The following is a 57,671-nucleotide window of genomic DNA, read 5'->3' on the forward strand; positions in this document are numbered from 1 at the left end:
GATTCCTGCTTGCGCAGGAATGACAAAAAGTGCAAAAGTATAGGCTTCTATTAGATAAAGCTATCTTTCAAAAAGCCTTGTTGGCCCAATAGCACAAAACCTTTTCTGGAAGTGCGGAATGCAAGTTAGAAAAGCTAAAAGATTACAGTGACTATTACTATCTTACTTGCAGGTGGATTAGTGGGGTTGTTATTTAAAGACGTACGGTTGCCATTGAATATTATTATGTTTGTTGTAGGCATTATATCAGAAATAATTTTGGCATCATATCTGGTTATTTTAAATGCCGGCATTAAGAACCTCTTAGAGAAATTGGAGGTCATCAATGATTGAGGTAATAGGGGCAGTAATTCTGGGAGGAGTATTTTTATACTTTATATGGGCATTTACTCATGAGCCCAAAAAGAAACACAATTAGTAACCGTTCAGCCACGGATGCACACAGATGAAACACGGAAAATCCCGCTACGGCGTATTTTCCTGCAACTAAGGTTGTAGGGACAACCCGTGTGGTTGTCCGCCTACGGAACGGAGAGGGACAAGCTTTGTCCCTACAACTCAGCCTTCTGTCCTCTGTTATTTATCTGTGCTAATCCGTGTTAATCAGTGGCTAAACAGTTACCACAATTAAAGTCTGCATAGTTAAAACCGAAGGCTAAGGGAGAGGCGGTGGATGTTGTCCGAGTTGCGGTCATGTCTGAGGAAGGCGTAATCGAGGCGGCATATCTTCCAGGTAAGTCCTAGGCCGGCGGTAACTTTAGCTTCTTCGTCTTCATCAAATTTGGCGCCTAATCTTAAAGCCAGAGGGCTGCCCGGACGATATTCGGCCCCGAGTCCGTATTGAATATCTTCATCTTTTTCTTTAACGGCATCGAGGACAAAAATGGCCGTCTCATTAAAAAGGTTTAAGGCCAAGCCGCTTCTGACTGTCCGAGGTAAAGGGTCTTCTTTAGGTCTATCATAACTCAGATTTTGGAGGACTAACCCGAATTTCAAAGGACGGAAGGAAGCTATGCCTCCCACATCAAGGTAGTTGGCTTTAGTAATTTCAGCTTCCCTGTTCTTCTGGTAAATATATTTAAAGTTAGCCCCTATCTCGAAATTCCTACCTATCTTTCCGGCCCAGGCAAGAATCCCCAGCAAATCATAGGGCGTGAAAGAAGCTATCTCATCACCGGACTCGTCCCTTTGGCGTACTTCATCTAAATGGAGATAAGTCAATCCCCCACCTACCGCCCCAAGCCTGCCCAGGGGATGGGCATAGCCGACAAATTCCTCTCGAATATCTCCGTAAAAGACAGCGTGGGTAAAGGCCAGCTCCTTTTCCCGGAGTTTCCCCAAACCAGCCGGATTCCAATGAAGGGCATTTATATCATCGCTTAAGGCCGTAAAGGCCCCCCCTAAGCCGGCTGGTCTGGCGCCAATCCCGATCTTCAGCAGACCGCTTCCGATATCTTCCTGTCCCAGGGCAATCCCCGACCAGAGGCAGACCATAAGAACGAAAATGGTTGTTTGACTCTTTTTGGTCACCATTTTATTACCTCTAATTTTATCTTACTAAAAGCTCTTTCGTCAAGCAGAATTTTACTGCCTCGGTGAAAAATACGGTCCAGTGAACTTTTAGCTTGACATAATCAGCTCTATTGTGATATATTTCCGATGGTTCAACACGGCTAGCCTTGATAATGAAAGATCAAGGGAATAAATCTTAGAAAGGAGATAATAAAACCATGGATATGGCGGTCAGGTGCCCGGAATGCGATGAGGAATTGATAATCCCTGAAGACGCTGAGGAAGGAGAGATAATAGACTGCGAGAATTGTGGGGTAGAGATTGAGATCGTTTGTATTGATCCTTTGGAGATTAAAATCTTTGAAGAAGAAGAAAAGTAAGAGAAATGTATTCCAGACAAATAGAGGAAATTATTGCTCAGATAAAAAGAGGGTATGCGGCCAAATATGATCGGGTAGTAATAGAGGCGACCCCTGTTCTTAATCAGCGCCGGCAAGAATTAGTCCTGAGAGGGAGAGTGCTGCTGTCGAGCCAGAGGGATCGAATAGTTAATGCCCTGGGGAAAAGAATCCCTTTCAAGATTATCGACCGTTTACTTATCCTCTCTGATCCGACCCAACCTGCCCTGAATTGGGGAAAGGCAGGACAAGAGATAGTAGGGCTTAGAAGGCAGAGGGATTCTTTCGAGCTTTCTACTCAGACGACACCGGAAGATAATCCTTTCAGGGTTTTAATCAAGGATGGAAGGCAGTATCTCATCCAGTTAGACGACCTAAGCCTGGGCTGGGTCTATGAAGATGAAATAGTCATTCTTGAGCCGCCTTGGGAAGATCTCTGGAAAGAAATAAAGAGACCTGAGAAGGGTAAGTTGATTAAGATTGAACCAAAAGATTTGAGTAAACTCGCCAACACCGCCCTGAAATATGTGAGAATAACGCCTTATCATCGAGGTGGAAGAAGCCGCCAGGGCCTTGACTGTTCCGGTCTTATTCAAGTTATCTTTAAAGAAGCCCTTGATTTAGTCCTTCCCAAACATGCCCTTGATCAGATGAAGATGGGTCAGAGATTGAGTCGATTGGAAAGACAAACAGGGGATTTAATCTTTGCTAAAGTAATCGGCAGGAATATAGTTCACGTTGGGTTGCTGTTAGTTAACCAAAAGAAAAAGGTTGTCCACTCATGCTTAAGAAAGGGACAGGTGGTGGCTGAAGCCCTGGAAGATTTTTTAAAAAACTATAAGCCGGTTGGTTACAGGCGGTACTTGTTTACCTCACCGGAAGGCAAAGATGATTGAGATAGACGGATCGAGATATTCAGGAAGCGGCACTATTCTCCGTTACGCCGTAGCACTTTCAGCCTTGATGGGTAAGACGCTTCGGATGATAAATATCCGGGCTAAACGAGGTAAGCCCGGCCTGCGGTCTCAACACCTGAAATCTGTTCTGGCCTGTAGTGAGTTGGTCAGAGGTGAAGTAGAAGGGGCCGAAGTCGGCTCCCAGGAGATACTTTTTAGGCCAGGCAGTTCAATAAAAGGCGGCTATTATGAGTGGGAGATCGGCACGGCCGGTTCATCCACTATGCTGGCCATGACGGTTCTGCCCTTGCTTATTTATGCAGACAAACCTTCCAAATTAAGAATATCCGGTGGTCTATTTCAGGACCATGCCCCCTCCGCCTTTCATATGGCCCACGTGCTCTTTCCCGTCATTAAACAGACAGGGATTGAAGCCTCACTTGAAATAATTAAGCCAGGTTATGTGCCAAAAGGTGGAGGAGTAATAGAAGTTCAGGTCGAGCCGGTCGCTTATCCTCTTAATCCGATTAGATTACTCAAACAGGGGGGAGTAGTTGAAGTTAATGGGAGGGCTCTTTCTTCCCATCTTAGCCGTCAGCGGGTGAGTGAACGGATGGCTGAACCCTGCCGGCGAATCCTCCAACAGAAAGGATATGCCCCCAAAATAGAGGTGGTGGATGATGAATCAGCCCTGCAAAAAGGGGCGGCTTTAGCTGTCTGGGCCAGGACTGATACCGGCTGCCTCATTGGGTCTGACATGGCCGGCAAGGTTGGCCGGGCGGCTGAAGCCATTGGCCGGCATGTAGCCAGAGCCTTACTGGAAGATATCGAACAGGGGGCTACAGTGGATAGATTCCTGGCCGATCAATTAATCATCTATGCTGCCCTGGCTAATAGGGTCTCAGAATACCTCATCCCTTCTCTTACCGATCATGTGGAAACAAACCTGTGGCTGGTGGAAGAGATAATCGGGGCCAAAACAGAGGTGGCGGATAAACGAATCCGGATTGAAGGTATTGGGTATGGGGGGGCTAAGTGAGATCATTTATTGAAGAGGCCTTATGAAGTATAGACAGCCTGGATAGGGTGGAGGTGAAGAATGGCCAGGCGAGAAGGTAGCTGAGGATGATCTTATGAAGTATGGACAGGAGGGACAGGGTGGAGATAGTGGACGAGGCGGCAGGGCCGGCCAACCGGAAGTGGATAATCTGATTCCGAAGCACGGCGGCTATCGGAAGCTGAAGAGCTTTCAGATCGCGCAGTTGGTCTATGATGTGACGGTGCGATTTTGTGACCGGTATATCGATAAGCGGAGCCGGACGCATGACCAAATGGTTCAGGCGGCGCGGTCAGGGGTGCAGAATATCGCTGAGGGGAGCCAAGCATCAGGCACATCGAAGAAGTTTGAGCTGAAATTGACGAATGTGGCGCGGGCGAGTTTGGAGGAGTTGCGATTGGATTATGAGGATTTTCTGCGGCAGCGGGGGCTGTCAAAATGGGACAGGCAGGATGCGCGCCGGGCGGAACTGATTGATCGGCGGTTTGGAACCGTCGATGAAATCGCCGATTGGATACGGGAAGTTCATATCAGGAGTGGACTGAGTGGACAGAGTAGACAGGGTGGACAGAGTGGACTGAGTGGACAGAGTGGACTGAGTGGACAGAGTAGACAGGATGGACAGAGTGAACTGAGTGGACAGAGTGGACAGGGTGGACAGAGTGGACAGGGTGGACAGGGTGGACAGGGTGGACAGGGTGGACAGGGTGGACAGGGTGGACTGAGTGGACAGAGTGGACAGAGTGGACAGAGTGGACTGAGTGGACAGAGTGGACAGGGTGGACAGAGTGGACAGGGTGGACAGGGTGGACTGAGTGGACAGAGTGGACAGGGTGGACAGAGTGGACAGGGTGGACTGAGTGGACAGAGTGGACAGGGTGGACAGGGTGGACTGAGTGGACAGAGTGGACAGGGTGGACAGAGTGGACTGAGTGGACAGAGTGGACAGGGTGGACAGAGTGGACAGAGTGGACAGGGTGGACCGAGTGGACTGAGTGGACTGAGTGGACTTAGTGGACAGGGTGGACAGGGTAGACAGGGTGGAGCGTCCATTGAGTCTACTTTGTCCACTAGGTCCATATCGTCCACTAAGTCCACCTTGTCCACCAAGTCCACCACGTCCATATCGTCCACTAAGTCCACCAAGTCCACCACGTCCACATCATCCACCAAGTCCACTTATCCCGAGATTGCGGCCAATGTCGCTTTGACGCTGATCGCGGTGGCCTGTAGTCTGCTGGATCGGCAACTGACGGCGCAGTCCAAAGCCTTTGAGCAAGAGGGCGGTTTCACAGAAAGGCTGTATCAAACGCGCCAAAGGGCAAAGAGGAATCAATGAACGTCATAACCGAAAATCAAGCTAAATGGTAATGTTACAATGCACTACTGACAAGAGGAGGTTGAAGATGAAGATCAAGAGGAGGTTGAAGATGAAGATCAAGAGGATGTTGAAAATGAAGATATGGTTGGGTGTCTTAGGATTACTTTTATGGCTGCCGGTTACTTCTTTTGGGGGAGAGGTTCTGATCGACATAGACGAGGAATGGAGATATCTGGAGGGGTATGCCCCGCCGCCTAAGAGCTGGAATCAACTTAACTTTGATGATTCAGACTGGTTGAGAGGAGAATCCGGCTTCGGTTACGGTGATGAAGATGACGCTACCTTGCTCCCGGAGATGCAAGGAAAATTCACTACCCTTTATCTAAGGAAGAAGTTTGTAGTGACTGACTTAGCCACGGTCAAAACCCTCTTTCTAAACGTAGATTATGATGACGGCTTTGTGGCTTATCTTAATGGAACAGAAGTAGTCCGGGTCGGATTAGATGAATCGGTTGACTACGATTCCCTGGCTGAAAATCACGAGGCCATCCACGATGGAAAGTTAGATATGACTCACCCCCAGAATTATAATCCCTTACCTACCCTGGAGCCTTTTAATTTGAACCGATTTATCGGCCTTCTAAAAAAGGGAACAAACCTTCTGGCTATTGAGGTCCATAATGCCACGCTTGATAGTTCGGATCTGACTATGATTCCCCAATTGGTGGCTGATGAATTTATTTATGGCTTCGTTATCGCCTCGGCTGACACCTGGGCATATAGGATTCCTGCCCCAACCCTTTCGGATCAGGCCGAGCCTAACTGGACCGATCCGAGGTATAATGATGGAGGCTGGATGAGAGGCCCTTCTGGTTTTGGTTATGGAGACGAAGACGATCGAACCATCCTTCCGGCAGGCACCATTTGTGTTTATACCAGAAAGGATTTTTGGATTGAGGATAAGGAGAAGATTGGTTCTCTTATCTTACAGATAGACTATGATGACGGATATATTGTTTACCTCAATGGTCGGGAGATAGCCCGAAGTAATGCGGCCCCCTATCGTTATTACGCCTCGGTGGCCTTAACAAAACACGAGGCGGTAATTGACAAGGGAATTAAAGATACCATCAAAATCGATCCGGCTCTTCTGGTCAAAGGAAAAAATTGGTTGGCTATCTCAGGGCATAATTTTAAAAGTCCCCAAAAGATTCCGGCGGGTGACGATGATATGAGCCTTTGTGTGGAGCTGTTGTCCAGGAAGGAACCAGAAAGAGGAAAAGAGAGGAAATAAGTCAATGGAAGCCTATAACTTAGTAAGCTTTGCCGGCATCTTTTTGCTGTTGGCTTTTGCCTGGCTTTGTTCTTCCCATCGAAGAGTCCTTAATGGGCGGGTTGTTTTATGGGGAACAAGCTTACAATTACTGTTTGCCCTGTTTATCTTTCAGGTTCCAGCCGGGACAAAGGTCTTCTTGGCCATTAACGAGGCGGTGGTAAAGGTCCTGGACTGCGCTACGGCCGGAACCAAATTTCTCTTTGGCCGTCTGGCCCTTCCGCCGGGCACACCTGATTCTTTAGGGTTTTTCCTGGCCTTTCAGGCCTTACCTACCATTGTCTTCTTTGCCGCCCTGGTGGGCGTCCTTTATTATTTAAACATAATGCCCCTGTTTATTCGGGGATTTGCTTATATTTTTACCAGACTGATGCGGTTAAGCGGGGCAGAGTCTTTATGTGTTTCGAGTAATATCTTTGTGGGGATTGAATCTGCCCTGACTATCCGGCCGCATTTGAATGATATGACCCGTTCCGAGTTATGCACTATTCTGACCGCTGGCATGGCCACTATTGCCTCCAGTGTGATGGCCCTTTATGTCTTCATCCTGCAGGGAGAATTTCCCACCATTGCCGGCCATCTGGTTTCTGCTTCTATTCTCTCTGCCCCAGCCGCCGTGGTTATGGCCAAGATTCTTTTACCGGAGACGGAAACACCAGCCACCCTGGGGGTAAAGATTCACCCTCACTATGAACGAGAAAATAACCTTATTGAGGCGATCATTAACGGCGCCAACAATGGCCTGCGGCTGGTAGCCGGCATTACTGCCTTACTGTTGGCCTTTCTTGGTTTAGTCGCTCTGGTTGATTTGTTCCTGATGGTGGTGGGAGGCTGGGTCAATAACGGGTTGAATTGGCAGATTGACTGGTCGCTTCGGGGACTACTGGGTTATATTTTCTATCCCTTCACCTTAGCGATCGGCATTCCACCGTCTGATGCGGGGGCTATCGCCAGGATAATCGGCGAACGGGCCATAGTCACTGAAGTCCAGGCATATCAGGACCTGGCCCAGTTATTGGCGGCAGATGTATTAAAGCACCCGCGCTCAACAGTAATCACTACTTATGCCCTCTGTGGCTTTGCCCATGTAGCTTCCCTGGCCATCTTTGTGGGAGGCACCGCTGCTCTGGCCCCAAAACGAACCAAAGACCTTTCGGCGCTGGGATTCAGAGCGCTCTTAGCCGCTACTCTGGCCTGCCTGATGACGGCCGCCGTGGCCGGGACTTTCTTCTCCCAAGGCTCAATATTGATGGGGCGCTGAGAGGAGAGAGTTGAGGTATGTGGATCTACATTAACGGAGAATTCTTTACCAAAGACCAGGCCAAGGTCTCCGTCCTTGATCGGGGCTATTTATACGGCGATGCTGTCTTTGAGACTATGCGGATTTGTAGGGGGAGGGTCTTCAGGTTGAGACAGCACCTGGAAAGGCTTCAGGCCTCAACCAGGGCCATTTCTCTCGATATTCCCCCTATCAGTCGGATGGAAGAGGCGGTCTATGAAACAGTTCGAAAGAACGGCATGGATGAGGCCATCCTGAGACTTAGCCTTTCCCGGGGTGAGACAGAAAAGCCAGGACTCGATATTTCCGAGGGGAAACCAACCCTGGTAATCGTAGTCAGACCCTTTACTCCCTATCCAGATCATCTTTTTCAGCAGGGGATTTCAGTAGTTACGGTGGCCACTCCGAGAGGCAGTGGATTTCTACCTCAAATCAAATCAGCCAATTTTTTGACTAATATCCTGGCTAAACAGGAGGCGGCTGCCAGAGGCGCCTTTGAGGGGATAATGCTTGATGAAGACGGCTATGTGACGGAAGGGAGCATAAGTAATATCTTTATTATTGATCGGGCCGGACAGTTGGTTACCCCTCCGGCGCATAGTCTTTTGAAAGGGATAACCAGAGAGGTAGTCATAGAACTGGCTCAACAAGAGGGCCTTATCACTTACCAAAAGAGAATGACCCGTTACGATCTTTTCACTGCCTCCGAATCCTTCCTTACCTTTACCTCCGCCGGGATCATGCCGGTGGTTAAGGTGGATGAGAGAAAAATTGGCGAGGGTAAGGTCGGCCCTCTGACTGAACATCTCCGCCAATTATATGAAGGTCTTCTCGGCACACATGTTGACAAGTCTCGAACTTGTCATTTCTGCTCCTGTGAAAACAGGGGCGGCAATGACAAAAAGAAGCAATGTGGTAATATCAGAGGGGAAGTTCGGGGTAATGAAATTTAATTGACATTTATACTGCTGTCGTGCTATAATTTAAGTATTGAATTTAAGTTAAGTGAAAAATTATGCTTGAATTTAACAGTCTGAAACACATATTTAAAGATTATCCCTATATTGCTTCAGCCTATCTTTTTGGCTCTCAGGCTACAGGGAGGATAATGCCAATGAGTGATGTGGATATTGCTATCTTAGTGATGGATAATGCTCCAAAGGGCAGAGAACTTTTACACGAAGAGGATTATCTATCTTACAGGATTGCAGAGGGTTTGAAGGTAAGGGAGGTTGATTTAATAGATCTCAATAGTCAGGGATTGATCTTTCAACATAATGTTCTAAGGACAGGTAAGCTTATTTACGATGCTTATCCACTATTCAGGATACAATTTGAAATGAGGGTAATTCCCCAATTTTGTGATTTTGAGCCAACCCTTAGATTTATTGAGCGGTTTCATTTTCAGGGTCGACTGAGGAGATTAGCAAGGGTATGAATTCCAGAGATATTCAGATAAAGATAGATATTATCATCAATAATTTTGAAAAATTAAATATTTTAAAGTCAAAGAGATACGAAGAGTTTATATCAGATTTTAGAAATATGGATTCAACCCTTCACATTCTTCAGACCTCTATCCAGGCACTCCTTGATATTGGGAGCTATATCATTGCCTCCCTTGGTTTGAGGACACCAAATACTAATGCAGAGATTATAAAGATATTGAGTGAGGCCGGACATATTGATCGAGATAAGGCAAAGACCTACATAAAGATAACCCAGTTCAGAAACAGGATTGTGCACCTCTACAACCACATAGATACAGAAACACTCTACGACATCCTGGTTAATGAACTGGATGACATAAAAGAATTCTATATAAACCTGCTTCAGGTTATTGAAAAATATCAAAGATGGAAAACCCCCAGGTGAGGTGGATGCCCTTCTGGCCGCCACTGCACAAGTATCCTCTATGAAAGCTTATTATTTTATTATTTCTACTCATAACCTTATGTCTGAATCACAAGAAGGGGACAATTCTGATTGACAAATCAACTGAAGTTTGTTATACTCATAGCGCCTCTCCCAAAACCGGCAAAAGTAGCCCAGCCCTTCCGGCGGTGAATATGCCCCCTTCCAAAAAGTAGGTTTTAGGATAGGCTCTTAGACGGGGTGGGAAAGGTCACCATATTAACTCCACCACGAATTGGATGGGAAAGAGAATGCCTGAATTTTTAGTCCTGTAGGGGCGAATAATTATTCGCCCCTACCCAAAAAAGGAGATAAAGAGAATGCCTGGATTTTTAGAGCGGATTGATAAGCCGCTTGATTTGAAACATCTTACCATTACTGAGCTTCAAGCCCTGGCTTCTGAAATCAGGCAAATGATTATCCATACCGTGGCTAAAACAGGCGGGCATCTGGCCTCTAATCTGGGGGTGGTGGAACTAACTATCGCCCTTCATTATTGCCTTAATTCTCCACGCGATAAGATCATCTTTGATGTCGGCCACCAATCCTATACTCATAAGCTCCTCACCGGCAGAAAAAAAGCCTTCTCTACTTTGCGGCAACTCGACGGACTTTCTGGATTCCCCAGGCGAGAAGAAAGTCCTTATGATCCCTTTAATACCGGTCATGCCTCCACTTCTATCTCGGCTGCTTTGGGTATGGCGGTGAGCAGAGACCTTAAGGGAGAGAATTATGTAGTAGCGGCCATAATCGGGGATGGAGCGCTCTCTGGTGGCATGGCCTTCGAGGCCTTGAATCATGCCGGACACCTGAAAAACAACCTCCTGGTTATTTTAAACTCCAATGAGATGTCTATTTCCCCCTCGGTTGGCGCCATGTCGGCTTATTTGAACCGGCTTATTACTAGGCCTATTTACAACCGGTTAAGAGAAGATGCCCAGGAACTCCTTAACAGGATTCCATATTTGGGTCACCCCATAGCCACCCTGGCTAAACGGGTAGAGGAGGGGATAAAAAACCTGGTGGTCCCTGGAGCCCTCTTCCATGAGCTTGGATTTCGGTATTTCGGCCCTATTGATGGCCATGACCTGCCTTTACTTATAGAGACCCTGGGCCGGATCAAAGAATTCAAAGGCCCGATCCTCCTCCACGTGGCCACCAAAAAGGGCAAGGGATATCTTCCGGCTGAAAAGAATCCTACTTTCTTTCACGGCAGCAGCCCTTTTGAAATTAAGACAGGCCGTCCCCTGGATAATGGCAAGAAAGTAACCTATACTAAGGTATTTGCTAAGAATCTGGTAGAATTAGCTAAGCAGGATAGACGAATCGTGGCTATCACGGCGGCCATGGCTGAAGGGACGGGTCTGGCCCTCTTTAATCAGCATCTGCCTGAGCGGTTCTTTGATGTGGGTATTGCTGAATCCCATGCCGTCACTCTGGCGGCGGGGATGGCGGCCGAAGGACTAAGACCGGTGGTGACCATTTATTCCACCTTTCTCCAACGCGGTTATGATCAAATCCTGCATGACGTTTGTCTGCCCGATCTTCCAGTCATCTTTGCCCTTGATCGAGCCGGCCTGGTGGGTAATGACGGACCAACCCACCAGGGGATATATGATATTGCCTATCTCAGACATTTACCTAACCTAATTCTGGCTGCTCCCAGGGATGGGTTGGAACTCAGATTAATGTTAGAGGCAGCCCTGACCTGGAATCATCCCACAGCTATTCGATACCCCAGGGGAAAGGTTCCTTCTGAGGCACCCCCTGTCCGGCCGGCCATAGAACCAGGTCAGGCCGAAGTCCTGCGTGAGGGGGAGGACGGAGTCATCGTGGCCTTGGGAAATATGGTGGACAGAGCTATGGAAGTAAGCCGGACCCTGGCTAAGGAAGATATTTCAGTGGGGGTGATTAATGCCCGTTTTGTTAAACCCTTGGATAAAGAGCTTATCCTTAAAATGGGTAGTAGAAGAAGGCCGGTTATTACCCTGGAAGATCACACCTTGACCGGAGGCTTTGGAAGCGCTGTTCTGGAAGCCCTGGCTGAGGCAGGAATTACTGCCAGGGTTAAGTGTTTAGGCCTGCCGGATAAATTTGTAGAACATGGAGATGTGGAATCCCTTTATAAAAGATATGGGCTTGATACCGAAGGCATACTTAGAGAAGTCAGGGAAACCCTTAGCCAAAGGATATCCCGAAGCCCAGACTACAGAGCTGCCGAGCGCAGAACCCCACCATTCGCCATTCGCCATCCGTAATCCGCCATCAGTAAGATGGTTGACTAAAGTAGATAAGCTTCTTCTGGGCATTATTTTTCTTGTGATTGCCACCGGCTATCTGGGGGTTAAATATCTTCCAAAACAGGGCAAAATGGTCGAGATTGAAAGCCCTGGAGGGAGACAAGTAATTCCTTTAACCGGTCATCCCCAAAAGGTAACGGTAGCTGGGTGTTTGGGGTCAACTACCCTTGAGATAAAAAACGGGAAGGTGAGAGTAGTAGACAGTCCTTGTCCCCAGCATATATGTGTCAAGCAGGGTTGGAAGAGCAGGGGAGGGGAGGTCATTGTCTGTTTACCCAACCGAATTGTGGTCAAGGTGGTGGGGGGTGAATCGAAAGATGACCCTTCGACCCTGGATGGAGTCACCCAGTGAATGGCAGATGGCAACATTTGCGTTATCCGCGAGAATTAGGTGTCTGGTAGTCGTTAAACTATCAGCTCACCAGACTACCAGGCGCCAGACACCAGACTGATTGATCTTACGGGTTTCTCCTTACTGATAACCGATGACCTATCACCTGGTTGCCTCGAGTTATTGAAAAGATACGTCTGGAGGATAGGGCGATGATAGATTCTCAAGACATAAAAGAGGTTATCCATAGCATTCTCCAAAAACTTATTAGTGATTATGCCCCGCAAAAGGTGATTTTATTTGGCTCTCATGTTTATGGATATGCCGGACCAGACAGTGATATTGACCTTCTTATTATCAAAGAGACGGTAGACCGCTTCATTGATCGATGGGTGACAGTTCAACATATCCTCACCGGCACTCATCGATCCATTCCGGTAGAAGCCCTGGTGTTAACTCCTGCTGAGGTTGAAAAGCGGTTGGCTATTGGCGATCAGTTTATAGCGGAGATTCTGGAGAAAGGGAAGCTTTTATATGCCGCGTAAGGAATCGCTTTATCCGGCCGACTGGCTGCATATTGCAGAAAAAGATTTGAGACGAGTAGATCGACTTCTTGAGGAGGATGATCCGGAGTTGGCTGGTTTCTGCCTTCAACAGGCTGTGGAGAAGTTTCTGAAGGCGTTTCTTCTTTCCCAGGGATGGCAACTCCGACGGATTCATGATTTAGATACACTCCTTGATGATACGCTCGCCTATGATGCCTCCCTGGAAAAATTTAGGAGTGTGTGTCAAAAGATTAGCGGCTTTTACTTTGTGGAGAGGTATCCCTTTGTTGTCGAGTCTGATATCACGGAGGAAGATGTTCGCACCTCTCTGGAACAAGCTAAGAGGCTTATTGAAGAGCTTCGAAGGAAAGTTGCTGAAAGACGGGAAGATGCCGCTCCCTCGAATAACAATGAGTAATTACTGGCTGATCTTATTTACTCTCATCTTATGGCTATTGGGGTGCTCCAGAGAGTGGAATAACCCCTATGACCCTAAGAGCGATAACTACATGAAAATCTTGTGGACCACCAAGGAATATGGTGTCTGGCTTGATTCCCCCCGGGATGTAGACTGGCTTCCTGATAGCCAGACCTTCTTAATCACTGAATATCGTCAGACAGGGGGCAGGGTAATCGAGGTGAATAGGGCAGGGGAGATAGTCTGGGACAGCCGAGATAAGGGGGGGGAGTTTTCTTTCCCTCTTGATGCGGACAGGCTGCCCCAAGGAACAATCCTGATAGCCGAGTTCGGAAGGGTCGTTGAGGTAACTGATGCTGGAGATACGGTTTGGGAGCTTACGGGTGTGCTTGAGCCCGGAGATACAGAGCCGACCAGGCTTACTACCATAACCGATGCGGATAGGCTTGACGATGGAAATACCTTGATAGCTGAATCATCGAGGAACAGGGTTATTGAAGTGGATAAAGAGGGCAGGGTAGTCTGGGAATACAGTAAAGGTTTGTATTCTCCAGAGGACGCTGATCGCTTAGAGAATGGCAACACCTTAATAGTCGATGGTAAAAACAATCGGGTAATAGAGGTGAAGAGGGGAGGGGAGATGTGTTGGCAGCAGACGGGGTTGGGACATCCCCGGGATGCCGACCGGCTTCCCAATGGGAATATCCTGATCACTGATACGGACAACAAAAGGATCATCGAGGTAGACTCAGCCCATAGAATTGTCTGGGAACAAACCCATTTGAATTACCCTTATGAAGCAGATAAATTAGAATTAGAGAACGAGGAGATCATCATTTTTGCCGAGGCTAAGACCCCGGATAATTACGACCAGGTAGTGGAGATAAAGGTATCTGCTCAATAAATCGGGGTGGAGCCTAATTCGTTGTCCTTCGCCCCTGCGGGGCTTAATTTCCAAATTCAATCTTCCGTAGGTTGAAACCTACGGCTAAATTCCTTGGCGCCTTCGGTGCATATAGCAATTCTTATTCAAAAGTGAACATCGAGCAAATGAATAATAAGGAAGACCAATCAGGGGGAGAGTCTTAAATACGGAGAGAGGGGATAAGTTTGGATTTTTTTCAGAACCTATGGCAGAAGATAAAAAAAGCCTTTAGGGGCGGGGATGTCTTTCTTTGTGATACCTGCCGTTATGATTATCCATCTGCCTGCTATCGACCTGAAAGGCCTAATGCTACTCGCTGTCCGAATTACAAATCCAGGTAGAGTAGGGGGAGTAATCACCGGTGGTCAGTTTAAGGAGAGATACTTAAAGTGAATGATGAAGTTAAGAAGCCTAAGCTTCTAAAACAGAGAAAGCTATGGAAGATAAAGCCCTTCTCCAGGATAAAAGAAAGCGAGAAGCTCTACCAGCGGGATAAGAAGAAGGAAATAGTCGCTAAGGCGATTGAGGAAGGTTTAGCCGAAAAGGAAGGGGAGGATGAGAGGAGAGGCTTACCTTGATATTGAGACCTCTTATAATGGCCGCCTTACCGTTGTAGGTGTATACCGGGAAGATAACTCAGAAACAATAGGGGAGTTTCAAAACAAGGCGGTTGTTTCCAAAGGGACCAAAGGAAGCTCTATTCAGTTAATTGGGCAGATGATTACCCCAGCCGCCCTTCTTGAGATCCTTAAGGGGGTCAAAACTATCTTTACTTATAATGGCAGTCGATTCGATCTGCCTGTTATTAAAAGGGTTGCTGGCCTTGATTTAAGAGGATACTTTAAGTCTCACGATCTAATGTATGACTGTTGGCGTCAAAACTTATATGGGGGATTGAAGGCGGTTGAAAGAAAATTAGGGATTAAAAGAAAACTTCCTGACGTAGACGGCTGGGAGGCAATGGCCCTCTGGGCCAGGTATGAACGATTTAATGACAAAGCTGCCCTGCACCAGTTGTTGATCTATAACCGGGAGGATATAGAAAACCTGCCCCTTTTGAGGGAGAAGCTAAGTGGTAACTGGTCAGCCGTAATCGGTAATTAGTGATAACCGATTACGGCTTTCTTCTCACCGAGAACCGATTACCGGATGCCTGAGTAATTACTTTTTCATCCGGGTGGCCCACCGGTTATGGAGCCAAAACCATTGGTCAGGATAGCGTCTGATATATTCCTCAAGCTTCTTGGACAGAGAGGCCACGTTGGCCAGAATATCCTGCTTTCTATCGCCGGCTTGAATAAGAGGGTATGGTTTTTCAATAATGATTCGATGTCGGTTATCGGGCAGCCTGATGACAAAGAGGGGAAGAATATCGGCGCCTGTTCTCATAGCGAAGATAACCGGACCGGGCGGCGTGGAAGCCGGTTTATCAAAAAAACTGACAAATACCCCGCCTTTGCCTCCATCCTGATCGGCTAACATCGCCACTGTCTCACCTCTTTTTAAGCGCCGCAAGACTTCCCCGGAGGCCCTTTTCATAGAGATAGTGGTAAGCCCTATCTTTTTTCGCTGAGCCTCGATTAAATCCTCGGTTAATTTATTCTTCTGCCTGCGAACAACCGTGGATAGAGGACATCCTTTTAGGGGAAGAGCAGACCCAATAAGTTCCCAGTTTCCAAAATGAGCCATCAAGATAATGATCCCACGTCCCCTGGCACGGGCCGCTTCTAAATGAGACCAGCCTTCGATTATAATCCGGCTGCCAAGCCCTTCCTCTACAAACTGAGGCAGGTGAATGAATTCTATTAAATTCTTTCCCAGATTCCGGTAGGTCTGTCTGGCTATCTCCTCTATCCCTTGAGAAGGTAATTGAGTCTGAAAAGCGGTCTTAAGATTATCCAGGGTTCGCTTTCTGTAATGCGGCAGCAGGAAGTAGGTTAGATCTCCTAATCTCTCACCTAACCAATATCCTGCCTTAAGTGGGAGTATTCGGATAAAGGAGGCAATAATCTGAACCAAAAGGTATTCCAGGTAGTGCTTGATATTCATAGATGCTCGATGCTCGATGCTCGATGCTGGATGCTCGATCCTCGATCCTCGTTGCTCGATCCTCGATGCTCGATCCTCGATGTTCGATGCTCGATGCTCGATCCTCGTTGCTCGATCCTCGATGCTCGATGCTGGATGCTTCGATGCTCGAGGCTCGAGGATCGAGCATCGAGTTAAAAATCATACCCCAGGCTAAAGTGGAAGACAGATTTGCTTTTAATTTCTTTCAAGTCAGTAGGAAAGGCCCAATCAAGCCTGATAGGGAAGAAACCAAGGGTCAATCTGGTCCCCAGGCCGATAGCGCTGTGGAACCTCTCCCCTAAGTGATTTTTATCGTCATTCCAGAATCTGGGTTTTTCCGACTCATTCCATGCCCCGCCTAAATCGAAAAAGCCTACCCCACTAATGCCCTTCAAAGATATAGGTAGAGGGAAGGCCAGGTCGAGCCGGTCGATAAAGGGGACTCTCAGTTCTAAATTGGCTATAACCACCCGGTTGCCCCAAAACTTGTTGTATTGAACCTCACGCATGTCCCAACTGCCGCCCAGAGGAAAGATGTCAGGGTCTTTTCCTTCACTTATCTCTCCGGCTATCCTGAAGGCCAGAGCCGATCGGGCTGATAGTCTGATATACTTCCTCACATCGAGGATGTAATTGGTAAAACTCCGTTTTTTGAAAAAGACCGGCACTGACTGCTCTACCCTCAATACTAACCTGGCCCCATCTATGGGGGCCAATAAGCCCCACCTGGTCGTATCTTTCACATAAGAGAGGCCAACTATGTCCGCCCCCTCTTCTCTGACTTCGATCTCATCGGTTCCGGTCAAAAACTCCTCTCCTTTGAACTCAGAGATAAATTCAGCCTCCAGTCGGCGAAAGGTGTCAAGGGGATAAGCCAAGTAGAGAAAACCTCCATACCGGCGATTATCCAATTCCTTGTCTTCATCCCAGAAACGTAAATCCCTCCAGTTGAATAAACCCACCCCCACTACCGGTCTTTTGGCTAAATAGAGATAACGAAGAACAAGATTGAGATCAGCCAGGTTGCTAATCGTAGTTAAATAATCCGTCAAGAGGATAAAGCGGTGATTACCCAGGATATCACTGACGGCAATTTCAGTAAACCCGGTGAAGCCCTGACTGGTATTGTAAATTATATTACCCTGCGCCCAGTCCATGGTCAGATGCATTTTATAATCCTTCAGTTCAAAGGAAGTGTCAACAGAGGCCTCTTGCTTGGTCAACTTAGCCAGTTCATCCGCCTTTCCGCTCTGGGCGGTATAATCTAAGCCCCTTCCTACCTCTTCTCTGGTTAGCTTCTCCAGTTCACTCACATAGGTCACCGGTTCGCCCTCAAGATAAGCCGTGAAGGCCAATCTTTTCCCATCTCTTGATACCCTGGGAGATCGAGATCCACCCAAAGAATTGGTCAACTTCATCATCTGCTCAGACTCAAGATTATACTCATAAATGTCATAACCGCCCCCTATATCAGAGGCAAAATATAATCGCTTTCCATTCGGCCCCCAGGCTGGGTCTACATTTTGCTGGCCATTTTGGATCAGGGGCCTGATGGGAAGGCGGAAGGCGGCTGGCGCACCCACTTCGTGGGTACCCGGGATTATTGAGTCTAATTCAAGCAGGTAAATATCCCTGGCCTCACCATTTTCCACGACAAAGGCGATCTGCCTTTCATCCGGAGAACAGGCCGGTTGGTAAGCAGTAAATGTATCCGCCGTAAGCTGAGTAAGGGTGGTAGTTGTTGAAGGATCAAAGAGATAGAGGCTGCTTTTTCCGGCCTTTGTGCCGGCAAAGACCAGTCTTTTTCCCAACCAGGCCGGTGAAGAAAGGCTATCTAACCCTTCAAGAGGAATTCGCTTTGTGGCCTCTTCTCCAGGCACGTCTCGGATCAAGAAGTAATCCTTGGCCTTCTTGCTAACCAACAAGACAATAAATCGGCCGTCAGGAGACCAGTCAAGAGGATTTCCTTCCATATTTACCTCTTCAAGTTCATCAAACCCGAATTTATCCACCTCAACGCCGTCTTCAACCTTGATCAGGCTAACCCCGGCTCCCTTGTATCCATGTCTGGTTAAGACCGCCATTAAGTCTCCGCCGGCGGACCACACCGCCCCAAGGCTTATTTTATTGATCAACTTTTTGCCGTAAGTTTCCGGAGGTTCCTTGTCTGCCACATTAGGATAATATTTTCTCTTAGCATATCTTAGCCACCCTTCCCAGACCTCGGGAAGTTCCTGGCCTAAAGTTGATTTTACCACGGTTTCTATATTAGGTGAATCCCTGTATTTCTTGATCAGAAGGGCCGGCTTGTCCGGACCGTAAGTTTCAGCAATGTAGCCGACAAAGGAGGCGCTTTGTTTATACCCCAGGTAGACCTTAGGGGAGCTGGAAAAATCAGCCATCTCTTTCAAGGGAATGAGATCGTTATCAATAACGGCGTTTTGAAGGACAGCCTCGCCTTCCGGGTCCATCTTCCCGGCTCCATATTCGGCTATCCCCTCCATTAACCAAAGGGGCGGGGGGGTAATCATCCGGCTGGAAAAGAAGGCGCCAAAAGCATCTCGATAAAGTATATCGTAGGTAAAGATATGAACTAACTCGTGGGTAACGACGTGCTGAAACTGGGCATAGGAACCGGTAAAAGGTATGACAATCCGGTATTTGAATATCTCAGCAAATCCCCCCACCCCCCGATCAATAAACTCCAGGATAACATTGGTTTGTTGGAAATCAGAATGGGAGGGGAATATGATGAGGGGGATAGCCCGGCTGACTTTGAAGTCAAAATCTTGAGATACCTTGCGATAGGCCTCTTCAGCAAATTCAGCCGCTTTAGCGGCCAGGATTTCTGTGCCGGGATGGAAGTAAATATCAAAATGTTTGGTGGAGGCTATCTTCCAGGTAAAGTCTTTATACCTGACCCGGTTTTTACCAAAATCTTGCCCGATTACAGGTTGGGAAAAGAGAAGAGAGATAAAAATCCAGCCTATGATGAAAAGCTTAGTTTCGAGTTTTAAGTTATCCACTTTACCTATATCCCCTTTATCGGTGATCGGTCATCGGTAACAATTGATGTAACCGTTCAGCCACCAAGGCACAAAGACACAAAGGGGAAAATATCTGTTGAGCTATTAAGAAATAATCCTTTAATCTTTGTGTGTTAGTGTCTTTGTGGCGGAACACTTACCAATTGATTACTGGTTACTCCTCACCGATGACCGATCGCCTGGTTGCGCCGAGTTATTAAGAAGATACAATCCCCCCACTATTTCTAAATAGGGCCAACTTTTCCTCCATTGAACCCTCAGGCACATCAATCCCTCTGGTGGCCTCAAGGAGAATGGTGACCTCATATCCATTTTCCAGACCATCCATCGCCGTAAAATAAACGCAAAAATCCGTGGCCAGCCCGGCCAAGTAAAGATGTTTTACTCCAAGTGCCTTGAGGTAGCCGTCGAGTCCGGTAATGGCTGTCTTCGAGTTGTCTCGAAAACCAGAGTAAGAATCCACCTCAGGATCCATACCCTTGCGCAGGATCATTCGGATAGGTTCAGGTTCCAGATCATTTACCAATTGAGCCCCCTTGCTCCCCTGAACACAGTGATCAGGCCATAGAACCTGGGTGGTGCCTTGAAGATCGATGGTCTCAAAGGGCTTTTTGCCAGGATGAGCCGAAGCAAAGGACTTATGACCAGGCGGATGCCAGTCCTGGGTGGCAATGACAATATCAAAGGCCTTCGTAAGCCGGTTAATAAGAGGGACAATGCGATCACCTTCAGGCACAGGTAAAGCCCCTCCCGGGCAAAAGTCATTTTGGACATCGATGATGAGTAGAGCTTCTTTATTTCCCATAATTTCTCCCTCCTATACCTCTCGGTAATCGGTAATCAATACCGATTACCTGATGGCCTGAGGAGACTATCTGTTTACAAATCGATATCAATCGGGGTTTGGAGAGAAAGGATAGCCCATTTAGGATTATCCAGCTGAGATACATACCATTGCCCGGCTTCATATTCCAAATAATCCTCAGCCGGCGCAGATATTATTTCCTTCTCATCCCAGTCTCCATCACTATCCGTGTCATCCCAGGCTCGGACATCGTAGGCGTAATCTGAAGGTGTGGCTGGAAGCTCGATCTGATAACGATAATTTCCATTCGACTCCACCACTGATCCCGTAACTATTATTTTCGGGGGAGCACTCCACTTAGTCAATCCAACCCATATCTTTCCAGTTGGTTCTTTGGTGGTTCTAATGGTTCCGATTACCTTTGGTTTCTCGCCTTCGCTAACCACCTTAAATAGGCCGGCCGTCAGGGAGAGGTTTTGGAACTTTTCATTAGAAGCCGCCAAGAGATACCACTTATATGTCTCTCCAATAGTAAGAGATTGGGGGACTTTGATGTCGGTTGTCTGGTAGAGGAAATTGCTGGTCCAGAGAGGATAGCAGGGCTCGCTTTCTTCATCAGTGATTCTAACCTCGTATAGGGATGCCCCCGAGACTGCTTGCCAAGTAAGAGTCGGGGTTGAGCTGGTTTCCTGACGGTCCTTAGGTTGGATGATTTCCGGGAGGGGAAGAGGCGCCTCGACTAATTCTTTGGTAACCTGGAGAGGAGGAGAATCCGTAAAAATCACGGTAAGGGTATATGCGCCGAGGAAAGAAGCGGTGGACATCGGTAAAGTAAGACCGTAGTGGCTATCCGAAGGCCCATTATTTTCTATCAGACAAATACCCTCGGGTTCAGTATCTTTAAGTTCATATTCCTTCTTATCGTGTCCCGTGACTGTAACTGAATCTATTATTTGGGGATTTATATCCCGTAATGTAGCTTCCAAGAGAAGATAGTATCCCTCAGCAAACCCTGGATAGGCATTCGGAGCAAGATGAAGGCTTAAAATGGAATAAGATAGGTCTATTTGATGATTGGCTTTAACCACTGTAATTTCGATATGTTGCCTTACCTGGGTCTGACCATCGTCTACGGTTACAGTAATGGTGTAAGCGCCGGCCGTTGGCGGAGCGGTCCAGGTTATAGATTCCCCCCTGCCGGTAATACTTCCCGGCTCATATATCCAGGAATAGGTGAGGGCATCTCCATCCGCATCCTCAGCCTTAACCGTTATAGTAGTAGTGTCTCCTGTTTCTACGGTGGTCGGGTAAGCTGACAGATCGTTAATGACCGGCGGCTGGTTTTCGGACTCTGTCCCCTTATCCCTTCCGCAGCCCATCGGAAATAAAAAAAGAAGCAGGCATAAAAAAACAGCTTTTTGGTTCATCTTAGTAAGGCTAATCCCTTTAGTAAACTCTGTAGCCGTAAGCCTTGTTCTATCAGACCCTATTTTATTCTACACTTTTCTCGCCATATTGTCAACTAAGAAAATGAGACAGCAGCCACGGATTAACACAGATAAAATAATTATAACCATTCAGTCCTTTTTTGTCGTACTGTCTACTTTTTACCAGAGTTTTCTTAGGTTCTTTAGCCCTTTTAAGTAATCCTCATATTCTAAGTTTGCCTCAATCCCGTATCCTTTGAGGATCTCCATCATCTTTGAGATAGAAACACCGGCTATCTTTGCAGATTTTTCAATGGATGCCTCTTGTTTTTTATACTTTTCTATGGCAAGCATTATTCTTCCCCACTCAAGAAGTTCCCTTACAGACTTTGAAATATCCTCTTTTTCTTCTTTTGCAAGAAAGGAAAGGAAGTCATAATCCTCGCCCTTTATGCGTATACTCAGGGTCTTAGGGGCCATCTTTACCCACCTCCTCTAATTTGGTTCATTGCATCTTCAATTATTGTTTCCTTATATCTGCCAATAGATTGAAGTTTTTTAAGTCTTATAAGGGCTTCATTTCTATCAATTAGCCTCTTTTCAAACACTCTTATTAAGACAGCAATTGCTGTAACAAAATCTAACCTTAAGGCTTTGCATGCCTTTATGGCATTTCTATCATCTGTGGCAATTATACAATTCTTTTCTTGAAGAGCAAGCGTTAATGCTTCTGCCTCACCTACATCTATATTAAAATCTTCCATAAGTTTTTGGATGAGATTGATCTGTTTTGGTCTTAAAACCTCGATTCTTTTCTCTTTAATCAACTTAGCGATCAAATGCGTATCTTCCCTTTTCCCTTTTTCTACCTCTAATTTAATTTTTAGGGAAACCAAAGTTCTATCCGGGAAATTTAAGAGAAATGCATCTAAAATCTCTATCTTAGTAAGGAGAATGATTGTAGAGGAGTCAAAAACTATCATATTACAATTATATGACATTTATATGACAATGTCAAGAAAAAAAAATTCGACCTGTGCGGTTAGATCTCTACTGCGAATGAGAAAACTATTACTATTCTCTGGGCAACAACAGGGCAACCACGTTTCGGCCAGTCGGAATAGAGTCCGTTGTCCACATCGTCGGATTCCTCTTGACAAATTTAAGAATTTATAGTGTAATAGTAACTACTCAGCCATTAAGGCACAAAGACACAAAGACTACCAATAATAGCACACGGATTACACGGATGAGACGGATTGACATGGAGCGTCTCGCCTGGGGTCATATTCACAGCCGGCACGGCTGTGGGCTGCTTTTGGGATAGGCACTAAGACGTTATGTTCCTTTCTATCTTACTCATTGGCCTTACTTCCATGGTCTCTCAAGTCATCCTCTTGAGAGAACTCATGGCCGCGGTCGGTGGGAATGAGCTTTTAATCGGTTTAACTCTGGCCTCCTGGCTTTTTTGGGCAGGCGTAGGCAGCAGTCTGCCCAGCCCGTGGGTTGATAAATTGAGACGACCCCACCTGGCCCTGGGAATGGCTCAAATAATCATTTCCGTGGCCTTGCCCGCGGTTATTATCCTGGTCAGGGTCAGAGGGTTATTTCCTGACCTCCTCCCCGGCGAAATGATTGACCCCCGGTTTATGATCCTCCTGGCCTTGCTTTCACCAGCCCCCCTGTCAAGCCTCCTTGGTCTTCAGTTTATCTTAGCCTGCAGGGGAAAGACATCTCCATTTCGGATTGCGGATTTCGGATTGCGGATTGGAAAATCCGAAATCCGAAATCCGCAATCCGCATTCCGTCATCCCGCGTACCCACGAAGTGGGTGCACCCTCCGCCATCGGGACGATCCGCCATCCGCAAGGCGGTGGGTTACTTCGGTTTACATTCTGGAGGCCTTAGGGGCAAGCGGGGGCGGCTTGATTTTCAGTCTGCTTATCCCATTAATCTTGCCGCTCCATATCATCATCTACCTTAGCTTACTTAATTTGATCTCGGCTTTTTTCCTGCTAACAAGAAGCGAGATGCGATTCGGTCTTAAGGTCGGGACTTTTACCCTTGGGCTCGTCATTCTATTGGGATTTTTAATAATGGCCGAAAGGATGGAAGATATTTCACAATCTTTCCGATGGCGGAATTTGGAACTGGTCAAGACTCAGGACTCTATTTATGGTCGTGTTTCAATTATCCGATTGGGGGATGAATTCAGCTTCTATGAGAATGGAGGCCTTATGTTTACCACCCGGGATCGGATTAGGTCTGAGGAATTAGTTCATCCGGCCCTTCTCCAGCATCCCAATCCCCAAAAGATACTTTTGATCGGCGGAGGCGTAGGTGGCGCCCTTCTTGAGATTCTTAAGTATCCTGTAAAAGAGATCGATTATCTGGAACTTGATCCCCTGGTGATTGAGCTATCCCGCCGGATACTTCCGCCGGAAGACCTCCAGGCCCTGGAAGATAGACGGGTCAGGCTAAGACACGTTGACGGCCGCTTTTTCATCAAGCAAACTAAACAGCGCTACGACGTCATCCTGGTTAATCTGCCTGATCCCTCTACGGCCCAGATTAATCGCTTTTATTCTCAAGAATTCTTTGAGGAGGCCAAACAGGCGCTCCGGCCGGCCGGCCTTATTGCCTTTGGACTGACTTCCTCTGAAAACTATATCAATCCCGAGCTGCAGCAACTTCTCTCTTGTATCTTTACCACCTTGAAGCTGAGTTTTACCAGGGTAATTGTTATTCCTGGAGACACGAATTACTTTTTGGCCAGCGAGACTATTGATTTGACCTTAAATCCAGGTAAATTGATAGAGAGACTTAAAAAGAGAAAAATAGAGACAAGATATATCTCAGAGGCTTATCTCCCCTCCAGACTGACGCCTGATAGGATAGCTTATCTCCAACGCACTTTAACTGAGCCTATTTCGCACCCACTTTGTAGGTACCCGGGATTTCGGATCTTCCCTTCCGCCCTCGGAACCATCCGAACAAATTCTGATTTTACGCCTATTGGTTATCTTTATTACCTTCTTACTTGGGGAACTCATTTCCCCTCATCGCTTCAGCCCATTATTACCGCTCTTTCCCGGATGGGACCTGAACTCCCTTTTTTGGCAGTACCTTTTTTTTTAGTTATTATGCTGCCGCTGGCTTTTCGGTTTCGTCGAAGACTCCCGGTTATTACGGCAGTGGCCACCACAGGTTTAGCCGAGATTGCCTTTCAGATAATTATCATCCTGGCCCATCAGGCAATTTATGGCTACGTTTATTACCGACTGGGGCTTATTATGGCCCTCTTTATGGCCGGCCTTGCTCTGGGAGGATGGTGGGTCAGAAGACAGAAGACAGAAGGCGGAAGGCAGAAATCAGAAGAAGAACTAGCCGAAATCCCGGGTACCCACAAAGTGGGTGTGAAATCCGCCCTCGAAAGACTAACTGGGATCCAACTGGTAGTAGTTATTTATTCTTTTTTACTGCCTTTTGTTTTCTTGGGACTGGCTAAAATCAGGGGTGGAGAATTTATCTTTATCCTTCTGCCCCTTGTGGCCGGACTGGTTGGGGGTCTTCAATTTCCTCTGGCCTGTGAAGCTTGTTGGGAAGAGGGTGGGATAGCCAAAACTACCGGATTGGTTTATGGCGCCGACCTTTTTGGGGCCTGTCTGGGAGCGGGCCTGATCAGTCTTGTCCTGATCCCGCTCCTGGGTTTAATTTGGACCGCTTTCTTTACAGCGGTGATTAATTTAGTAAGTTTGATCCTGCTGCGAATGACTCAAAAATAAATCCCTTATCATTTTCAGACCACGATATTTACTATCTTCTTAGGCACATAGATCAATTTTCTTATTTCTTGGCCTGAAATAAAGCGGGCTACATTTTCATCAGCCAGGGCAGCGGCCTTGATCTCTTCTTCAGAGGCATCAGCTCTAACCTTGATTTTCCCTCTCAACTTGCCCTTGACCTGAACAATAATCAGTATCTCTTCTTCAACTATCACCGCCGGATCAAACTGGGGCCAGGGTTGTTGGAGCACACTGGGCCGGTGGCCTATTCTTTCCCATAGATCTTCAGCCAGATGTGGGGCAAAGGGAGAGAGAAGCAGGATAATAGCCTCTATGGTCTCCTTGAATACAGCCGAATTGATTGACTCGACCTGGTAGACCTCATTAACCAATTCCATAATAGCCGCAATAGCCGTGTTAAATTGAAAGCGCCGACTAATATCTTCACTTACCCGTTTAATCGTTTGGTGAGTAAATCTATGCAGCCTTTGTTCGGTGGGGCTAAGTTGATCAGGAAGGGAGACGGCTGCTTCTCTGAGGAGCTTGAGATTAGAGTCAACTAACCGATTTACCCTCCTTAAAAACCGGAAGGCCCCTTCTACTCCCCGGTCACTCCAATCGAGGTCACGCTCCGGAGGGGAGGCAAATAAGATAAAGACCCTGACTGTATCAGCCCCGTATTTTTCAATAATATCTCCCGGGTCTACCACATTGCCTTTTGATTTAGACATCTTGGCCCCATCCTTGATGACCATGCCCTGCGTGAGTAGATTGGTAAAAGGTTCCTTGGGGGTCAAGAGTTTTAAGTCGTACATAACCTTGGTGAAGAAGCGGGCATAGAGAAGATGAAGAATGGCATGTTCTATGCCGCCGATGTATTGATCCACCGGAAGCCAGTAGTTAGCCTTAGTTCGATCAAAGGGCACCTTAGTCTGGTGCGGATCGACAAACCTGGCAAAATACCAGGATGAATCAACAAAGGTGTCCATTGTATCGGTCTCTCTTTTGGCCGGGCCGCCACATTGAGGGCACTCCGTTTGAACAAAGTCGTCTATTTTATAAAGATGGGATTGAGCCTCTTCATATATATTAAGGTCGGGCAACTTGACGGGTAGATCCTCCTCCGGCACCGGCACTGGGCCACACTTCGGACAGTAGATAATGGGTATGGGTGTGCCCCAGTATCTCTGTCTGGAGACAAGCCAATCCCGGAGACGGTAATGGATGGTGGCCTTACCCATACCTTCGGACTCCATCCAGTCAATAATGGCCCCGATGGCTTCCTTACTGGGCATCCCATCAAATTGGGCCGAATTAACCAAAAATCCCGCTTCTTCATAAGCCTCTTTCATGCTATCTACTGACAGCTCCTGCCCCGAGGGCTGGATAACTACCCGCATGGGAAGGTGGTGGGCTTTGGCAAATTCAAAATCCCTCTGATCGTGGGTAGGCACCGCCATAATAGCCCCAGTGCCATATTCCATCAGGACATAGTTGGCCACCCAGATAGGTATTTCCTCACCATTAACCGGGTTAAGAGCGGTTCGACCCGTGAGTATGCCTTCTTTGGAAAGTTCTATCTCGGCCGGATCACGTCCTTTCCAGCGGTCAACAAATTCCCATACTTTTTTTTCCGTAGGGAGTCCTTTGATTAATTGAGGCAGCAGGGGGTGTAGGGGGGCCAGAACCACGTAGGTGGCTCCAAAGATGGTATCCGGACGGGTGGTAAAGACAGGGATTTCTGAAGACGGAAGGCGGATGTCGCACCCACTTCGTGGGTACCCGGGCTGGTCAACGACTTTGAAATAGATCTCCACGCCCTTACTTTTACCGATCCAGTTCTGCTGCATCGTCAGGACCCTCTCCGGCCAATCACCCAGCAGAGAGTGGTCTTCTAATAGGGCATCGGCATAAGCCGTGATCTTAAAAAACCACTGAGCCAGTTGACGCTGGGTAACCGCCGAGTCGCATCGCCAGCAGAGACCTCCGATCACCTGTTCATTGGCCAAAACCGTTAAGCAGCTCGGACACCAGTTAACCGCGGCTTCTTTTCGGTAAACCAGCCCTCGCTCGTAGAATTTCAGGAAAAACCACTGATTCCAGCGGTAGTAATCTTCCCCGCAGGTAGCGATCTCACAATCCCAATCGTAAGCAAACCCCAGACGCTGCAACTGATTACTCATATAGTTAATATTTTCAATGGTCCATTTAGCCGGCCGGAGGCGTTGATCCAGGGCAGCATTTTCAGCCGGCAGGCCAAAGGCATCCCAACCCATCGGATGAAGGACATTATAGCCCTGCATAATCTTGAATCTGGCCAGGGCATCTCCGATAGTATAATTTCGCACATGGCCCATGTGGATGCGGCCCGAAGGGTAGGGAAACATCTCCAGGCAATAATACTTGGGTTTATCAGGATCAACTTTCGTCTTAAAGAGTCCCTGTTTCTCCCAATATCTCTGCCATTTGGTCTCAATTTCCTCAAAGGGGTAGTCCTTACCCATTTCGGATTTCGGATTTCGGATTTCGGATTTCGCACCCACTTCGTGGGTACCCGGGATTTCGGATTCTAAATTCATTTTTAGCCTCTCTATGCTTCGCCACTCGCTTTTTCCAGGATCTCGATTAATTCTTGAGCCAAGTTTATTACTTTTTGAGCCTTATCTTTATCAATCTCGGCATGCCAGTCATATCTGGCTTTGTTTCTTTGTTCCAGACTATTATTCAAGTTTCGTCCCAAATGAGGTGGCAATATCCCCGTTTTGACGTATATCTCTCCAAACCGACCGACAACACCACCGTGAGATTGAGGCAATATATCCTGTTTTAATAAAATTAGTCCCTTGACTACGAGTTCAGCGCTATTATAAGAAAGGTCTACACATGCCCGATATTGACCTTCATGTAAGTTGACCTCCGCCGAACGTAGATACTCTTTAGCCAGTTCCAATAAATTAAAGGCTTCCTTTTTCTTTAATTCTTCTCTTTCCATCTGATAAATCTCCTTCCCATAACGAGTAGCCGAATAGAGAAAGTATGAAGGCGGATGTCTATATTCCTCTATACAGTAAACCAGCGGTTCAATGCTTTCCTTATATTCGATGGCCAGATCAAAGGAAATTTCATGGCATAGCTCTTGAATCGTTCTTAGGCGATCCGTTCCGATTACAATCAGATCAATATCGCTCCCTTCATCTTCTTCCCCTCTGGCTACACTGCCAAATAGATATATCCCGGCTACCGAAGAAGCAATAGGGTTATCTAATATTTTAGTAGTAAAGGCCTTTAGGGCCAGATGCTTATTGGAAATCATCGCACCACCTGAAATCGTAACTACTCAGCCCTCATTGGGAACACCTATCAGGTCATTTGACTCCCGGATATATTTGAGAAAAAATTGTTAAATTCAACCTTTTCCCTTCCAAAATTGATAAGTAAGCCCACTCCTTTTTTGTTGCTTTTAATTATTTTATCCGTGTTAATCCGTGGCTGAATAGTTACATCATAATATAATACCTTTCCCCTGTCAAGGTGTTTTTTCACTAACGGCGAATAATCAAGGTCTGATAGAGGATAGTGATGAGAATAGAATATTTTAATTTAAAGAAAAAAGGCTATATTAGTATTTAAATAGACGGAATAATAAGCTAATTGCTTATAACGTCCATATTTCTTTTGAAATATCCTTAAATAAATCTATGCTTTTGGTCGATAAGATAAATAGAACGTAACGGGAAAATGTAAGTTGGTCACCTTGAAATGGGGAAAATCAAGAGACCAGCTTAAGGCGTAAGGAATAAAAAACAAGAAAATAAAACTGGGAGGTGATAAATAGGCAGACAGGGATGTGACTTTACTTACTTAGTCTCCTGTCAGGGATGACGAGAGAAGGGACTAAGTAAATTATTTGGAGGAGGATAATATAGGCCTATCCAATAAGGGTACACACCCTGTTGGGTAGGCTTTTTTATTAACTACTTGGTTTGTGTCTGTCTCCGCGCCGGTTGACAGCTTATGAACTAAATTTAGAAAGGAGGTGTTAAGAACCGGAAATTTGGAGGGGAATCTATCTATTGATCTATGAGGAATAATAAATTCCTGGCTGGAAAACTTTACCCTTAATCTTCAAATTCCTTTTTCTTAAGGACCGTCTCCTTTAATGTGTTAGCCTCTATTATTATTATCGGAGATAAAGGGGATTTTATTTAGACATTTTTTAAAGGTTGATATATTTTTAATAATTAATTCTTAATTCTATCAGCCAGGCCCCTGGACAGGGAGGACCAGGGAAACATCAGGGAGGATGAGAAATAATGAGAATAATGCATAATATTAGTGCCATCTTTGCCCAACGGCATTTGCGGATTACTAATGAAATGATAAATGAAAATATAGAAAAGTTATCCAGCGGTTACCGGATCAATCGGGCGGCTGACGATGCGGCTGGGCTGGCGGTTTCAGAAAAGTTTCGTTCTCAGATAAATGGCCTTGATCAAGGCCTTAGAAACACTATGGATGGGATATCGGTCGTCCAAACTGCCGAAGCCGGACTGGAAGAAGTCCACAAGATGCTTCAGCGGATGAGAGTTCTATCCGTGCAGGTGGCTAATGGGAGCTACACTGACGACGACAGAAGCATGGTGCAGGTAGAGGTCGATCAAATACTGGATGAGATTGACCGGATGGCCGAGTCGGTCCAGTTTAATACCTTAAAATTATTTACTGGTAATTTTTCAAAGGACTCACCTTACCCACTGACTCAGAATGCCAGCCAGAGGGAGGTCGTGAAAGGAACAGCCCGGATAGACCTCAATGCCCGTTTTTCTACGGCCGGTTTTGATGGGGGCACCCCCAATGGCGCCATCATCGTTAATGGGGTCACCTTTTCTTTAGCCGATTATTCCTCGGTTAGAGAATTTATCGAGGCCGTTAATGCCTCCCAGGAGGCCGGCGTAACCTTAGAATACGATAAGAGTGCTGATAAATTTATCTTCCAGAGCAAGGAAATCGAGGAGAACCTGACTCTCATAGAAAAGCCGGTCACAGAGGGACATGGGTTCCTGACTATGGCCAAGATCGAGTCAGGCACGACCCCGGCCATCTTTGACCACGCCGCTACGGCCATCACCCGCTATCAAGCCGCCCTCGCCGGAACAGATGCCGACTACATAACCAATAACAACATTATCGACATTACTAAGCCTTTTTCCTCGGCCGGGTTTGATCTCTCAGTTACCGGAACGGTAACGGTTAACGGAGAAAAATTCAGCATTGCCAAATACAGTAGTGTCTTGCAATTTATGAAGGCCATCAATGAGTCTGAAAGGGCCGATGCCACTATCCGTTATGATGCCGAGACCGATCAGTTTACTATCCGCACAGATACGCCGGGTCAGGATCTTCGCTTAGAGGAAACCACCTCTGCCGGGACAGCCGACGAGGTTGGATTCTTTACCGCCGTAGGCATACAACCCCTCCTTTACCTTGCCCCCAGTCTGACCGCCGCAAAAACGAGCACGGAAAGGGTCAAGCTTGATGGAACCTATGTTGATGTAGATAAAGGATTTGCCGCTGACAACTTCCGAGGAAAAGATATCGGAGGGGTGGCCATCATTAATGGTCAAATCTTCTCTATAGCCGATTACAAAACCGTTCAGGAGTTTATAGACGAGGTCAATAGGAATGAGGCGGCTGATGTAACCATGACCTATGATAAGAGCACTGATCAATTTATTATCAGAAGAGATACGCCTGGTGAGAATCTTAGACTTGCCGAGGTGGCTTCCTCGGCAGGCAGCACCTTCTTCAAGGAAATCAATATGGCCATCGGGACAACTAAACCGGCTGTGCCTGATGGCTTTGAGGAATGGCAAGGGAGTCTGGTGCTTCACGTGGGGGCTAATAAAAATGAGACCTTCAGTGTGCATATTCAGACTATGACCACGGCGGGGCTGAAAATCGATATGTTGAAGGAGCTTGGGTTAACTACCAGAGAGAGGGCGGAGAGCGCTATCAAAAAATTCCAGAAGGCGATTGATCAGGTTTCGGTTCTGCGGTCCAATTTAGGCGCCTATCAAAACCGACTAGAACACACCTTGAACTTTGTGGAAATAGCCCATGAGGAAATGACTGCTTCGGAAGCCAGGATTCGTGATCTTGATATGGCCAGCGAGACATCGCTTTTTACCCGAAACCAGATATTGGCTCAAGCTGGAACGGCTATGTTGGCTCAGGCCAATCTGATGCCTCAGAGTGTCTTACAGTTGTTAAGCTAATACCTCGATCCTCGATGCTCGATACTCGATGCTGGATGCTCGATGCTCGATACTCGATGCTCGATACTCGATGCTCGATCCTCGATGCTCGATGCTTGATGCTGGATGCTCGATGTGGATGCTCGATGCTCGAGGCTGGATGCTCGATGCTGGAGGCTGGATGCTCGAGGCTGGATGCTGGATGCTGGATCAGGGCAATCGCATCAAATTTATCGACCTGTCCGGTTAGAATCTTTCGTTGTAACCGTTCAGGTATAGCTGCACGGATTAGCACGGATAAATAACACAGGACAGAAGGCGGAAGTGTAGGGACAGGGCTTGTCCCTGTCCGTGCTTGTCCATGTCCGTTCCGTAGACGGACAACCACAAGGGTTGTCCCTACAGCCTAAGGACAGACCCGAATCACGGACACGGCTCACGGATTTTCCGTGTTTCATCTGTGTGCATCTGTGGCTGAACGGTTACCTTTCATTTAAAACCGCTAAAGCGGTTACGGTTTACTATTATGTTGTCTTTGTTCGCATCACCCCGATAAATCAGGGTGCTAATCTCAATAAACACGAGGATCGAGCCTCGAGCCTCGAGCCTCGAGCATCGAGTCTCGAGCTCAATAATCTCCGGCTGATAATTTTCAGCCACCGCTAGTGGACTTGGGAGTTTCAAGGAGGAATCCCGAGTTCAGTAGCGGTTGCTGGAAGGGACTCAGCATCCCCGGTAATCGTCTTAATCAGGATAATAAAGAATAAGGTTCCGCGGATTTATTTATTCCGAAGTTAAGACAGATTAATCTCCATAACTCGCCACAGGGCCGGACACTGTGAGCGAATTTAGATTAGGTAGTCTGGTTGGCCTGGTGGTTTGGTGTTTAAGGTGAGTGAACTAATTACCAGACGACCAGAGACCAGACAACCAACCAGGGATCAGACCCCCGGCAATCTCAACTCGGGGAATGGTAGCATGAGATATATTGAGAATCGTTCTTTTTATATTCAGGGGGAGTGGCTTCCACTTTCCCCTGGTTCAATCACCAGGAAAGGAGGTTAATTTTTTAATCAAATCTGATTCTACTTAATACTTAATAATAAATAAAATTGGGAGGGAACCGATACTTCAGCAACCGCTAGTGGGCTTGGTGCTTCAGGGAGGAACCCCGAGTTCAGTAGCGGTTGCTGGAGTGCCCCATCAAGGTCCGGTATTAATCGAGATTCAGGTGATAGTGAGATATGTCCGGATTCAACTATTCCTGAATAACGGCGACATCTTCTAAAATTCCGACCGCAAATGGAGGATTGCCTCAGGAAAGGGAGAAGATGGTTGAGGCCGGCGGCAGTCCGATGGGCAGACGGAGGTTAATTGAGCCTGACTATTCGTCGGCCGGTCGGCTGGTTAAAGGGGAGATACGGTAACCACAAGGAGAACACCTTGTAAAAAGGCCAATAATTCAGGGGTTGGGATCTTTAAGGTTAAATAATTTTATTTATCTTAAATTCCACAACCTCTGATCCCTACCCCCTGAATTTAGGTGCCCTCCAGCGCCAGGGACGGCGCGGAGAACAAATACCCAATAATAATCATCAGGGAGGGTGATTGACGTGAGAGTAATTCATAACATACCGGCCCTAAGCGCTCATCGGCAATTAGGGCTGACAAACCGGGCCCTGGGCAAGAACTTGGAGCGACTTTCTTCAGGTTTGCGCATCAATCGGGCCAGTGATGACGCCGCTGGGTTGGCCATCGCCCAGCGGATAGACACCCAGGTTCTGGGACTTGAGCAGGGCACCAGAAACCTGTTAGATGGTATTTCAGTGGTTCAAACGGCTGAGGCCAGTATGGATGAGATCCATAAGATGCTCCAACGAATGAGGGTCCTGGCTATTGAGTCGGCTAATGGCTCTGAATCAGCGGATCAGCGAGAGATGATCCAGGCTGAGATAGACCAACTTTTGGAGTCTGTCAACCACCAGGCTGAAGCAGCTGAATTCAATTCTATGAAGTTGCTTACCGGGGATTTTTCGGCTGCTGAACCGGTTAGCTACAAGGCCAGTTGTTTCAGCACCTTTGAGGCCTCTTCCGGCTCCGGTAAAATAGACATCTATGCCAAATTTTCCACGGCCGGCTATGAGACCTATGATGCGGTCACCGGCAAGTCCACGCCGGTGACTCCTCAAGGCTCAGTTATCATCAACGGGGCCATCTTCTCCATAAGCGATTACGACTCTACCAGGGAGTTTATGGATGCCGTTAATGCATCTGAAAAGGCTGGAGTTACGATAACTTACGATAAGGATCTGGATATCTTCAAGATCTTCAGTGACAGACCTGGTGAGGCCCTCAGGTTGACTCAATCAGCCACTGATATGTCCAAGGCCTTCTTTAATGTGGCCAATATTGAAACCGGCACCTCGGCTGCTCCGGGACCGGTAGCCCAAGCTATCTCCCGAACAGAGGTGGCTGACGGTGAGCACTACACGGTTAACAAACATATCATTGACACTTCTAAGGCCTTCAGCATCGCCGGGTTTGACAATACGGTCAGCGGCTGGGTCAGGATCAATGGAGTTCAATTCAGCTTAGCTGATTATGCCACCGTCGGGCATTTTATGGAGGCGATCAACACCGATAGCCAGGCGGGAGTGACTATCTCCTATGATTCATTCCACGATGAGTTCACCATCAAAAGTGATGTGACAGGAGAGAATTTACTCCTCTCTGCCGGCGGGGCCAGAACAGGGGAGGTTGACTTCCTGGAAGCAGTTAAGATCGACCAGAATTATTATCCTTCCCCCAGCAGCAATGCAACCGCCAGGAGTGTCTTTGAAATACTGCCTAACGGGCCGAATATGGATATCTTTAAGGAAGGGGCGGCGGCCTGGAATGACTGGGAAAACGGCGGCAATTTCAAGCAGACGGTTACTGGAACCGTAACTATTAACGACGCCACTTTCTCGGTGTCAGCCTATAATACAGTCAACGATTTCATGAAGGCCGTCAATGCCTCAGATAAGGCCAAGGCAACTATCTTCTACGATAACCTAGAAGATAAGTTCATTATCCGAAGCGACGTGCCTGATGGGGTCCTCTATCTGGCTGAAAGTAAGTCAACATCCGGATATGGATTTTTAACCACGGCCAACATTACCCCCGGGACGTACGGACGTCAAACCGCCCCCAATGAAAATTGGCGTCCGGAAGGATTGCTCTTCCATGTAGGGGCCAACAAAGATCAGGTCATTGTGACTCATATAGCCACGGTCAGCTCGGCTGCCCTGGGTATAGATGTCCTGGAAAAAAATGGCGTCACTAATGCTTTTGCCGCTGAGAGCGCCATAAGACTATTAGGAGAGGCTATTGACCACGTTTCACGCCTAAGGTCTGATCTGGGAGCTGTTCAAAACCGGATGGAGCACCAGTTAGTTTATAATGAAGTTGCCCATGAGGAACAGTCATCTGCTCTATCACGCATCAGAGATCTGGACTTCTCCACCGAGACGATTGACTTTGTTAAGAACCAGATCCTGCTTTCCTCATCAACGGCCATGTTGGCGCAGGCCAACACCTTGCCGCAAAATGTATTAACACTGCTTGCCTAACCACAGGCAGTGAAGTTAAGGGATGAAGTGTATTATCACTCATCCCTTAACAATTAATAATTATAGGAGGTGATAGCCAATTTTTCTGCCCTTCAGCAGTGATTAGTGGGCTTTACCGATTTCGGATGGCAGATTTTTGGGCCTGGTTCATCGCCGATTTTTTAATCGGCAATTCGCCCTAACAAATCGCCACCGAAATCCGCATCCGCCATTAGATGAGTCCAGTAATGGCTGTTGAAGTTAGCTGTCTGGGTGGTATTCTTCCTAACCTAGACCAGAGAAAGCGCGCCTCTGGCAGGAAGGATCAAGCCGTCGAACCAGGCACGGGGCGTACGACCGGGCCTGGCATCGAAGGCTGATCAAAACCATAATCTCTCTAGAAGATGGGGTTTTTATATATCATATTATATTTTCCCCTCATTTATCTTAGCCGGCAGGAGACATTAGACAGCTTTGGCGGCAGCCGCAAGGAGAGAACCTTGTAAAAAGGCCCGAAGATCAGGGGTTAGAAAACCGGGAGGTATTTGACCTCTGGTCTGAGGGCCCCCTTAGAACGGGAGGTCTGAGGGAACAAATACCTTAACAGGGAGGGATTGACGTGAGAGTAGTTCATAATGTTCCAGCTATTAATTCTCATCGCAATGTAATGTCAACCAATCGGGCCTTGGCCAGAAATTTAGAGAAGATGTCCAGCGGTCTTCGGATCAATCGGGCTAGCGACGATGCGGCTGGATTGGCCATTTCTCAACGAATTGATACACAGGTTCTGGGCCTGGAACAAGGCATCAGGAATACCCTGGATGGCATTAGTGTTATCCAGACGGCTGAAGCAAGCATGCACGAGATACAGGAGATGCTTCAGCGGATGAGGGTGTTGGCCATTGAATCGGCTAACGGGTCTGAATCATCTGATCAACGGGAGATGATTCAGGCAGAGGTTGACCAGTTATTAGAGTCAATTAATGCCCAGGCCGAGGCGGCTGAGTTTAACGCCATGAAGCTGCTTACCGGTGATTTCTCGGAGACAGCCCCCTGGACCTGGAAGGCATCACGGACCAGTGGAGAGCAGGTGATCGATAGCTCAAAGACGATCGATATCTACGCCAAGTTTTCCGAGGCCGGTTTTGAGACGGCTTTGGGCACACCAATGACGCCGGGTGGGTATGTCATTGTTAATGGAGCTGTTTTCTCCGTAACCGATTATGATTCGGTTAACGATTTTATGCGGGCCATTAACGAATCTAAACAGGCCAATGCTACTATCAGCTATGATGTATTGACCGACCGCTTTACTATCACTTCCGATACCCCGGGAGAGGTTATGCGGTTGGCTGATATGGGTTCCGGCGGCAACTATGGGTTCTTCCAGTTGGTCAACATCGATGTGGGCGTTCTTACTCCACCGCCCGGCCCAACAGCCAGGGCCATCAGCCAGTATGAGGGCGCCGATGAAAATGATTCGATACCAGTAGGAACTCAAAATACCAAGATCATTGATCTTACCAAAGATTTCACCGCCCAGAACGGTGGATTTGATCACGATGTCGATGGCAGCTTCCGAATTAATGGGGTTATCTTCTCGGTGGCTGACTATGCCTCTATCGAAGAGATGATGAATGCCATTAACACCAACAAGGAGGCCGATGTCACTATTTCCTATGACCGCACCTATGATGAGTTCACTATTGCTTCTAATACCGAGGGCAAAGACCTCACTCTTTCAGCGGTATCGGGCATAAATAATTTCCTCTATGAAGTGGAGCTCCTGGATGATGAGGGAAATACCCAGAATGCGGACGGTTCTTACAACGGCAGCTTTTACAACCACTCCAATGTCTTTCGTGCCCCCATACCTAACGCCCTCGCTGAAAGTATCTATGAGGTTCGCCAGGATGATGTAGAGACGGTTAACAACGTCCGGGAGGTCCTGAACAAGGACAAGGTCAACCTGAATTATGGGGCTTTCTATGATTCGGCCGGCCGGAAGCTTGGCCGGGTGTCTCAGAATGAGGCTTCGGAGGATCCAAATTATTCAGTGGCCTGGCGAGGAGGAGTTTGGGGCTCCGGCGATGGACAGGGCAGCGCCCCAACCGGTGATTACACTAATGATGCTTACCACAACTTTGACCAGTATATCACCGGGACTATAACCATCAACGAGGCCACCTTCTCTATTGCCAAGTATGATACGGTCAACGAACTTATCAAGGAAGTCAACGCCTCTCAGGCGGCCCGGGCAACTATGGGTTACGATACCATTGCCGATAAGTTCTGGATCAGAGCCGATAATCTGGATGAGGATCTCTTCCTGGCTGAAAATCGTTCCACTTCCGGCTTCGGTTTTTTTGAGGCAGCCAACATCACGGCCGGGCCGACAGGAACCTGGTATCACGCCGATGGCTTCACCAACCCCGACTGGCGCAAAGAGGGTTTAGTCTTCCATGTAGGGGCGAATAAGGACGAAGTTGTGGTTACCCACATTGCCACTATTTCGACCCAGTCCATGAAGGTCGATGTCCTGGAAAAAAACGGGGTAACCAATACCTTTGCCGCTGAGAGTGCCATTCAGCTTCTCAGGGATGCTATTGACTGGGTCTCAATGCAGCGAGCTGATCTTGGCGCCATCCAAAATCAGATGGAGCACAGGCTGAACTACAATGAGATCGCCTATGAAAATCAAACAGCCTCTCTGTCCAGGATCAGGGATCTGGATTTTGCTGAGGAAAGTATTGCCTTTGTCAAGAATCAGATCCTGCTGAATTCCTCGACGGCTATGCTGGCCCAGGCTAATGCCCTGCCACAAAACGTGCTGACCCTGATTAGCTAACCCAGAAAGAATAGCTGGATTAGACCAGGAGAGGAGACCGTTATTACGGTCTCCTCTCTTTTTTTGGTGAAACACCAGGCCACCAGACACCAGGTGGCCAGAGGGCTCTTCATAAATGGCCGAAACGATGAACATCGCCTAAATATGAATACTTATAAATATTAAAATAGACTAAAATTATTATTACGCAATACTTGACAACTAAAGATATATATGATATACTTTATGTTGTAGGAGTAGACTAAAAAGTAATAAAACATAACCATCAAGGATATTTAGCTGATGGCTTAATCAAAAACTCGAAGGTACCAAGGATGATAAAAGCGGTAATTTTTTCTCTTGATGATACCCTCTATCCGGAGAAAGAGTATGTGGAGAGTGGGTTTCTTGAGGTAGCCAAATATCTTGCCGGCTACTTCAATGAGTTGAATGAGGTCGAAGTTTATTGCCACCTGATTACTATCTTTCAGACGGGTGTAAGGGGGAATAATATTTTTAATCTTGTTTTGGATGTGCTTAATGTCCCTCAAAATAACGGCCTTATTCAGGAGTTGGTCCAGGTTTATCAAGAACACCTCCCCCGCATAAATCCTTATCCTGATTGTCTGCCCAACTTGATTAAATTAAAGAAAAAAGGATACTTGTTAGGGATTATAACCGATGGTTGGGCTGAGGCTCAGAGGAAAAAGATAGATGCTTTAGGCATTGTTGATTACTTTAATTCCATCATCTACACTGATGACTACGGAGGCGAAGACCGTAGACCGGCTCAATATCCCTACCAATTATCCCTGTCAGAGCTAAAAATTTTTTCTGACCAGGCCCTCTATGTGGTGGGAGATAAGCCCAGTAAAAATTTCGTAGGTGCCAGAGCTTTGGGACTTTATACGATCCTGATTAGCCGGCGGGGTGAAAAACACAGGGGGGTCCGGATGGAGACCTTCTGCTCCGAGGCTGATGCAGTGACCTATAGTTTATCCGGCCTCTGGAAGATCATTAGGTGGCTTCAAAGCTGGCATAACCTTTGCACTACAGGCCGACTGGTCCAGACTCCCAGGCTGCCAGAGTACCGGTTTAAAGTGGGAAAGCATAAGATTCAACTTTAAGCGATCTTTGGCCTCTGTTTTTTGTCTCAGTATTGGGATTAGCTAATTAACACCGGAAGATTTACCAACGACTCACTATCACCTGGGTTTGACCAAGGGGGAGAGTATTTTTGTCAAATCCTGAGACAGGCTTTGAGAAGGGATTATAAAGGGCTAAGGTATCCCGGTAAAAAGTTAACCAGGTGGTACCCTCTGTCCGGGCGAAAAAGGTAATTTTAGCCAAGCCCCAGGAGCCGTCTTTGGATATTTTTTCACCATTATGGGGTTGGGCTATTCCACCTGCCACTATGACCATTCCCGGCTGCTCGAAATTTTTAAGGGGAAGAATGGGCTGTGTGTCCCAGAAATCACCCCATGCCACACCGGTTACCTCTATTACAGGTTCAAAATAAAGCCGGAAGGAAATAGCGGCTAAATCTTCCACCTCGTCTACTCTAACCTCTAAATCAAAATTCTCTCCTACCTTTACCTGTTTTAAGCCCGGCTCCAATCTCAAACTCAGGCCGGCCGGCTTTCCCACCGTAACAGTTACCACCGAACTTACCTTATCTTGACCGTCACTTACTGTCACCGCTATCTGATAAGAACCAAAATCAAAAGAGGGGGCTTGCCAGGAAATAGATACTCCGGCGCCCGGAAGTATTTCACCGTTTACCGTCCACGAGTAGCTGAGTTCATCTCCGTCTTCATCAACTGCTTTTACCGTAATAATAGTGGTGCCTCCCAGGTCAATCTCGGGCGGATTAGCCGTTAACTCCTGAATATTCGGCGGATTATTTGTCGCTACCGGGCTTGAGCCTTTATCTTTTGAACAACCACTGATAAGACCATTAAGCCCCAGGAGAAGGAGTATTATTACCGTAACGGACCAGATAACTTTGAGTTTCGGGTTCGGGGCCCCCGCTTGCGGGTCGTTGAGCTTCGAGTTCATTTATATTTCGTTTCCTTTACCCTTCTGAAGTTTCGTCATTTATGCTGCTCTTGCGAGCGCTTGGATGAGAAATCCAAGAGGATTATCTACCTTACCAAGGTATCAAGTTTACATAAGATATATTATCGGAACCAAAGGGTCGGCCCTTATACTCGATACTCGATGCTGGATGCTCTCGATGCTGGATACGGGGAGTCTTTGCCTGCCTCGAGTATCCAGCATCCAGCCTCGAGCATCGAGTATCCAGCTTTATTGAGATTAGCACCCTGATTTATCAGGGTGATGCGAACCAGACAACATAGCAAGCCGTAACCGCTTCAGCGGTTTTAAATGAAAGATTCTAACCGGACAGGTCGATAAATTTGAGGCGATTGCCCTGACCCAGCATCGAGCATCGAGCATCGAGCATCGAGCAATCATCATATCTTTAGTCTTTGCTTAAATTTGTCTACTATACCTTCAGGTAATACTTTAAGCCTCGACTGGCTGCTTCGGGCCGTAATGGTTAATCGAGCCAGAAATTCCAATGTCTCTATCTTGTTAACCACCTCTTCTGCCGAAATACCCACGCCAAGCACACCATGATTCTCCAGGAGGAGGACATCGGCTTCAATGCTTCGCCTGGCTACTTCTTTGGCTAAGGCGATGCTTCCCGGATGTTGGTAAGGCACCCTCTCTATTTTCTTGATGTAAGCAATAGATTCGGGAAGGATCGCTCTCTCCAACTCTATCTCAGAACTGCAGGCGACTAATGTGCTAAAAAGTGGCTGAGTATGCAAAATAGCCGACACATCCTCTCTGATCCAATATATCTCCCGATGCATCCTGAATTCCATCGAAGGCCTTATCTCTCCGCACGCCTCCCCTTCCTTCCCGGGGTCAAGACTGCATTCGACTATGTCTAAATCACTCAACTCCCTCAAACTCGAACCAGCAGCCGTAATGATAAAGTGATTTCTATCCAATCTAAGGCTCATATTCCCACTTCTTCCCCAGACCAGTCCAAGCTGATAAGCCAGTTGAGCGTATGTTACTAATTTAGCCTTCACATCTACTTTATTTAATTCAGACATTTATTACTCGCTGTAGTTTCGCCATTTTTTAAGTTTTATTAAAACCTAAGTTTTGCACGAAATCGAATCTATCGTCTTTCTTTTTTTATAAGCCCCAGAAACTTCTCAATATCTTTCCCACTTCGTAAAAGTCGTTTGGTGTCTCGTTTGAAATGCCTAACATATCTTAGCCAATTCTCCCCAGGAACTCATTGTTATAGTCCCAGGGATCAAAAAGGCAACCTGTTTTATGGTCTTTGATATACTGCATGATTCCTCCTCAACCTCTTAAGTTATGATAGATTATCATAAATCTTTTTGTCGCTGAAGTCAAGAAGAAAATTGCATTATCATATATTTTTTTAAGGGGTTAATGAGTTCTTAGAGTTTTTGCCTAACCATCAAACAAGCATCCTCTAAAAAGGCTTATTATTTCTACTCATAACCTAATTTCCAATCCTTACGTCTGAATCACAGATCCCCAATATCTTCCTTTGTCTCGAAAACTCTCAAGGGGGATATTCCGCCCTTTTTTCTCTTCAGAATATATTTCTCCTCCCTTCCCCTCTTTTCTCTGCCTGAGGATTCTCCTGGTAGATTTTCATTCTTCACACCTGGTTTTTTCCGATATTCCGATTGACAAAAGAAGGATATTGCTTTATAATGTAGCAACTTTATATCAAGAGCCAAGAGCCAATCAGGTGTTTAGGCTGAAGGCTGAAGTTCAATAGCCTTCAGCCTTCAGCCTATCCACCTGCGTAGTTACTGAGAGAATATGAATAATCCCAAACCAATCTTAATCACCGATACTACTCTAAGAGAAGTCCATCAGGACCGGCGGGCTGTCAGGATAAGGCTGGAAGATATTCTCCCCATAGCTGAGGCCATAGATCAAGCTGGTTACCATTCAGTTGAGGTCTGGGGTGGAGCTAACTTTGAGATCGCTCTCAAATATCTGGGGGAGGATCCCTGGGAACGCTTGAAACAGCTCAGGAAGGTTATCAAATCTACCCCCCTTCAGATGCTGCTTGCCGGCCAAAATATAGTTGGAGATAGGCCTTATCCTGATGATGTCCTTAAGGCCTTTGTATCCAAATCGGTAGAAAACGGAATCAAGATATTTAGAATTGTTGATGCCCTGAATGATGTTAGGAATATGAAGATAGCCATAGCTACAGTTAAGAAAGAAGGGGGGAAAGTTCAGGGAAATATTTGCGGTGTGATTAGCCCGATTCACAACCTGGATTATTATCTTAACTGTGCCGCCCGGCAAGTAGATTTAGGGATCGACTCTCTTTGTGTAAAAGACACTTCTGGTATCCTTACCCCTTATGCGGCTTATAACCTGGTGAAGGCATTCAAAGAAAGGTTTAATATTCCTGTTCAGATGCGGTGTCATTCATCAAGAGGTTTAGCCACAGCGACTTATTTGAAGGCCATTGAAGCCGGTGTGGATATGATTGACGGGGCGGTCTCAGCAATGGCTATTTATACTGCCCTGCCGGCTGTTGAGACTATGGCGGCTGTCCTGGAAGACACCGGATATGCCCTGGCCATTAACTTGCCCGTGGTTAAAAAGATATCAGATTATTTTGAAAAAGTAGTTAAGCCAGGACACCTGTTCGGACCAGAGTGGCTTATGATGGAGGCAGCCGGTATCACCTCTCAGATTCCCTGTGAAATGACGGCTGATTTAATCAGTCATTTAGAAGAGCAGCATGCCCTCTCCAGGTTAAAGGAAGTTCTGGTAGAGATTCCCCAGGTAAGAAAGGAAATGGGTTATCCCGCCCTTATTCCCCCTATCCATCAGATAATAGGTAATCAATCCCTCTTAAATGTCCTGACAGGTGAGAGATATAAGTTTGTTCCCAAAGAAGTCAAGGCTTATTTTAAGGGTTACTATGGAAGACCTCCTAAATTGGTAGATGAATGGGTTAGAAATAAGCTTCTGGGTGAACAAGAACCTATCCGGGTTCGACCGGCCGAGACCCTTGAGCCGGCCATTCCTGAAGCCAAAAAGAAACTCCCCGCCCCCCTGATCGAAAAGGAGGAAGATATTATTACCTATTGTCTTTTCCCCAAAAACGCCCTTATGTTCTTTGAGTGGAGAAAAGACCCGGCGGGACATCCGTCCCCGGCAGAAGAAGTCCTTAAAGAAGAGCTTAGAGATAAGGAAACCCTCGAAGTTGAGGATATCATTCAGTTTGCTTATCAAGAGGGTCTATTGGAGCTTGAACTTACTGAAGGGAAAAAGAGAATCCGTATCAAAGGGGCTATATCTTTTCCTGAAGAAATACTTGCCCCTGTCACCAAAGAAGAAGCAAAAGAAGAATTTCCCCTGGCCCATCTTATTCCTGTTATCTCACCACTGGTTGGGACTTTTTATCGATCCCCTATCCCGGATCAACCACCCTTTGTGGAAGAAGGAGATATGATCAAGGAGGGAGATAGCCTAGGGATTATTGAGGCGATGAAGCTCTTTAACGAAATCAAATCAGAGGTTAGCGGTCGGGTAGTCAAAATCCTGGTCGAAAACGCTCAAACAGTAGAAGCCGGAGAGACCCTCTTCCTTATTGAACCGGAGGTGTAATTAGCCACTAAGCGCCTATCCCCAAAACCTCGGCCCGATGAAAGCCGATAAAGGAGGCAGCTACAACTGCCGAGGGATAGAAGGCGCCAGTGGTCGCTCTCTAATGGTTGCGACTCGGATCGGTTTTGGGATAGGCTCTAAGTAGTGAGGGGTATTTTGAAATGAGATGTGTCAGTTGCCATCAGAAAAAAGCTAAGCGATCCTGCCCTGCCCTGGGAGGGATGATCTGCCCCCAGTGCTGCGGAAACAAGAGAAATACAGAGATCAAATGCACCGGCGACTGTGCGTATTTACCGAAAGCTGAAAACTATCACGCTCAGAAAAAGGAGCTAAAGGAACTTAAGGATAGGGCCCGCCAAATCAAACCACCTGAAGAGACCGAGTTTTCTGAAGAGCGAAGGATGATTATGTTGAGGTGCACCGCGGTCATCTTTGACTTTTATGAAGAAACTCCGAAATTGGTGGATAAGGATGTCCAGGAGGCCCTGGAGCTGCTGGTAAAAAACTGCCGCACCAGGGGGGCAGGACTCATTTATGCCCAAAGGGCCGACCGGCCTATGGTAAACGCACTTATCTCTGAAATAGAAGAGGTAATAGACCACTTAGTCAATAAGGAAAAGACAAAGATGGATGATATTATTTACACTCTGGAGAGGTTAGTTGATATGGTCATTATCTCTCGAAGCCGTGGGGAAAGTGATCGATATTACTTATACCTCCTCCGGGGGATGTTTCAGAATATGCCCTATCCTTATGAGTATGAGGATGAAGAAGATAGCCCGATAGTAGACCCCCGGATTATCGGGAGAAAGCAAAGAGGCCGCTGATTATAACCCCATCCTAATTGAGGGGGGAGAGGGAAGAGTTGACTTGAGTGGACTTTTTATCACCGGAACTGATACCGGGGTAGGAAAAACTGTTGTGGCGGCCGGCCTGACCAGGGCCTACCGAGATATGGGACATCGGGTGGGGGTGATGAAACCTGTTTCAAGCGGGGCGATAAAGACACCAACCAGTGGCCTGGAGTGCCGGGATACCCGGCTGCTGATAGAGGCAAGTGGAATACAGGAAGAAGTCAGCCTCATTAATCCCTATTGTTTTGAAGAAGCCCTGGCCCCGGCGGCGGCTGCCTCTTTAGCTAAAATAGAGATAGAGGTTGGCAAAATCCTGGAGGCATATCATCTTTTAGCCCAAGGCTATGATCCGATGATCGTAGAGGGTGTGGGTGGGCTTCTTGTCCCTATTCGAAAAGACTACCTGGTTATCGACCTTGTCCGCGATCTTAACCTGCCCCTCCTGGTTGTAGCCAGACCTGGGCTGGGGACCATAAATCATACCTGCTTGACCGTCAAATACGCCCTTAAAGAGGGAATTAGAGTAGTGGGGATAATAATAAACGGTTTAAAAAAGGCCGGTCTGGCTGAAAAGACCAGCCCAGCTTTAATAGAGGAGATAACCGGCGTCCCTATCCTGGGCATCCTCCCTTATCTTTCTGACCTGACTGTTTCTACGGTGGCCGCCCTTCTAAAGAAAACCATATCGTCTCTACCCGTGATAACTCCTCAGGCAGATAGGCTGAAGGCTGAAGGCTGAAGTTCAATAGCCTTCAGCCTATTTTTAATGGCTTGAATAAACCGCTCATTTTCTTCCGGTCGGCCAATGGTGACCCTGAGATGGGTGGTTAGGCCGTAGCCGCCCATCGGTCGAACTACCACACCTTCAGCCAGTAATCTCTCAAAAACCCTTCTACCATCCTGCCCTACATCTACCAGAATGAAATTGGCTACCGAGTGAACAAAGGCTAGGCCCAGTCTCTTTAGTTCCTGAGTCAGATAGACATATCCCTCCTGATTGAGTCTTCGACATTGCTTTGCATATTCTTCATCGTCTAAGGCAGCTACGGCTGCCTTCTGGGCCAGGGAATTGACATTAAAAGGCGGTCTAACCCGATTGATGGCTGAAATAACCTCTGGTCTCCCTATCCCATACCCTATCCTTAACCCAGCCAGACCATATATCTTGGAAAAGGTCCTCAGGATAAGGATGTTCTCTCTCTCCTTTAGAAGTTCTAAACTTTTGGGGAAGTCTTCTCGGTCAATGTATTCGTAGTAGGCTTCATCAAAGACGACCAGGACTGATGAGGGGATCCGGGACAGAAAGTGACCTACTGCTTGTTGAGTCACCATAGTGCCGGTGGGATTGTTAGGGTTGGCGATGAAGACAAGTTTGGTCTTAGGTGTAACGGCTTCGGCCATAGCCGGCAGGTCGTGAGTAAATTCCCTCAGCTTGACCGAGATACATTCTCCCCCTACCATAGCCACATTCTGGGCATAACGGATGAAGGCCGGCTCACCAACTACCGCCTCGTCACCCGGATTAAGATAAGTCAAGGCAAGCAGCCCCCCAATTTCATCCGAACCATTGCCCAGGATAATCCAATCAGGGTCTACGCCCAGTTTAGCCGAAAGGGCCTCTTTGAGGTAAAAACCTCCCCCATCAGGATAGCGGTTGACTTCAGCCAAAGAACCCTTTAAAGCCGCTAAGGCCTTAGGTGACGGCCCCCAGGGATTTTCATTAGAGGCAAGTTTGACCACATCAGTTAGCCCCAGTTCCCGGGCCACCTCGCTGACAGGTTTCCCCGGTTCGTAAGGCTGAACCTTGAGGATATTTGGTCTGGCTTTAAGCAACATCAGGCATCGACTCCCTGGGATAAGATCCCAGCACCTTCAAGAAAAGACATTCTTCCTTGAGCTTATTCAAGGCCTTTTTTACCTTGTCCTCCTCCACATGTCCCTGAAAATCCAAGAAAAAAATATATTCCCAGAGCTGTCTTCGTGAGGGACGGGACTCGATCTTGGTCAGATTGATATCCAACTCGGCAAAAGGCTGGGTAATCCGATATAGAGCGCCAGGCCTGTCGGTAATCGAGAAGAGAATGGAGGTCTTGTCATCACCAGTAACTGGATTGGGTTGATTTCCAAGAACCAGGAAACGGGTGTAATTCCCGGCCTTATCCTCGATATGCCGGGCCAGGATTTTAAGATCGTAAAGCTCGGCCGCTAAGGCCGAAGCAATAGCCCCGCTTTCGGAGTTTTCCTTAGCCAGCTTAGCCGCGGCCGTAGTACTGGAGGTTTCGATATATTCCACCCCCGGCAGGTTTTCCCTTAGCCAGGCTCGACTCTGCGCCAGGGGTTGGGGGTGGGAATAAAGCACCTTTATTTTCTTAAGCTCACAATTAGCCACTAAATTGAGCGAAATAGCCAGGAGAAGTTCAGCACATATATTCAACCTGGAATCTATTAACGTATCCAGGGTATAAGCCACTGAACCTTCAATAGAATTTTCGATGGGCACAACCCCGTAATCAGCTTCTCCTCGCTCGACCTCTCTGGCTACTTCAGGGATGCTCTGTTTAGGGATAAGATCAACCCCGGCGCCGAATTCCTTCCTGGCCGCCAGATGGCTAAAAGTTGCCTCCGGCCCCAAATAGGCCACCCGAACTCTTTTTGACTGAAGTCCTCTGGTCCCGGAGATAATCTCCCGATAAATGGCCACAATATTGTCTTCGGAAAGATGTCCGGCATTCAACCGCTTAATTCGTTCTAAAACAGCCCTCTCCCGGTCGGGTTGATAGATCGGTAGTTCCTCCTGCCGCTTGATTTGACTTATCTCTAAGGCTGCCTCCGCCCGTTTATTTAATAGCTCAATAATTTGGGCGTCAATATCATCGATCTTTGAACGTAATTCTGAAAGACTCATCCGTCACTCCTTAATCCGCCTTCAGCCTTCAGCCTTCAGCCTATCTACCTGAGTAGTTACTCTATCCTTTTATTCGTATTCCAGGTTTATGGTATCCGCTTCTGACCGTAGTATTGGGGTAAACCAGAGACCTTGGGCCAAGGATAGTGCCCGGACTGGTAACCGAATTACAACCGGTTTCGACCCTATCCCCCAGGATAGCCCCAAATTTTCTCAGGCCGGTATCATATTTTTTCCCTTCAATCTTTAGGGATACGGAGGAAGCAATAATCTTCAAATTGGCCAGTTTGGTTCCTGCTCCCAGGTTTACCTCGTTGCCAAGGATACTGTCGCCGATATAGGCAAAATGTCCAGCCTTGGCGCCATCCAGCATAATCCCTGTCTTGATTTCCGTGGTGTGACCCACCACACAACGATCTCCAATCAGACAATCACCCCGAATATAGGCGCCCTGCCTGACTTCTGTGCCGCCGCCAATAATAGTCGGCCCTTTTATCAATGCCCCCGGCTCAATTACCGTTCCTTCTCCGATATATATTTGATCATCAAAGAGGCTGACTCCCGCGTAAATAACGGCCGCCCCAACTAGGACCTCTCCTCGATAAATTACCTTGAATTTTCCTTTGGCGGGGTCTCCCATCTCCAACTCATATCCTTCATCCAGGACTTGGTCCTGGTAAAGGACGACTGTTCTAAGCAGCACATCGCCTCTATTTCTTATCTTGCTTACATTAGGCTCGATCACTTCTCTGATATATGGCTTGATCCTCTTCAGGCTTTCCCAGACGGGCTTATCTTCTTCGAAGAAAGGCCGATGCTTAAACTTAGACAAATCAAAAAAATCTTTGGGCGGCAACATCTTATTTTACTTCCTCCTCCTGAATAAGCCAGTTTCTGAGCAAAAAACCGGCCTTGGCCATCGTTTCGGCTACTCTCTAAGACGGTCCACTGTTAATAACTGGCGAGGGACTGTAGACTCTGTGGACGGTATGGACTGGGTGGACAGTGGACCCTCGGGACAGTATGGACTGGTTGGACCGTGGACTCTATTCTGACTGGCCGAAACAGTGACCATCGCCTATTTATCCATATCCCTATGTTTAACAATCAAATTGGCCTTCAGACCCTGCTGTTGAATGAACTCCCCCAACATCTCGGTGATGGTAATAGACCTATGCTTGCCTCCGGTGCAGCCGATGGCTATCGTCAGATAAGTCTTGCCCTCGGCCATATACTGGGGGACAAGGAATCCCATCAACTCGAAAAATATCTTGAGGAAGTTTTTTGTTACCGGCCACTGCATAACGTAGTCAATAACCGGTTTATCTTGCCCGGTCAAGGGTTGAAGTTCTTCTATATAATGCGGATTGGGCAGAAAGCGGACATCGAAGAGGAGGTCAGTATCCATAGGCGCCCCGTATTTATAACCAAAAGAGGTGAGAATTATGGTCATTTCCCTCGGTTTGGCCAGGGTAAGGAAGGCCTCCTTCAGTTTCTCCCGCAAATCACCCGGCGTAAGATACGAGGTGTCCACCACCAGATCGGCTCTCTCTTTAAGTGGGCTTAAGGCCTTCCTTTCAGTCTGGATATATTCATCCAGAGAACGGCTTATACCTAAAGGATGCCTCCGCCTGCTTTCCTTGAAACGGCGACTTAAAACACCATCCAGGGCCTCAAGGAAAAGGATCTTGTATTCGATTCCTTTTTGAGAAATATTACTTAAGGCATCAAATAGATTGGTCAGGAATTCTCCTTCTCTAATGTCAATGACTAAAGCCACGTCTTTTATCGGGGTCTTCGATCGACTGCACAGTTCAGCAAAAAGGGGAATTAGGGTAGTCGGGAGATTATCGACACAGAAGAATCCTCTGTCCTCAAAGAAATCAGCCGCCTGGGTTTTTCCGGCGCCAGACAGACCAGTGATAATAATAAACCGGCTGTTACTCATTTTCACCCTTATCTTGCCTTGTTGTTTCCATCCAGTCAAGCAACTTCTGATTAAACTCCTCAGCCGAATGGTACCCCATATCCTTCAGTCTCTGGTTCATAACCCCAACTTCAATAAGGATAGCGATATTTCTGCCGGGCCTAATCGGAATAATAAGATGAGGCACTTTTACGCCTAAAAGGGTATGGGCCTTATCCCCCAGACCCAGTCGGTCATACTCATCCTTCTTCCATTCTTCCAGGTTGATCACCAGTTCGACCTCTTTTTTTTCACATATAGCCGAAACGCCAAAAAGTTCTTTTATATTTATCACCCCAAGACCTCTTATTTCCATATGGTACTTAATAAGCTCCGCTCCGGTCCCGATCAGTTTATTCCCCAGCCGTTTAATTTCAACTATATCATCGGCAATAAGCCGATGTCCCCGCTCTATCAACTCCAGGGCGCATTCACTTTTACCCACTCCGCTTCGTCCGACTATTAAAACCCCCATACCAAAGACATCAACCAGAGAAGCATGGATACTGGTCTCAGGGGCAAACTTATCCTCCAAATAGAAGGTAAGCTGGGTAATAAGCATAACTGTTCTTAAGGGGGTCTTGAGGATAGGGATCTGGTGGGTTTCAGCTAAGGCCACCAGTTCAGGGGGGATTCCCTGCCCCCAGGTAACAATGAAGCAGGGGATTTCATGCATAAAGAGATTCTTTAAGTTTCCAAGCCGCTGGGTGGGGGTAAGGTGGTTCAGGTAGGATATCTCAAGTTTTCCAAGAACTTGAATCTTCCGATAAGTAAAATGTTCCATATATCCGGTCAGTGCTAAACCTGGGCGGTTAAGAGTTGAAGCGGATATTCTTTTATTAAGACCACTTTCACCGGCGGCCACTTCAAGCCGAAGCCGATCGCCGTATTCTTCCAGGACTCGCTTGATGGATATACTTGGCATCTGTCTACTTTTAGAGGTGCTTAGCTTCTTCTTTCTTGATAAGACTTAACACTTCTTCCGAAGTTTCAGCTTTTCGTAAAAGTTCACGGAAATAATTATGCTTTAGCAGACGGGAGATTCGAGCTAAGGCCTTTATATGAAAACCAGAGGCCTCATCAGCAGGACTTAGTAGAAGGAAAAAAATATAAGCCGGCTCCCCATCAAGGGATTGAAAATCAATGCCCTCTTTGGAACAGCCAAAGGCAGAAATAAGTTCCTTTACGGCATCAGCCTTGGCGTGAGGGATGGCTACTCCATGCCCAATGCCGGTACTCATCAACTCTTCACGTTTCATAATAGCCGAGAGGGCACTTTCCCTATCTGAAATCTTCTTAGCTTCAACTAAAAGATCTATTAATTCAGCCAAAACTCCTTCTTTATCTTTGGCAGAAAGATTTAATTTAATAGATTTTTTATCTAGAATATCTAAAAGTGTCATAACTATTTCTCCTCCTAATTAGTCAGAATTCGGTGATGTTCATTGTGTTTCAGCCTTAAAAGCCTTCTACCTTCAGTCTATCCACTTGATCGGTAAATGGCCCCAATGATGAACCAGGCCGAATTCTGTTATACAGACGGCTCAATTAAACCGTAATTACCATCCCGCCTGTGATAAATTACATTCACTTCTTCAGTTTCGGCATTAGTGAAGACCATGAAGTCATTCTTGGTCAGACTTAATTGTAAGATAGCTTCTTCCAGAGACATAGGTTTAACCGGATGGCGTTGAGTCTTTATAACCTTAAGCTCTGATTGATCCTCCCCTCCTGAAAGAATCTTCATCTCTATATTCTCTTCCCAGGGTGAAGACTTACCCTTATGCCCCTTAGTCTTCTCTTTATATCTTTTAAGCTGGTTTTCTATCTTGTCTAATACCTGATCGATAGAAGCATACATATCCGCCGTTACTTCTTCTCCCCTAAAGACAAGTCCGTTGGCGTTAATGGTTACTTCTACCTTGTGCCTGTTTTTTTCCACGGAGAGACTTACATGAACGTCAGCTCCTTTTTTTAAATACTTCTCCACCCGTGAAAATTTTTTCTCCACGTAATCATTTAAGGGTGGAGTAACCTCCATCCGTCTGCCAGTAATGGTAAGCTGCAAAAACATCAACTCCTTTATTTACTGGTAGTAACTATACTCCTCAGGCGCCAGGACACCTTAGTCGTTCTTCATGTCCGTAACGAGCCGAAACAAAGGGAAGCTCAGACACGGATAACGCTCACGGAGGACGATGGGGTGTCTTTAGGGCGGAATAGTTACCATCAAAAGATACGGCTTAATGCCTAAAAGAAATCTTGGCGATGTTCATCGTTTCGGCCATTTTTCGCCGCCCTCTGGTAGTCTGGTGTCTGGTAGGCGGGACACCAGGCTACCAGACAGCCGGTGGCCAGAGGGCTCTTCGTAAATGGCCGAAACGATGAACAAGACCAAAATCGTAAAAAAGTTTATCACAGTTTTTTTTACTTGTCAACCTCTTTTTCCGACCAAGCCAGATAGCTCGATTATTTTTTTGGTTTACAAATTGACCAAGATGTGGTATACTATTTTTTTAATTGAAATTCGTAACTACTCAGCCCTCATTGGGAACACAGATAAAAAATAACTAACTATTCAGCCACTAAGGCACTAAGGCACAAAGTAAAAGAATAATTCTTATAATCTTCGTGTCTTAGTGTCTTTGTGGCTGAATAGCTACAAAAATAATTCCTGATAATCGGTGAAATCTTGGGTAATCGGTGAAATGGGTGGTCTTCTTTTGGTATGGCTAAGTAATTACTGAAATTCGTAACTACTCAAAACTAAGTTAAGCAGTTAGTTGGGAGACAAAGCAAAATTCCCTCTCCCTTGATGGGAGAGGGATAGGGTGAGGGTGAAATGGGAGGGAGGGGAAGCTCTTATGCCGACGCTGTCAGGACAAAAGGAGATGAAACTTAACCCATAGCACTATAATCTGTAATGAGCTTACTTTTTTAACTTGATTTTGAGTAGATACTGAAATTCTAACCTAACATTGGATAGGAGGAGCAAAAAACTGAAACAACAGACTATTGCCAGAGAGGTAACTTACGCTGGAATTGGACTCCATACAGGGAACAAGATCAATCTTACCTTTAAACCGGCTCCGGTAGATACAGGGATTGTCTTTGTCAGGAGGGATTTACCCGGCAAGCCAAAGGTTAAAGCCAGTCTGGAAAATGTGGCCAGCAGTACCCGGGAGATATCGCTCAAAATAGACGGCGTGGAAGTCAGGACAGTAGAACATGTCCTTTCTGCCCTGAGCGGACTCGGGATCGATAACTGTGAAATTGAACTGGACGGCCCTGAGCCGCCAGTCGGAGACGGAAGCTCTCTTTTTTTAGTTGATCTCCTTACCGGGAGCCCAATTTTAACTCAAGAAAAATCTCGCTCTATACTTAGACCTAAAAAACCTGTCTGGGTGGTGGATGGAGACAGGGAAATCACCCTTTTACCGGATGAAGCTTTAACTATTACTTGCATGATAGACTTTGCCCATCCGGCGGTTGGGTCTCAGTTAGCCTCCTTCACCCTGGCTCCTGACATATTTATTAATGAAATCGCTCCAGCCAGGACCTTTGGTTTTTTAGAGGAAGTAGAGACCCTGAAACAGCAAGGGTTAGCCCAGGGTGGGAGCCTAGAAAATGCTATTGTCATTGGGCCGGAGAGAATCTTAAATGATTCCCTTCGTTTTGATAACGAACTTGTCCGCCATAAGATTCTCGATCTTATTGGAGACCTCTCCCTTTTGGGCGCTCCTTTTAGTGGTCGTCTGACGGCTATTAAGCCGGGGCACAGCCTGAATGTTAAGTTAGCTAAAAAAATCGCCCAAGAAACAAAGATTGTCCCCCTGACCGGTGAACTGGATATGGCGGCTATTCAAGAGATACTGCCTCACCGGTACCCTTTTCTTTTGGTGGATAGAATTATAGAACTGGAGCCAGAAGCCCGGGTAGTGGGAATAAAGAATGTAAGTATGAATGAGGAATTTTTTCAGGGACACTTTCCGGGACATCCTATTATGCCCGGGGTATTGATGGTGGAAGCCCTGGCTCAAACCTGCGGGGTTTTACTCCTTTCCAAGGTTGAAAACAGAGGCAAGATGGTCTATTTTACCGGAATAGATAAGGTTAGATTTAGACGCCCTGTTTTACCAGGAGATCAACTCAGACTGGAAGGAAAACCAATCAAGATCAGACAGCGAACGGGTAAGATGTTGGGCCGGGCATACGTGGGGGATAATCTGGTAACTGAAGCGGAATTAATGTTTTCTATTGCCGAATGAGGAGAAAATTTCCATGAAGATTCATCCCACGGCCATCGTTCATCCCAGGGCTGAACTGGGATCAGAAGTGGAAATCAGTCCTATGGCCCAGATAGGTGAACACGTCACCCTGGGGGATCGGACCCGGATAGGGCCTGGCGCCATCATTACCGGTTGGACCTCGATTGGTTCTGATTGTGAAATTCATCCCGGCGCTATTATCGGCCATGATCCCCAGATAAAAGGATGCAAGGTAAAGCGGTCCTATACGGAGATTGGGAACGGCAATGTCATCCGGGAATATGTGACTATTCATCGGGCGGGGAACGAAGAAGGCGTCACCAGAATCGGTAACCAAAACTTTATTATGGGCAACGTCCATATTGCCCATAATTGCGAGATTGGAAATGAAGTTATTATCACCAATTATGCCGGTTTGACCGGACACGTTGAGGTGGGAGACCGGGCCTTCATTTCCGGTCTGGCCGCCATTCATCAGTTTGTCAGGATTGGAGAGCTGGCTATGATTGGTGGGAGCTCCAAGGTGGTCCAGGACGTGCCGCCTTATTTTCTGGTGGACGGACATCCGGCCACCGCTTGCGGCTTGAATACGGTCGGACTGAAAAGAGCCGGCTTCCCTCTTCCCCTCAGAAACCATCTCAAAAAGGCCTACCGCCTCCTTTATCGCTCTAACCTCCTTATTTCGGCAGCCCTCTCCCAGATAGAGGAAGAGTTAGGGGAGTGCCCGGAAGTCAATCGGTTAGTGACCTTTATTCGGGCTTCAAAACGGGGGATATGTAAAGACAGAAGTCAGAAGTCAGAACACAGAATACAGACAATCTGTGATCCATTATCTGGCTCTGACATCTGATTGAAAAGGAGATGATTAGCTTGAAACCTGCTAAAGTAGGCGTTATCGGAACAGGGCATATGGGGACTTATCATGTCCGAACCCTGAGCGAAATCCCTAATGTAGAATTAACCGGAGTAACAGACATTGATTACCATCGGGCAGAAACAATAGCCAACCAGTACGGAACTACGGCTTATCGTGATCATAAGGAGCTTTTTGATAAGGTTGAGGGAGTAAGCATTGCTGTTCCAACCGGGCTCCATTACCAGGTGGCCAAAGATTGTCTGGAGGCGGGCCTCCATGTCCTTCTGGAAAAGCCTATGACCCAAAACCTGGAGGAGGCCAAAGAATTATTTGATCTGGCTGCCTCAAAACAAAGAATTTTGCAAATAGGACATATAGAACGATTTAATGCCGCGGTCCAGGAACTCAAGAATATCGTGCGGAATCCTATCTTCATTGAGTGTCGGCGACTCGGCCCTTATTCCTCCAACGGCCGGATAAAGGATAGCGGGGTGGTTCTGGACCTGCTTATTCACGATATCGATATCGTTCTCAGCCTGGTTAACTCAAGGCTTGAACGAATAAACGCCGCCGGCGCTTCAGTCTATTCCAACGGACATGAGGACGTGGTCAATGTTCAGTTAATCTTTGCCAACGGCTGTATAGGCAACCTCACGGCCTCCAGAATAACTGAAAATAAGATCCGCACCTTATCCATTACCCAGCCTGACGCTTATATCTACCTGGATTATGCTGATCAGGATCTGCATATCCACCGTCAAGCCGCCTCAAAATACATCCTCAGCCGCGAAGTGATGCGATATAAACAAGAGTCCTTTATCGAAAGACTCTTTGTCCATAAGGATAATCCCCTCAAATTGGAGCTGATTCATTTTATTAATTGTTTTGCTAATGGAGGGCGATCGAGGGTTTCCCCTGAGGAAGAACTAAATTCCCTGGGTGTTACCCTGAAGGTGTTGGATCTAATTAAGGAGGGTAAGGGAAAGTTATGAGGCGGGAAGTGATGAATGCCAGGGAAATAAAAAGGGCTCTTACCAGAATGTCTCTGGAGATAATGGAAAGAAACGGTGATGTGAGCGATTTAGTCGTGGTGGGCATTATAACCAGAGGGGTTTCCCTGGCGGTCAGGCTATCTAAACTGATGGCCGCCGAAGAAGGGATAGAAGTTAAGATAGGTTCATTGGATATCACCCTCTATCGTGATGATTTAAACCTCCAGGGGAGGGATAGAATCCCCCCCGGCGAGCTGGTTTCCAAGACAGATATCCCCTTTGATGTTAACGACAAAGTGGTTATCCTGGTAGATGATATTTTATATACCGGCCGCACCACCAGGGCTGCCCTGGGACAATTGATGGATTTTGGACGGCCCAGGTCGATACAACTGGCCATATTAGTTGATCGAGGTCACCGGGAATTGCCTATCAGACCCGATTACGTGGGGAAAAATATCTCTACCTTACGGGAAGAAAAAGTTAAGGTTCAACTAACCGAGGTAGACGAGGTTGATCAGGATCGAGTCATTGTGATATAGTAGACAGTAGTGTACCATCACATTTGATTTGATAGGTTGGTCTCTTGTAGAAGCAATCCCCCTCACCCTACCCTCTCCCCTCAGGGGAGAGGATTAAGGTGAGGGGTAAAAGAGGCTCTACCCACAATACTAACTTGATAAGGCAGTAGTTAACAGTGATACTGACTACTTATGAAAGCCATTCTTGCCCTTGAAAACGGAGCCGTGTTTGAAGGAGAATCTTTTGGCGCTGACGGTGAAGCTTACGGTGAAGTCGTCTTCAACACAAGCATGATGGGGTATCAGGAGATACTGACCGACCCCTCCTATCGAGGGCAGATAGTCACTATGACCTATCCCCTCATTGGAAATTACGGCATCAATGAGGAAGATTCTGAATCAAGCAGACCGTTTTTAAGCGGATTTGTCGTTCGGGAATATACCCCTTGTCCCAGCAATTGGCGGGCATCTAAGTCACTGGCTCAATATCTGAAAGAAGAGGGAATTGTAGCTATCCAGGGGGTAGATACCAGGGCCTTAACCAGGATGCTCCGAACCGGCGGGGTAAAGAAGGGGATTATCTCGACGGAGGATCTTAGTCCTGATTCTCTTATTAAGAAGGCCATAGATTCTCCTTCTTTAATCGGCCGGGATCTGGTCCGGGAAGTAACTACCAATAAGGTTTACACCATTCCACCCCCTCCCTCCCAGGCACCGCCCCCCAAGATAGCCGTTTATGACTTTGGGGTTAAAAAAAATATCTTAAGAAAACTTTACCAACATGGGGCCCAATTAGTAGTGGTTCCTGCGGCCACCCCCGCCGATGAAATCCTGAGATTTGAACCGGATGGAATTGTGCTTTCCAACGGTCCCGGGGACCCGGCTGGAGTGGGCTATGCCATTGAAAACGTCCGCTTGCTCCTGGGCAAGAAACCCATTTTGGGCATCTGCCTCGGCCATCAGATCCTAGGGCTGGCTATGGGCGGAAAAACCTACAAGCTCAAATTCGGCCACCGGGGGGGAAATCAACCGGTGAAGGATTTAATCACCGGTCGGGTGGAAATTACGGCTCAAAACCACGGGTTCTGTGTTGACCTAAAATCCCTTCCCCGGGACAAGGTTTTCATCTCTCATATAAACCTTAATGATCATACGGTGGAAGGGATGACTAATTCCGAAGAGAGGGTTATTTCCGTTCAATATCATCCTGAAGCTTCTCCCGGACCTCACGATGCTAACTACCTATTTGGAAGATATATGGAGATGGTGAGAGGAGAAATGAGTCGATGAAAATAGGTAATATATTGGAGACAGACCTTATCTTCCTTGATTTTGAGTCCCGTAATAAAGAAGTGGCCTTAGAGGATATGGTAGGGCGAATAAACAAAAAGGTTAGAGATACTAAAGAGGTGCTTGAGGCCATCAACCGGAGAGAAAAATTGGGGACCACGGCCGTAGGTGATGGGGTCGCTCTTCCTCATTGTCGCACCTCAGCCATAAAGAAGATATTAGCGGCCTTTTTCAGGTCAACCGCCGGTATTGATTTTGAAGCGGAAGACGGTGAGCCTGTTCATC

The 57,671-nt window shown here is 46.9% G+C and carries 54 protein-coding genes and 2 pseudogenes (1 of these 56 running past the window's edge); 34 read left to right on the forward strand and 22 right to left on the reverse strand.

The genetic code is table 11. The features are described from left to right. Positions 1-642: 642 nt before the first annotated feature. Positions 643-1,533, reverse strand: a complete 891-nt coding sequence (locus tag AB1797_00005) for a PorV/PorQ family protein (GenBank protein MEW5765998.1) — start codon at positions 1,531-1,533, stop codon at positions 643-645. A gap of 197 nt (positions 1,534-1,730) precedes the next feature. Here AB1797_00005 and AB1797_00010 point away from each other — a divergent pair, with 197 nt between their 5' ends. The 4 genes and pseudogenes from AB1797_00010 to AB1797_00025 all read left to right on the forward strand — a co-directional run bounded on the left by AB1797_00010 (position 1,731) and on the right by AB1797_00025 (position 4,389). Further along, a complete protein-coding gene (locus AB1797_00010) occupies positions 1,731-1,892 on the forward strand; it encodes a lysine biosynthesis protein LysW (GenBank protein ID MEW5765999.1) in 162 nt (53 codons plus the stop codon). A 5-nt stretch (positions 1,893-1,897) separates the two neighbouring features. Beyond that, positions 1,898-2,806, forward strand: a complete 909-nt coding sequence (locus AB1797_00015; protein MEW5766000.1) for an NlpC/P60 family protein — start codon at positions 1,898-1,900, stop codon at positions 2,804-2,806. Continuing rightward, positions 2,799-3,845 carry an RNA 3'-terminal phosphate cyclase gene (gene rtcA / locus AB1797_00020; protein ID MEW5766001.1) on the forward strand — a complete coding sequence of 349 codons (1,047 nt, stop codon included), beginning with the start codon at positions 2,799-2,801 and terminating at the stop codon, positions 3,843-3,845. The genes AB1797_00015 and rtcA overlap by 8 nt, the downstream gene beginning before the upstream one ends. A 160-nt stretch (positions 3,846-4,005) precedes the next feature. Next, positions 4,006-4,389 (forward strand): annotated as a pseudogene (locus AB1797_00025) (four helix bundle protein). Positions 4,390-4,393: 4 nt separating this feature from the next. Here AB1797_00025 and AB1797_00030 read toward each other — a convergent pair. Next, positions 4,394-4,717 (reverse strand): annotated as a pseudogene (locus AB1797_00030) (DUF4573 domain-containing protein). A 245-nt stretch (positions 4,718-4,962) separates the two neighbouring features. Here AB1797_00030 and AB1797_00035 point away from each other — a divergent pair. The 13 genes from AB1797_00035 (at position 4,963) to AB1797_00095 (ending at position 15,333) form a co-directional block, all read left to right on the forward strand. Continuing rightward, on the forward strand, positions 4,963-5,202 hold the full coding sequence (locus AB1797_00035; GenBank protein ID MEW5766002.1) for a four helix bundle suffix domain-containing protein: 240 nt from the start codon (positions 4,963-4,965) through the stop codon (positions 5,200-5,202). 67 nt (positions 5,203-5,269) lie between these two features. Continuing rightward, on the forward strand, positions 5,270-6,478 hold the full coding sequence (locus AB1797_00040) for a hypothetical protein (GenBank protein MEW5766003.1): 1,209 nt from the start codon (positions 5,270-5,272) through the stop codon (positions 6,476-6,478). A gap of 4 nt (positions 6,479-6,482) precedes the next feature. Beyond that, complete coding sequence (locus AB1797_00045) at positions 6,483-7,778, forward strand: nucleoside transporter C-terminal domain-containing protein (GenBank protein ID MEW5766004.1); 1,296 nt, start codon at positions 6,483-6,485, stop codon at positions 7,776-7,778. Between the two features lie 17 nt (positions 7,779-7,795). Beyond that, a complete protein-coding gene (locus AB1797_00050) occupies positions 7,796-8,749 on the forward strand; it encodes an aminotransferase class IV (GenBank protein MEW5766005.1) in 954 nt (317 codons plus the stop codon). A gap of 62 nt (positions 8,750-8,811) precedes the next feature. Continuing rightward, positions 8,812-9,234 (forward strand): nucleotidyltransferase domain-containing protein, encoded by a 423-nt coding sequence (locus tag AB1797_00055; protein ID MEW5766006.1) that lies wholly within the window; start codon positions 8,812-8,814, stop codon positions 9,232-9,234. Beyond that, a complete protein-coding gene (locus tag AB1797_00060) occupies positions 9,231-9,671 on the forward strand; it encodes a DUF86 domain-containing protein (protein ID MEW5766007.1) in 441 nt (146 codons plus the stop codon). The genes AB1797_00055 and AB1797_00060 overlap by 4 nt, the downstream gene beginning before the upstream one ends. A 359-nt stretch (positions 9,672-10,030) precedes the next feature. Beyond that, complete coding sequence (dxs, locus tag AB1797_00065) at positions 10,031-11,968, forward strand: 1-deoxy-D-xylulose-5-phosphate synthase (GenBank protein ID MEW5766008.1); 1,938 nt, start codon at positions 10,031-10,033, stop codon at positions 11,966-11,968. Between the two features lie 19 nt (positions 11,969-11,987). Then, a complete protein-coding gene (locus AB1797_00070; GenBank protein ID MEW5766009.1) occupies positions 11,988-12,362 on the forward strand; it encodes a NusG domain II-containing protein in 375 nt (124 codons plus the stop codon). Between the two features lie 191 nt (positions 12,363-12,553). Then, entirely contained in the window at positions 12,554-12,886 is a 333-nt protein-coding gene (locus AB1797_00075; GenBank protein MEW5766010.1) for a nucleotidyltransferase domain-containing protein, read from the forward strand. Further along, on the forward strand, positions 12,876-13,304 hold the full coding sequence (locus AB1797_00080) for a HEPN domain-containing protein (GenBank protein ID MEW5766011.1): 429 nt from the start codon (positions 12,876-12,878) through the stop codon (positions 13,302-13,304). The genes AB1797_00075 and AB1797_00080 overlap by 11 nt, the downstream gene beginning before the upstream one ends. A gap of 91 nt (positions 13,305-13,395) precedes the next feature. After that, positions 13,396-14,208 (forward strand): PQQ-binding-like beta-propeller repeat protein, encoded by an 813-nt coding sequence (locus tag AB1797_00085; GenBank protein MEW5766012.1) that lies wholly within the window; start codon positions 13,396-13,398, stop codon positions 14,206-14,208. A gap of 410 nt (positions 14,209-14,618) precedes the next feature. Beyond that, positions 14,619-14,807: a hypothetical protein gene (locus AB1797_00090; GenBank protein ID MEW5766013.1), complete on the forward strand. Its 189-nt coding sequence runs from the start codon at positions 14,619-14,621 to the stop codon at positions 14,805-14,807. After that, on the forward strand, positions 14,785-15,333 hold the full coding sequence (locus AB1797_00095; GenBank protein ID MEW5766014.1) for a ribonuclease H-like domain-containing protein: 549 nt from the start codon (positions 14,785-14,787) through the stop codon (positions 15,331-15,333). The genes AB1797_00090 and AB1797_00095 overlap by 23 nt, the downstream gene beginning before the upstream one ends. 57 nt (positions 15,334-15,390) lie before the next feature. Here the strand turns inward: AB1797_00095 and AB1797_00100 are convergent, their stop codons facing one another. Further along, on the reverse strand, positions 15,391-16,278 hold the full coding sequence (locus tag AB1797_00100; protein MEW5766015.1) for a lysophospholipid acyltransferase family protein: 888 nt from the start codon (positions 16,276-16,278) through the stop codon (positions 15,391-15,393). On the opposite strand from AB1797_00100, the gene AB1797_00105 reads away from it, so the two are divergent. Then, positions 16,268-16,474: a hypothetical protein gene (locus AB1797_00105; protein MEW5766016.1), complete on the forward strand. Its 207-nt coding sequence runs from the start codon at positions 16,268-16,270 to the stop codon at positions 16,472-16,474. The two genes, AB1797_00100 and AB1797_00105, sit on opposite strands and share 11 nt — an antisense overlap. Here AB1797_00105 and AB1797_00110 read toward each other — a convergent pair. The 5 genes from AB1797_00110 to AB1797_00130 all read right to left on the reverse strand — a co-directional run bounded on the left by AB1797_00110 (position 16,452) and on the right by AB1797_00130 (position 22,561). Further along, positions 16,452-19,325 carry a BamA/TamA family outer membrane protein gene (locus AB1797_00110; GenBank protein MEW5766017.1) on the reverse strand — a complete coding sequence of 958 codons (2,874 nt, stop codon included), beginning with the start codon at positions 19,323-19,325 and terminating at the stop codon, positions 16,452-16,454. The two genes, AB1797_00105 and AB1797_00110, sit on opposite strands and share 23 nt — an antisense overlap. Before the next feature lie 217 nt (positions 19,326-19,542). Next, a complete protein-coding gene (pncA, locus tag AB1797_00115; GenBank protein MEW5766018.1) occupies positions 19,543-20,151 on the reverse strand; it encodes a bifunctional nicotinamidase/pyrazinamidase in 609 nt (202 codons plus the stop codon). Positions 20,152-20,225: 74 nt separating this feature from the next. Further along, a complete protein-coding gene (locus tag AB1797_00120; protein MEW5766019.1) occupies positions 20,226-21,578 on the reverse strand; it encodes a PKD domain-containing protein in 1,353 nt (450 codons plus the stop codon). 180 nt (positions 21,579-21,758) lie between these two features. Next, positions 21,759-22,058, reverse strand: coding sequence for a UPF0175 family protein (locus AB1797_00125; GenBank protein ID MEW5766020.1), 300 nt, complete (start codon positions 22,056-22,058; stop codon positions 21,759-21,761). Positions 22,059-22,060: 2 nt separating this feature from the next. Then, positions 22,061-22,561, reverse strand: coding sequence for a hypothetical protein (locus tag AB1797_00130; GenBank protein MEW5766021.1), 501 nt, complete (start codon positions 22,559-22,561; stop codon positions 22,061-22,063). Positions 22,562-22,918: 357 nt separating this feature from the next. Between AB1797_00130 and AB1797_00135 the strand changes: the two genes are divergently transcribed. Next, on the forward strand, positions 22,919-25,363 hold the full coding sequence (locus tag AB1797_00135) for a hypothetical protein (GenBank protein MEW5766022.1): 2,445 nt from the start codon (positions 22,919-22,921) through the stop codon (positions 25,361-25,363). A gap of 14 nt (positions 25,364-25,377) precedes the next feature. Here AB1797_00135 and leuS read toward each other — a convergent pair whose 3' ends face one another. After that, complete coding sequence (leuS, locus tag AB1797_00140) at positions 25,378-27,867, reverse strand: leucine--tRNA ligase (protein ID MEW5766023.1); 2,490 nt, start codon at positions 27,865-27,867, stop codon at positions 25,378-25,380. 86 nt (positions 27,868-27,953) lie between these two features. Beyond that, positions 27,954-28,676 carry a HEPN domain-containing protein gene (locus tag AB1797_00145; GenBank protein ID MEW5766024.1) on the reverse strand — a complete coding sequence of 241 codons (723 nt, stop codon included), beginning with the start codon at positions 28,674-28,676 and terminating at the stop codon, positions 27,954-27,956. A gap of 1,000 nt (positions 28,677-29,676) precedes the next feature. On the opposite strand from AB1797_00145, the gene AB1797_00150 reads away from it, so the two are divergent. Further along, a complete protein-coding gene (locus tag AB1797_00150) occupies positions 29,677-31,638 on the forward strand; it encodes a flagellin (protein ID MEW5766025.1) in 1,962 nt (653 codons plus the stop codon). A gap of 28 nt (positions 31,639-31,666) precedes the next feature. Next, positions 31,667-31,867 (forward strand): hypothetical protein, encoded by a 201-nt coding sequence (locus AB1797_00155; GenBank protein ID MEW5766026.1) that lies wholly within the window; start codon positions 31,667-31,669, stop codon positions 31,865-31,867. Between the two features lie 239 nt (positions 31,868-32,106). Here the strand turns inward: AB1797_00155 and AB1797_00160 are convergent, their stop codons facing one another. Beyond that, positions 32,107-32,277, reverse strand: a complete 171-nt coding sequence (locus AB1797_00160) for a hypothetical protein (protein MEW5766027.1) — start codon at positions 32,275-32,277, stop codon at positions 32,107-32,109. Between the two features lie 953 nt (positions 32,278-33,230). Here AB1797_00160 and AB1797_00165 point away from each other — a divergent pair. The 3 genes from AB1797_00165 (at position 33,231) to AB1797_00175 (ending at position 39,161) form a co-directional block, all read left to right on the forward strand. Then, positions 33,231-35,228 carry a flagellin gene (locus AB1797_00165; GenBank protein ID MEW5766028.1) on the forward strand — a complete coding sequence of 666 codons (1,998 nt, stop codon included), beginning with the start codon at positions 33,231-33,233 and terminating at the stop codon, positions 35,226-35,228. Between the two features lie 598 nt (positions 35,229-35,826). Then, positions 35,827-38,055, forward strand: coding sequence for a flagellin (locus AB1797_00170; protein MEW5766029.1), 2,229 nt, complete (start codon positions 35,827-35,829; stop codon positions 38,053-38,055). A 314-nt stretch (positions 38,056-38,369) separates the two neighbouring features. Then, entirely contained in the window at positions 38,370-39,161 is a 792-nt protein-coding gene (locus tag AB1797_00175; protein MEW5766030.1) for an HAD hydrolase-like protein, read from the forward strand. 61 nt (positions 39,162-39,222) lie between these two features. Here the strand turns inward: AB1797_00175 and AB1797_00180 are convergent, their stop codons facing one another. Next, positions 39,223-40,092, reverse strand: coding sequence for a hypothetical protein (locus tag AB1797_00180; GenBank protein ID MEW5766031.1), 870 nt, complete (start codon positions 40,090-40,092; stop codon positions 39,223-39,225). A 64-nt stretch (positions 40,093-40,156) separates the two neighbouring features. On the opposite strand from AB1797_00180, the gene AB1797_00185 reads away from it, so the two are divergent. Continuing rightward, on the forward strand, positions 40,157-40,348 hold the full coding sequence (locus AB1797_00185; GenBank protein MEW5766032.1) for a hypothetical protein: 192 nt from the start codon (positions 40,157-40,159) through the stop codon (positions 40,346-40,348). A gap of 2 nt (positions 40,349-40,350) precedes the next feature. Here AB1797_00185 and AB1797_00190 read toward each other — a convergent pair whose 3' ends face one another. The 3 genes from AB1797_00190 to AB1797_00200 all read right to left on the reverse strand — a co-directional run bounded on the left by AB1797_00190 (position 40,351) and on the right by AB1797_00200 (position 41,834). Then, positions 40,351-40,515 (reverse strand): hypothetical protein, encoded by a 165-nt coding sequence (locus AB1797_00190; GenBank protein MEW5766033.1) that lies wholly within the window; start codon positions 40,513-40,515, stop codon positions 40,351-40,353. Then, complete coding sequence (locus AB1797_00195; protein MEW5766034.1) at positions 40,512-41,165, reverse strand: class II aldolase/adducin family protein; 654 nt, start codon at positions 41,163-41,165, stop codon at positions 40,512-40,514. The genes AB1797_00190 and AB1797_00195 overlap by 4 nt, the downstream gene beginning before the upstream one ends. Before the next feature lie 450 nt (positions 41,166-41,615). Further along, entirely contained in the window at positions 41,616-41,834 is a 219-nt protein-coding gene (locus tag AB1797_00200; GenBank protein MEW5766035.1) for a hypothetical protein, read from the reverse strand. 85 nt (positions 41,835-41,919) lie between these two features. Between AB1797_00200 and AB1797_00205 the strand changes: the two genes are divergently transcribed. The 3 genes from AB1797_00205 (at position 41,920) to bioD (ending at position 45,327) form a co-directional block, all read left to right on the forward strand. Next, positions 41,920-43,734, forward strand: coding sequence for an acetyl-CoA carboxylase (locus AB1797_00205; protein MEW5766036.1), 1,815 nt, complete (start codon positions 41,920-41,922; stop codon positions 43,732-43,734). A gap of 161 nt (positions 43,735-43,895) precedes the next feature. Then, positions 43,896-44,561 (forward strand): hypothetical protein, encoded by a 666-nt coding sequence (locus AB1797_00210; protein MEW5766037.1) that lies wholly within the window; start codon positions 43,896-43,898, stop codon positions 44,559-44,561. 43 nt (positions 44,562-44,604) lie between these two features. Next, the gene (bioD, locus tag AB1797_00215) at positions 44,605-45,327 is read left to right on the forward strand and encodes a dethiobiotin synthase (GenBank protein ID MEW5766038.1); all 723 of its coding nucleotides are present in this window, start codon (positions 44,605-44,607) and stop codon (positions 45,325-45,327) included. Here the strand turns inward: bioD and hisC are convergent. From hisC to raiA, 7 genes are all read right to left on the reverse strand, one after another. Next, the gene (gene hisC, locus AB1797_00220) at positions 45,297-46,424 is read right to left on the reverse strand and encodes a histidinol-phosphate transaminase (protein MEW5766039.1); all 1,128 of its coding nucleotides are present in this window, start codon (positions 46,422-46,424) and stop codon (positions 45,297-45,299) included. The two genes, bioD and hisC, sit on opposite strands and share 31 nt — an antisense overlap. Continuing rightward, positions 46,414-47,493 carry a prephenate dehydratase gene (gene pheA, locus AB1797_00225; GenBank protein MEW5766040.1) on the reverse strand — a complete coding sequence of 360 codons (1,080 nt, stop codon included), beginning with the start codon at positions 47,491-47,493 and terminating at the stop codon, positions 46,414-46,416. Before pheA ends, hisC begins: the two co-directional genes overlap by 11 nt. Before the next feature lie 61 nt (positions 47,494-47,554). Continuing rightward, entirely contained in the window at positions 47,555-48,352 is a 798-nt protein-coding gene (locus tag AB1797_00230) for a glucose-1-phosphate thymidylyltransferase (GenBank protein ID MEW5766041.1), read from the reverse strand. A gap of 219 nt (positions 48,353-48,571) precedes the next feature. Further along, complete coding sequence (rapZ, locus tag AB1797_00235) at positions 48,572-49,441, reverse strand: RNase adapter RapZ (GenBank protein ID MEW5766042.1); 870 nt, start codon at positions 49,439-49,441, stop codon at positions 48,572-48,574. Then, complete coding sequence (hprK, locus tag AB1797_00240; GenBank protein ID MEW5766043.1) at positions 49,434-50,384, reverse strand: HPr(Ser) kinase/phosphatase; 951 nt, start codon at positions 50,382-50,384, stop codon at positions 49,434-49,436. The genes rapZ and hprK overlap by 8 nt, the downstream gene beginning before the upstream one ends. A 10-nt stretch (positions 50,385-50,394) precedes the next feature. Then, positions 50,395-50,862: a PTS sugar transporter subunit IIA gene (locus tag AB1797_00245; GenBank protein ID MEW5766044.1), complete on the reverse strand. Its 468-nt coding sequence runs from the start codon at positions 50,860-50,862 to the stop codon at positions 50,395-50,397. A gap of 128 nt (positions 50,863-50,990) precedes the next feature. Further along, positions 50,991-51,527 carry a ribosome-associated translation inhibitor RaiA gene (gene raiA / locus AB1797_00250; GenBank protein ID MEW5766045.1) on the reverse strand — a complete coding sequence of 179 codons (537 nt, stop codon included), beginning with the start codon at positions 51,525-51,527 and terminating at the stop codon, positions 50,991-50,993. A 910-nt stretch (positions 51,528-52,437) separates the two neighbouring features. Between raiA and lpxC the strand changes: the two genes are divergently transcribed. The 6 genes from lpxC to AB1797_00280 form a co-directional block, all read left to right on the forward strand. Continuing rightward, complete coding sequence (gene lpxC / locus AB1797_00255; protein ID MEW5766046.1) at positions 52,438-53,727, forward strand: UDP-3-O-acyl-N-acetylglucosamine deacetylase; 1,290 nt, start codon at positions 52,438-52,440, stop codon at positions 53,725-53,727. A 13-nt stretch (positions 53,728-53,740) separates the two neighbouring features. Next, complete coding sequence (gene lpxA, locus AB1797_00260; GenBank protein ID MEW5766047.1) at positions 53,741-54,577, forward strand: acyl-ACP--UDP-N-acetylglucosamine O-acyltransferase; 837 nt, start codon at positions 53,741-53,743, stop codon at positions 54,575-54,577. A 20-nt stretch (positions 54,578-54,597) separates the two neighbouring features. Continuing rightward, positions 54,598-55,575 carry a Gfo/Idh/MocA family oxidoreductase gene (locus AB1797_00265; protein ID MEW5766048.1) on the forward strand — a complete coding sequence of 326 codons (978 nt, stop codon included), beginning with the start codon at positions 54,598-54,600 and terminating at the stop codon, positions 55,573-55,575. Next, positions 55,572-56,117: a bifunctional pyr operon transcriptional regulator/uracil phosphoribosyltransferase PyrR gene (gene pyrR / locus AB1797_00270; GenBank protein MEW5766049.1), complete on the forward strand. Its 546-nt coding sequence runs from the start codon at positions 55,572-55,574 to the stop codon at positions 56,115-56,117. The genes AB1797_00265 and pyrR overlap by 4 nt, the downstream gene beginning before the upstream one ends. A gap of 171 nt (positions 56,118-56,288) precedes the next feature. Next, positions 56,289-57,386, forward strand: a complete 1,098-nt coding sequence (carA, locus tag AB1797_00275) for a glutamine-hydrolyzing carbamoyl-phosphate synthase small subunit (protein ID MEW5766050.1) — start codon at positions 56,289-56,291, stop codon at positions 57,384-57,386. Further along, positions 57,383-57,671 carry the 5' portion of a PTS sugar transporter subunit IIA gene (locus AB1797_00280; GenBank protein MEW5766051.1) on the forward strand. It continues 167 nt past the right edge of the window, so only the first 289 of its 456 coding nucleotides appear in the window; its start codon is at positions 57,383-57,385; the stop codon falls past the right edge of the window. Before carA ends, AB1797_00280 begins: the two co-directional genes overlap by 4 nt.

It is taken from the genome of bacterium (assembly GCA_040753085.1).
Classification (GTDB): domain Bacteria; phylum UBA9089; class JASEGY01; order JASEGY01; family JASEGY01; genus JASEGY01.

Excerpts from the sequence above, each read along its gene's own strand:
- AB1797_00005 (MEW5765998.1), bottom strand. The coding sequence starts at position 1,533 with ATGGTGACCAAAAAGAGTCAAACAACCATTTTCGTTCTTATGGTCTGC.
- AB1797_00010 (MEW5765999.1), top strand. The coding sequence starts at position 1,731 with ATGGATATGGCGGTCAGGTGCCCGGAATGCGATGAGGAATTGATAATC.
- AB1797_00015 (MEW5766000.1), top strand. The coding sequence starts at position 1,898 with ATGTATTCCAGACAAATAGAGGAAATTATTGCTCAGATAAAAAGAGGG.
- rtcA (MEW5766001.1), top strand. The coding sequence starts at position 2,799 with ATGATTGAGATAGACGGATCGAGATATTCAGGAAGCGGCACTATTCTC.
- AB1797_00040 (MEW5766003.1), top strand. The coding sequence starts at position 5,270 with ATGAAGATCAAGAGGAGGTTGAAGATGAAGATCAAGAGGATGTTGAAA.
- AB1797_00045 (MEW5766004.1), top strand. The coding sequence starts at position 6,483 with ATGGAAGCCTATAACTTAGTAAGCTTTGCCGGCATCTTTTTGCTGTTG.
- AB1797_00050 (MEW5766005.1), top strand. The coding sequence starts at position 7,796 with ATGTGGATCTACATTAACGGAGAATTCTTTACCAAAGACCAGGCCAAG.
- AB1797_00055 (MEW5766006.1), top strand. The coding sequence starts at position 8,812 with ATGCTTGAATTTAACAGTCTGAAACACATATTTAAAGATTATCCCTAT.
- AB1797_00060 (MEW5766007.1), top strand. The coding sequence starts at position 9,231 with ATGAATTCCAGAGATATTCAGATAAAGATAGATATTATCATCAATAAT.
- dxs (MEW5766008.1), top strand. The coding sequence starts at position 10,031 with ATGCCTGGATTTTTAGAGCGGATTGATAAGCCGCTTGATTTGAAACAT.
- AB1797_00075 (MEW5766010.1), top strand. The coding sequence starts at position 12,554 with ATGATAGATTCTCAAGACATAAAAGAGGTTATCCATAGCATTCTCCAA.
- AB1797_00080 (MEW5766011.1), top strand. The coding sequence starts at position 12,876 with ATGCCGCGTAAGGAATCGCTTTATCCGGCCGACTGGCTGCATATTGCA.
- AB1797_00085 (MEW5766012.1), top strand. The coding sequence starts at position 13,396 with ATGAAAATCTTGTGGACCACCAAGGAATATGGTGTCTGGCTTGATTCC.
- AB1797_00095 (MEW5766014.1), top strand. The coding sequence starts at position 14,785 with ATGAGAGGAGAGGCTTACCTTGATATTGAGACCTCTTATAATGGCCGC.
- AB1797_00100 (MEW5766015.1), bottom strand. The coding sequence starts at position 16,278 with ATGAATATCAAGCACTACCTGGAATACCTTTTGGTTCAGATTATTGCC.
- pncA (MEW5766018.1), bottom strand. The coding sequence starts at position 20,151 with ATGGGAAATAAAGAAGCTCTACTCATCATCGATGTCCAAAATGACTTT.
- AB1797_00120 (MEW5766019.1), bottom strand. The coding sequence starts at position 21,578 with ATGAACCAAAAAGCTGTTTTTTTATGCCTGCTTCTTTTTTTATTTCCG.
- AB1797_00125 (MEW5766020.1), bottom strand. The coding sequence starts at position 22,058 with ATGGCCCCTAAGACCCTGAGTATACGCATAAAGGGCGAGGATTATGAC.
- AB1797_00130 (MEW5766021.1), bottom strand. The coding sequence starts at position 22,561 with ATGATAGTTTTTGACTCCTCTACAATCATTCTCCTTACTAAGATAGAG.
- AB1797_00135 (MEW5766022.1), top strand. The coding sequence starts at position 22,919 with ATGTTCCTTTCTATCTTACTCATTGGCCTTACTTCCATGGTCTCTCAA.
- leuS (MEW5766023.1), bottom strand. The coding sequence starts at position 27,867 with ATGGGTAAGGACTACCCCTTTGAGGAAATTGAGACCAAATGGCAGAGA.
- AB1797_00145 (MEW5766024.1), bottom strand. The coding sequence starts at position 28,676 with ATGATTTCCAATAAGCATCTGGCCCTAAAGGCCTTTACTACTAAAATA.
- AB1797_00150 (MEW5766025.1), top strand. The coding sequence starts at position 29,677 with ATGAGAATAATGCATAATATTAGTGCCATCTTTGCCCAACGGCATTTG.
- AB1797_00155 (MEW5766026.1), top strand. The coding sequence starts at position 31,667 with ATGCTGGATGCTCGATGCTCGATACTCGATGCTCGATACTCGATGCTC.
- AB1797_00175 (MEW5766030.1), top strand. The coding sequence starts at position 38,370 with ATGATAAAAGCGGTAATTTTTTCTCTTGATGATACCCTCTATCCGGAG.
- AB1797_00180 (MEW5766031.1), bottom strand. The coding sequence starts at position 40,092 with ATGAACTCGAAGCTCAACGACCCGCAAGCGGGGGCCCCGAACCCGAAA.
- AB1797_00185 (MEW5766032.1), top strand. The coding sequence starts at position 40,157 with ATGAGAAATCCAAGAGGATTATCTACCTTACCAAGGTATCAAGTTTAC.
- AB1797_00190 (MEW5766033.1), bottom strand. The coding sequence starts at position 40,515 with ATGATGATTGCTCGATGCTCGATGCTCGATGCTCGATGCTGGGTCAGG.
- AB1797_00195 (MEW5766034.1), bottom strand. The coding sequence starts at position 41,165 with ATGTCTGAATTAAATAAAGTAGATGTGAAGGCTAAATTAGTAACATAC.
- AB1797_00205 (MEW5766036.1), top strand. The coding sequence starts at position 41,920 with ATGAATAATCCCAAACCAATCTTAATCACCGATACTACTCTAAGAGAA.
- AB1797_00210 (MEW5766037.1), top strand. The coding sequence starts at position 43,896 with ATGAGATGTGTCAGTTGCCATCAGAAAAAAGCTAAGCGATCCTGCCCT.
- hisC (MEW5766039.1), bottom strand. The coding sequence starts at position 46,424 with ATGTTGCTTAAAGCCAGACCAAATATCCTCAAGGTTCAGCCTTACGAA.
- pheA (MEW5766040.1), bottom strand. The coding sequence starts at position 47,493 with ATGAGTCTTTCAGAATTACGTTCAAAGATCGATGATATTGACGCCCAA.
- AB1797_00230 (MEW5766041.1), bottom strand. The coding sequence starts at position 48,352 with ATGTTGCCGCCCAAAGATTTTTTTGATTTGTCTAAGTTTAAGCATCGG.
- rapZ (MEW5766042.1), bottom strand. The coding sequence starts at position 49,441 with ATGAGTAACAGCCGGTTTATTATTATCACTGGTCTGTCTGGCGCCGGA.
- hprK (MEW5766043.1), bottom strand. The coding sequence starts at position 50,384 with ATGCCAAGTATATCCATCAAGCGAGTCCTGGAAGAATACGGCGATCGG.
- AB1797_00245 (MEW5766044.1), bottom strand. The coding sequence starts at position 50,862 with ATGACACTTTTAGATATTCTAGATAAAAAATCTATTAAATTAAATCTT.
- lpxA (MEW5766047.1), top strand. The coding sequence starts at position 53,741 with ATGAAGATTCATCCCACGGCCATCGTTCATCCCAGGGCTGAACTGGGA.
- pyrR (MEW5766049.1), top strand. The coding sequence starts at position 55,572 with ATGAGGCGGGAAGTGATGAATGCCAGGGAAATAAAAAGGGCTCTTACC.
- carA (MEW5766050.1), top strand. The coding sequence starts at position 56,289 with ATGAAAGCCATTCTTGCCCTTGAAAACGGAGCCGTGTTTGAAGGAGAA.